Below are 55,517 nucleotides of genomic sequence, written 5' to 3' on the forward strand. Positions count from 1 at the left end.
CTATGAAGGCTCTGTCCTTCTACTTTTTTATTTGCTTTTACTTGCTCTTCTGTCCAACATGTATTGTAGCTCTACACGCGAATGCATTCCGTGTCGAAATCCGGCTTTATTCTGTGCGCCAGACATGCTATAATGGGTGTAAATGGCTTTCGCTGGCAACGCAGGTTCCCTACCAAAGGGAGGGCCCCCTTGGCAGCTGGACCTATGCGCGGCGGGCGTATGCCATCCAAGAACATGGAAAACTTGAGGGAAAAGAGGATATACAATATGTCGGCAATCACACAGGCAAAGCGGGTTGTGGTCAAGGTGGGCACCTCCACCTTGACCTATGAAAACGGCAAGATCAATTTGCGGCGGATGGAATCCCTGTGCAAGGTGCTCAGCGATCTGCAAAATTCCGGCCGGGAGATCATTCTGGTGACCTCCGGCGCGATCGGCGTGGGCGTGGGCAAATTGGGGCTGACAGAACGGCCGCAGGAGACGGAGAAAAAGCAGGCGCTTGCAGCCGTTGGGCAGTGTGAGCTGATGTTCATGTACGACAAATTCTTTGGCGAGTACAATTGCACGGTGGCGCAGGTGTTGTTGACCGGGGACGTCGTGTCCAGCCCGCACAGCAAGCAGAACGTCATCAACACGTTCCAGGAGCTGATCGCGATGAACATCATCCCGGTGGTCAATGAGAACGATACCGTCGCCGTGGACGAGCTGGTCGGGATGCAGATCGGCGACAACGATACGCTCTCCGCGATTGTGGCCAAATTGACCGACGCGGACCTGCTGGTCATCCTGACCGACATCGACGGCCTGTACGATGCAAACCCCCGCGCGGATTCCAACGCAAAGCGCATCCCGTTTGTGCGCGAGGTCACGCCGGAGGTCATCGCGCTGGCGGGCGGCACCGGCTCCAACCGCGGCACGGGCGGCATGCGGACCAAGGTCAGCGCGGCGGCGATTGCCAACGAAGCGGGCATCTGCTGCTGCGTGATGAGCGGTGCGAATCCCAAAAACCTGTACCATCTTTTCGATGGCGAGCAGATTGGGACAGTTTTCGGCACTGGAAAGCAGTAAAATAAAATCGGGCACCGTCCCGGGAATAAAGAGGTGGATTTCATGACGATTTTGGAGCAAATGGGACAGAAGGCAAAGGAGGCGGCGCGTGCGCTGGCGGTGGCCGGGGCCAAAAAGGACGCGGCCCTTCTGAAGATGGCGGACGCCATTGAAGCGCACGAGGCGGAGATCCTGGCCGCAAACGAAATGGACCTGCAAGCGGCGCGGGAGAGCGGGATGCGCAAAAGCATGTTGGACCGGTTGGCGCTGACCTCCGCCCGCATTGCCGGGATGGCGCAGGGGGTGCGCGAGGTGGCGGCGCAGGAGGACCCGATCGGGCAGGTGGTGAGCGGGTTTGTCCGTCCGAATGGCCTGCAGATCCAGCGCGTGCGCGTGCCGCTCGGCGTGATCGGCATCATCTACGAGGCGCGCCCCAACGTGACGGCGGACGCGGCGGCGCTCTGCTTGAAGGCGGGCAACGCCGTCATTTTGCGCGGCGGGAAGGAGGCCATCCATTCGAACACGGCAGTGGCCGAGGCGATGCGCCAGGCGGTGGAAGAAGCCGGGCTGCCCGCGGACTGCATCCAGCTGGTGCAGGACACCACGCGCGCATCCTCCATCGAAATGATGGGCCTGACCGATTACCTGGACGTGCTCATCCCGCGCGGCGGCGCAGGGCTGATCCGCTCCGTGGTGGAGAATTCCCATGTCCCCGTGATCCAGACCGGCGTGGGGAATTGCCACGTCTATGTGGACGCCTCCGCGGACATCGATATGGCGGCCAACATCGTCTTTAACGCCAAGACCTCCCGCCCGTCGGTCTGCAACGCGATGGAGACGCTTTTGGTTCATCAGGACATTGCCGGGCAGGCGCTGCCCGCGATCAAAGCGCGCCTGGACGAGAAGCAGGTGGAGCTGCGCGGCTGTGAACGGACGCGCGCGATCCTGGGGGACTGCGTGGTGCCAGCCGAAGAAGAGGACTGGGGCCGCGAATACCTCGACTACATCCTGGCGGTCAAAGTGGTGGATTCCTTTGAGGACGCACTCGCGCACATTGCGGCGTATTCGTCCGGGCACAGCGAGGCCATCATCACGAACGACTATGCGAATGCGCGCGCGTTTACGGAGCGGGTGGATGCAGCGGCGGTCTATGTCAACGCCTCCACGCGCTTTACCGACGGCGGCGAATTCGGCTGCGGCGCGGAGATCGGCATCTCCACCCAGAAGCTGCACGCCCGCGGGCCCATGGGCGTGCGCGAGCTGACCTCCACGAAGTTCATCATCATGGGGGACGGGCAAATCCGATAAGTATAGAATATAGATAATCATACGGAGAGGATACATGAATAACCAACTCGAAAATCGAAAGAACCGGGCGCGCAAGCACCCAAAGGCGGAAACTGCCCAGGAGAAGAACACGGAGCAGGAAAAAGCGCCCGCCGCGGGAAAGCGGCGCAAGGAGAAGATCGCGGACTTTACCGCGGACTACCGCGATGCGTTTGCCGAGCGGCCGACCGTTTCCTCGACCGAGGACGATGCGACGGAGATCGACGATTTTTATCCGGATGCAGACGAGGACGACGCGCTGTTGACCAAGTGGGCGCTGGAGGAAGAAGAGGCGGAGATCCCCTCCCTGCCGGAGCGCCCTGCCCGCAAAAAGGGGCGCAGGCGCTATGGCGTGGTGGTGGGCTCCCTGGTGCTCCTGCTGGCGCTGGTGGGCGTCGTGTTTATCGCCGGCACCATCGGCAACCGGATCTACACCACGGTGACGGACGATTCCCAGCTGCGCGCGTACGATACCTTCCTCACGCCGGTGGTCATGCAGGACCCGGCCCCATTTGAATCCATCGAAGAGGCAAACGAGGACTTTATCCTGAACGCTTCCCTTTGGAAGACGATCACGGCCAACAACGGGACAAACTACACGGAATACGACGAGGCCGGGCGCGCGCTGGTGCCTCTGGGGGACGTGGTGGACGCCTGCCGCGCGCTCTTTGGGCCGGACTGCCAATTGCAGCCCAAGACCCCGGCGGAGGAGACGTTCTTTGAATACGACTCCGTGCAGAATGAATTCCATGTGGCGCTGTACAGCTCGGACAGCAGCTATACCCCCTATACGGAGAGCGAGCGGAGGAGCGGCGGCAAGGTGTACCTGCGCGTGGGATACGTGTCCCCGAGCGACGAATGGCGCAACCAGACCAGCAGCACGTTGGAGGGGCCCACGCCGACCAAATACATGGAGTATGAGCTGACGCAGGACCCATCCACCCAGGAGTATTATATTTCTGCCATCCGGTCTTTGGAGGAAGAGCAATAAGAAAAGAACCACGGGCAACCATTACCCGTGGTTCTTGATGGTTTTCGCGATACATGTTACAGCGCGATATACAGCAGGGCGAACAGCAGGCCGGGATCGGACTTTTCCTCGCTGAGGATCAGGATCAGCGCGAGGAGCAATGTCCGGTCGCTGTCCCGGAAGAGCATCTGGAAGATGTCCGTCACGGGATTGGCGGGCCGCACAGCTGCTGGCGGGGCGGAAACTGCCGGCTGTGCCTTGGGCGGCTGCGCCTGCCGCTGGTTGGAGGCCGCGGCTTCCCGGCCGGAGGGGGATGCCCCCGGGGAAGCGTGTGCGGACTGCTGCGGGTGCTGGGAACAGTCCGCGTGCGCGGCTGTGTTTTGCGGCGCATGCTGCCCTTGTGCGCCGGGCATTTCCCGCCGTTCGGCGGGGGCATTGCGCGCGGATGGGGCAGTTTGCCGCTGCTGCGCGTGTGTATCGCTGCGGCGGGATTCCGGCTGCCCGCCGGACTGGTATTGCATGGCGCGCGCCTGCATCTCGCGAACGCGGCGGATGGCATCCTGCTGCATCCGGTTCATTTCGCTGTCGCTGACCGCCATCTCACCACCTCCAATGGACGCGGCGCCGTTTCACAGGCAGCGCAAGAAGCGCCCTGTGGGGACGGCCCGCAAGAATCGAGCGCATAAAAAGGGGATTGGCCGCCCGATGGCTCCCTCGCCGGTTGCCCCTTCGGGATGCACGCTTGGCAAACGCTGGACAGACCGACGGGAAACGGGCGCCGCGTGGGGCGTCCCATTTCCGTCCGGCGGCTAAGCGGCCGGGGAAGGCGGGGGCCCGCCGGGGCTAAAGGATGCCTTGGCTGCGCAGGAGGGGGAGCATCCGCATGAGCTGCAAGATTTTTGACGCCTGGTCCAGCTTGGTCTGGCGCTCGTTGCTGAGCATGGGCCGCAGCGCATGCAGGAAGCGGGTGCTGTCGTCCTCCTGGTTTAGGCTGGAGAGCAGCGGGGCGAGTTTCATGACGGTTTGGAGCATATCGCCGTCCAGCCCCAGGCCGGAGAGGGGGTTCCCCTGTGCGGATGCCTGTGGGACGCTGGGCGGCGGGGCAGGCGGAGCGCTTTCTGGCTGCGCTTCCGGCGTCTCTCCCTGCGGCGCACCGAACTGGCTGAGAAGGCTCGCTATGGCTGGATTTTGCAGCAGTTCGCTGATTTTTCCGGTTAAGTCGTCCATCGCGTTCCCTCCTTTCTGGATGTGCCGTGCGGCTTGCGCGGGGACCGGGGGTTCAACCCTTGCCGGTCAGTTTTTTCAAAAGCTCCTGTGCCTGCGGCGTGCTCAGCACGCGGCTGGTGGCTTCCTGATCGTTTAGGATCTGGTTCAGCTTTGCTGTGTCAGCAGGGCTGAGGCTTTTCAATAGGTTGTTGAGCATCTTTGCCTGCTCTGCATTCGGCGGATTGACTGCCATCGTTCGACCACTCCTTTTTTGATGACAAGCGGATATTGCTTGATGGGTCATCAATAATATATGTCGGTATAAGATAGTATATGATACAAATCGGAATGCGGTTCGGCCTGTCCGGGCCCGCCATAAGGGAAGGGAAAGAATTTACATGCGAATTTTAGTAGTATCGGACACCCACAGGGACCAGTATGCGCTGGAACAAGCGGTGCTCCGCCAGCCGAAGGCCGAGGTGGTCATCCATCTGGGCGACGGCGCGGATGAAGCAGAAATGGTCAAAGCAAAATTTCCCGAGAAAACCTTTTTGCAGGTGCGCGGCAACTGCGATTGGGGGTGCGACCTGCCGGTCGATGCGGAGATCACCCTGGAAGGGAAGAAAATTTTTTATACACACGGATATACACATAATGTAAAATACGGATTGTATAATGTGTGCTGCGCGGCCAGGGAGAAAAAGGCCGACATTGTCCTGTTTGGCCATACGCACCAGGCGCTGGCGGAATACGACGATGGATTGTATCTCCTCAATCCGGGGAGCTTACACGGCAGCATGGGGACGTATGGGATCATCGACATCACCAAGGCGGGGATTGTGACGAATATCATCCGCCTTTGAGCGGCGCGATGCTTGAAAAAAGAGGCCGCCGGAGGGGTGTTTTCCCATGCTTGCAGGCACGGGCGGGGCGCGGTTTTGGAGGCCGCCCGCGCAGAGAGAATTCCACGCTGCAAGCCGGTTGACAGCGGGAAAAACACATGGTACTCTATACATGGATACCAATAAATTCCCGCTGGAGCGGGAATCCTAGATAGAGCTTTACAAATTGAAAGGGGATTAAATGATGAGTGAATACGAGAGATGGCTGGCCCAGAAGTTGGATGACCCCGATTTGACGGCGGAGCTTGAGGCAATCCGCGACCAGCCGGAAGAGATCAACGACCGGTTCTATTGCAACCTGGATTTCGGTACAGCGGGCCTGCGCGGCGTGATCGGCGCGGGCACCAACCGCATGAACGTCTATATTGTGCGCAAGGCCACCCAGGGCCTTGCGGATTATTTGAACGCCCATGTGCGCAACGCGAATGTGGCGATCGCCTACGACAGCCGCATCAAGTCCGATGTATTTGCGAAAGAGACGGCGGCAGTTTTGGCGGCAAACGGCATCCACGCGCACATCTATCCGTGGCTTTCCCCGGTGCCGACCCTCTCCTTTGCAACGCGCTATTTGAAGTGCGATGCGGGCGTCTGCGTGACGGCGAGCCACAACCCCGCGAAATACAACGGCTATAAGGTCTACGGCAGCGACGGCTGCCAGATCACCAGCGAGATGGCGAAGGAGGTCTCCGACGCAATCGCCAAGACGGACGTCTTCGAAGGCGTGAAGCGCATGAGCTTTGAAGACGGCGTAAAGGAAGGCCGCATCAGCTATATTAAGGATGAAGTCATCAACGCCTTCTTGCAGGAGGTGCTGAACCAGAGCGTGATCCCGGAGCCCTGCAAGGGCCTGAAGGTGGTCTATACGCCGCTGAACGGTTCTGGCCGCGTCTGTGTGACGCGCATCCTCGACATGATCGGCGTGGACGATGTGACCGTCGTCCCGGAGCAGGAGATGCCGGACGGCCACTTCACAACCTGCCCGTTCCCGAACCCGGAGGTCAAAGAGGCGTTGCAGAAGGGCCTGGAGCTCTCCCAGAAGGTGCAGGCTGACCTGCTGGTCGCGACCGACCCGGACTGCGACCGCTGCGGCATCGCCGTCAATCAGAACGGCGAATATGTATTGATGAGCGGCAATGAAGTCGGCGTTCTGCTGCTCGACTTCATCGCACAGGCGCGCATCAAAAACGGCAAGATGCCCAAGGACCCGGTGGCGGTCACCACCATCGTCAGCACCGACATGGCGGACGCCGTGGCCAAGGAATACGGCATCGAGATGCGCCGCGTGCTGACGGGCTTTAAATACATCGGCGACCAGATCGCTTCCCTGGAAGCGGCCGGCCACCCGGAGCGCTACATCTTTGGCTTTGAGGAGAGCTATGGCTACCTCTCCGGCGGCTATGTGCGCGACAAGGACGCGGTGGACGCGAGCATGCTGATTTGCCAGATGGCGTACTACTACAAGCAGCAGGGCAAGACCCTGGTCGATGCGATGAACGAACTCTATGCAAAGCATGGCTATTACAAGAACGGCCTGTTGAACTTTGCCTTTGAGGGCGAGGACGGCATGAAGACCATGAACCGCATCATGGACACCCTGCGCGCCAATGCGCCGGCGGAAATCGCGGGCTATCAGGTCTCCGGCTGGTCCGATTACGAGGCGAGCAAGCGCTATGACGGCGGCGCGGAGAGCGAAATCTCCCTGCCGAAGTCCAATGTGCTGGAATACCGGCTGGAGAACGGCAGCAAGGTGATTGTCCGTCCGTCCGGCACGGAGCCGAAGATCAAGATTTACCTCTCCGCCAAGGGTGACGGCCAGGCGGCCTCGGAGGAGATCGTCGGGAAGCTGGAAGCGGCGATCAAGCCGTTGCTCGGCATCTGATGCAAATAGCCGGTTAACAGCGGCCCCTTTGGGGAATGCTGAAAAGAGCGATAGACAAAAATGGGGGCGGATGGGAACCATCCGCCCTTCCTGTTTTCAAGGAGGAATATGCCATGTTAAAACGACTGTTGGACTGCAATACCACGGATCTGGAATCCATGAACAAAGACCAAATCCTGAAATCCATCGCCATGAGCGAGGGACGCATATTGGCATGTGAGACGATCGGCGCGGTGCAGCCCATGCTGGGCAACATCACAAATGCGGAGTTCGTCTGCGCCATGGGTGCGGACGTGGTCATCCTGAACATGTTCGATGTGATCGAGCCCCAAATTTGGGGCCTGCCGAAGGTGGAGCCGAAGGACACCATCCGGGAGATCAAGCGCCTGACCGGGCGCCTGATTGCGGTGAACCTCGAGCCCGCCGAGCAATCCTTCTCCGCGGGTTCGGATGAGGACATCTGGAGCCTGACAAACGGCCGCAGGGCGAGCCTGCAAAACGCCAAGACTGCCGTCTCCATGGGCGCAGACATGATTGTCTTGACGGGCAACCCGGGCATCGGCGTCCAGAACAAAGCGATCACGGATTCGCTCAAGGCGATTGCGCCGGAGCTGGGCGACAAGGTGATCTTGGTGGCGGGCAAGATGCACGCATCGGGCATCCTGTCCGAGGCGGGGCGCGGGATCATCACCCGCGAGGACATTTCCGAATTTGCCGACGCGGGCGCTGATGTGATCCTCCTGCCCGCGCCGGGGACGGTGCCGGGCGTGACGATGGAGTATATCCGCGAGCTGGTCAGCTATGCGCATTCCCTGGGCCTGTTGACCCTCACCGCGGTGGGGACGTCCCAGGAGGGCGCGGACCAGCAGACCATCCGGCAGATCGCCCTCATGTGTAAGATGACCGGCACCGATATGCACCATCTGGGCGACGCGGGCTATATCGGCATGGCGCTGCCGGAGAACATTATGGCCTATTCGTCCGCGATCAAGGGCATCCGCCACACCTACCGCCGCATGGCGCGCTCCATCAACCGGTAACGCCTATCCCCGGCGGCGGAGCCGGAAGAGTGTTTTAGAGCAAAAAAGAAGAAAACCGTTTCCCGCAGGGCCCGCTCCGGCAGATGGAATCCCGGGAGGCATCCCGCGGCGGGTCAAGAGGGCCGCCGCTATGCCGCGCGCGTGAATCCGACCACCCGGCCGTCCCGGTAGGAGAGGGTGCCGTGGTCGCCCACCTGTAAATCCGTATAGAGCGCTTGCCCGGCAAACAGGGAACGGGTCTCCCCGCCGATGGAAAACAGGATGATATAGTCCGTTTTCGCATCCGAGGCGCGCGCTGTGTTGGTGCGGCCGGAGGGGGAAACGTTTTTTCCGATCACCACGGCCTGTGCGCGTTTGAGGTTCCGGCGGTTGTTATGCACAACCGTCACAAACGAGAGGACGCTGAAAAGGGCGACGGTTCCCCATAAAATGCAAACAAAGATTCCGAATGGATTCATGGCTTCCCCTCCCGAGGACGTCTGGCGTTTTTGCCGCGCGTGGCGGCCGTCTGATAGCGATGGAGTTTGCAGGAAAAGGCGGGACAGGTTCCGCAGCGGAATGGCAGCGGGACAATCCCTGCCGGCCGACGGTTGTACGAAACGAAAATAGGCATCGCTGTTTTTTGCCCAAAATTTTCTTTTGCTCATTAACAACGAAGAATTTTGACAAAAAGGGACACATGTGATAAATTCTCACGTCGAAATGTCCATCGTCTCCTATTCCCATTTATATTGAAAAAAGGGCCGCTCCATGTCTAGGCACACAGTGCCTTTCGCGGACACACAGTGCCTTTCGCGGACACACAGTGTCTTTCGCGCCTACGGCGAGGACTACGCGGGCAGGCGGCTGGAAATTTTGCTTTCTTGCCCGGACACGCAGTGTCTTTCGCGCCTACGGCGGGGACTACACGGGCAGGCGGCTGGAAATTTTGCTTTCTTGCCCGGACACGCAGTGTCTTTCGCGCCTACGGCGAGGACTACATGGGCAGGCGGGCAATTTTGAAAGGAAGGAGCTGTCCGTCATATGGGCGGATAGGCCGCTTTTCAGTGATTGCATGGAAGCGCGATCGCCTTTCTCTGTTAGGCCGCGCAATGGTTCGAAAGGAACAGCGCTCCCGGGCGGAAAGACCGTCCGAGAGCGCTGTCCAGATGTGCTTATGTGCGATACAATTCTTGTAGCCTGCGTTTGGATTGCGGGGCGGGAGTTTCAAAGGGCCGTCGGAAAGGCGGACGGCCTTTGCGAGAAAGCCGCAGCTTTTCCTCATGAATCATTTAAAATGGGGATGGCCTATTTTTACTGATTCCAGGAATAATAATAGATGGCATTGTCCTGCAAATCGACCATGCCCACGACGATGTTTTGAAACAAGGGGATATCTTGGTCAAAATGCGCATGGTTCAGCCGGCTCCAGGCTGTTTATGCCACGAGGAAAGAATGCAGTAGAATCCCTGCCGGTTCCCACTCTCACGGAAGAGGTCCCTCGCCAGTTCTTTGCCGGGGAGCGAACCAATGGCCTGCACTCGTTGCCGCAAGGAGTGCGCAACGTCCTCTGGCAGCGGGAGGGGCGACCAGCGCGCCATAGCGCCCTGGGAGAGGAAAGCGTCCCGTTCGCTGGGCGGGAGCGAAAAAGCATAAAGCCGGTATCCGTCGCCCATAGCGCCATAGGTATCTTCTTCGAACAGGACCTCCGTGTGCTCCGGCAAGGCCAGGCCAAAGCTGTCCGAGAAGAAGGAGTAGGGGTTCTCTTCCGGCCGGGTTGTTAGGAAGATGGCTGTTGCTGCAACGATCAACAGAACGAACCCCAAAAGAATTTTAGGATGCGAAAAGCATCCGGTTTTGTTGGGCTCCATAGGTGTAACTCCATCATGATTTTTGCCTTTGCAGATCGAATCATAGCGCCCCTAAAAAAAGAAAGCTTCTTATGAGTTCCTTTCCCAGTTATTCGAAAGAATGACTTTTCCTTTAAGCATCATAACGCTCCAGTGCGGACTGATACCATGCGGCATACTGCTCTTCACCCTGGGCACTCAGATGTTCAGGGAGGACGAGTTCGCCGTCTTCAGGGACAGCAAAGCTGGCGCACCAGGGATGCGTTTCAGAAAATGCCCCGCTCCATGGCCGGCCAACGTCCGCTGCGTGATTTCCTGGACAAATGAAAAGAATGTATTCCCGCCCTTGTATAATGGGCTGGTGTCCAAAATAGGAGACAACGGACGGGTTTCCATGAAGATCCTCTTGGATAAAGTAGCCTTCTATAAAGGGGATGGTGTCCCCCGCTTTTAAGTCCCCTTTGAAGGACTCCGTGATGGTGAGGGTGGAGTGCGTAAATCCCGTTGTCGATCCGTACTCCGGATCATCCTCAATGGGCAGGTAATTTTTCGCATCCGATAGAACGCCTTTTACAATATAGGGAGACCGCTCTACAAGGCTCGCAAAGGTTTCTGGTTCGTTTACGATAAAACCTTCGATCGAATGAAACGGCAAGCTTTGGATATCCATCTCCTCAGCATGTACGCTGGGAATCATCACCATTGCTGTCAGTAGGACGGCCATACACAGGGAGATAAAGAGCTTTTTCATCATGTTGATTCCCCTCCTATTCATAGATCGCCTGAAGAGACTCGACGTCGTGGTCGAGGATAACGTAGGCGGCTAGATTTGTGTTATCCTGCATAACAGCGGGCTCCGAACAGGACGGATGCTTTAAACCCAACGCATGGCCGAATTCGTGGATGACCGTCTGTGCTTGGACGGCGGAGCTGAAGTCCAAAAGGCCCACAGAATTTAAGGTGACTTTTGCGCTGGCGATTTCGTCGCCCCAGTCCCCGATATAGCCGTCGGTTTGTCCACTGCCGTTGCTTTCCGAGAAGAAGGAGTAGGGGGTCTCTTCCGGCCGGGTTGTTAGGAAGATGGCTGTTGCCGCAACGATCAACAGAATGAACCCCAAAAGAATTTTAGGATGTGCAAAACATCCGGTTTTGTTGGAATTCATAGATGTAACTCCATCGTGATTTTTGCCTTTGCAGATCGAATCATAGCGCCCCTAAAAAAGAAAGCTTCTTATGTGTTATATTTCTTCAACACTGCTGGATAAAATTCCCTGTAAAGTTCGCTGTTAGGGACGAAGCGGCTGGGGATGGACGCGTCTGCGGAACCCTCTTCTCCGGAAGGGACGGCATATTGGGAAAGGCCGAAGTAGGAGGTGGAATATGTCCCACTCCAAGGTTTGTTTTCGTCATAGAAGACGTTTGACGGACCGATGAAGAGAATATATTCGTGCCCCGGCAGAATCGGCCGGTGGCCAAAATAACAGTGTAACCGGCGTTCTCCGCTAGAAAGGGTATCAATATAATACGTTTCTATAAATGGCACCGTGTCCCCGGCCTTTAAGTCTCCTTTAAAGGAATCTGTAATCGTGAGGGTGGATAAGGTAAAGCCGGTGGTGTCGTCCGTCGGAAGATAGTTTTCCGAATCCTCGGAGCGGACCGCCTTCACAATACAGGAGCTTCCGTCTTCCAATTCTTTAAAGGTCTCTGGTCCTGGGGTCATAAACCCATCAATTGTGCAAATAGGAAGATTCTCCAAATTCCTTTCCTCAGCATGTACGCTTGGAAGCACAATCGTTGCCGTCAGTAGGATGGCCAGACACAGGGAGATAAAGAGCTTTTTCATCATGTTGATTCCCCTCCTATTCATAGATCGCCTGAAGAGACTCGACGTCGTGGCCTCCCTGAAAAGAAAGCTTCTTATGTGTTATACTTCTTCAACACTGCCGGATAAAGTTTTCTGTAGATTTCATTATCAGGGATGAAGAGGTCATCGATTTCATCGTCTGAAGGGATTATATAATGTGAAATGCCAGGGAATGCGGTGCAATATGTTCCAGTCCAAGGCTTATTTTCCATTAAGGAAACCTCTGGAAGTCCAATGAAGAGAATGTATTCCCGTCCCGGAAGGAGAGGGGCGTGTCCAAAATAGCATACCAGCTGTGGCTCTCCCATTTTGTTTTTCCGAATACAATAGCATTCTGCAAACGGGATCGTGTCTCCCTCTTTTAAGTCGCCTTTAAAGGATTTGGTAATCGTGAGCGTGGAACGGGTAAATCCATTGGCTTCATCACTTGGCGGGAAGTTTTCCGAATCCTCGGAGCGGATTGCCTTCACAATACAGGAACTTCCGTCTTCCAATCCCTCTAATGTTTCTGGCATTGCGACCATAAACCCATCAATTTTACAAATAGGCAAATCTTCGAGGGGCCTTTCTTCAGCATGTACGCTGGGAATTACAACCATTGCCGCTAACAGGATGGCCATACACAAAGTGGTAAAGAACTTTTTCATCATGTTGCTTTCCCTCCTATTCATAGATCGCCTGAAGAGACTCGACGTCGTGGTCGAGGATAACGTAGGCGGCTAGATTTGTGTTATCCTGCATAACAGCGGGCTCCGAACAGGACGGATGCTTTAAACCCAACGCATGGCCGAATTCGTGGATGACCGTCTGTGCTTGGACGGCGGAGCTGAAGTCCAAAAGGCCCACAGAATTTAAGGTGACTTTTGCGCTGGCGATTTCGTCGCCCCAGTCCCCGATATAGCCGTCTGTTTGTCCACTGCCGTTGCTCTCAAGTAGTTTCCCGTCTTCATCATAGGCTTCTGCATATCCGAGTATGGTTTTACCACCTTGGCCGCCCACAATGACACTAGTTGTTAATACAATATCCATCCCCAGGTCCTCGTCTGTGTCCGATACCTCGATGTCCCCAAAGGATACGCCGTCCGCAACATCGTTCCATGATTCAATCCGGGCGACAATCCCGTCCATGCTGAGACGGAAATCTTCTTTGTCAACCAGGTTTTTTACTTTGTCGAGGATTTGCACAGAGATGCCGTCTGCGTTTTTCCACTTTCCGCCAAAGCTATTGGAAAAGGAGAGCACCTGGAATGTTCTTGACAGCTCGTTGTCGTCCGGATCAATGTCGGCGCTCGTATGCTGCGGGTCTACGGACATACCAAGAGAAGCTTGTCCGGAATTTTGAAATTTTGCTTTCACAGAGAAGTTTAAAACCTTTCTTGCGGGAATGCTGACCCGCGCGGTTGCGCCAAGGTCTTTTCCATTTAAAAGGAACCGGACGGGAATATCCACCGCATCCAAGTTTCCCAGGTTTGCGACGCTCACTTCATATTCGTGGTTGACTCTGGGTTCCACGCTGCTGGGCCCGTTAATGGCATAGGCCCTTACGGAAACGGCGTCCGCCCATTGAAAATCTTTGGAGACCGTGTTGTTTGCGGTGTTGGTCTCTGTCACACCGCTGGGCAGCCAGGCATCTACCAACAACGTGTGCGTACCGCCAATGCGGTTCTTAAAGTTTAATTTCAGAGTGGCAGTTGTATTTGGCGCCAATGTGACCTGGACGGTTTTGGTGGTCAGGTTTTGCGCATCTAAGTAAACCGCATAGGAAAAGCTGGAGATTGTCGTGGAGCCGAGATTTTGAATCGTGACCGAAATCGGTATATCCACCATGTTGGGAAATGGTTCTGTATGATTGGTGGCGCGAGGATTGGAAATGGCCAGGTCAGTTCCTGTTGCCCTTTGCGAAAGAAGGGTAGCTGTCTCCGGAACGGTTTCTTCCAACACTTCAATCCCGATTTCTTCGATTTCCGGAAGAGGTTCTTCGAGATCTTCAGGAAGCTCTTCTTCCGTCATGGTGGATGCAAGAATCTGGATCTCGTTGGCCTGGCCATCTGAAAAGGTGAGGCCCGTATCTGTTTCATCACGGGAGTCAATTGTTTTTTCAGAGGTGGTTTCCAAGGGTTCTTGGATAGATTCGTGTTCTGCGCCGGCCTGTCCTGTGAAACAGCCAATGCAGGCGATACACAAAATACAAGCCAAGATCCTTTTCTTTACCTGTGTTTTCATAAATATTTCCTTTCCTTAATTTTGAATTGGTTACATTATAAACTTGAATGATACATTGGAATCCACTCCTGCAATAAATTTATTACTGCTTTGAAAATATAAAATAGCTATAGAAACCCGTTGTAGTAGAATAAATATTAAAAATGCGTTCTAATACTTAATAACGATTCTATCATTCTAAAGTGGACAACTTTTTAAAATGATTAAGGAATAATGATAGAGAAAATATATTGTATAATTTGTCAAATATACATAAAATTCTTAACAATGCGCAGAGAAAGGACCCATCCCATGTCTGAAACACCTCTTTACACGGCCCTAATGGAGCACCGCGCCCTGCACCGCGCGGCCTTCCATACGCCCGGCCACAAAAACAACCCCGCAGCCCTTCCGGACGACCTCTTATCCCTCGATTTTACCGAGCTGCCGGACACCGACAGCCTCTTTGAAGCCGAAGGCCCCATCCTGCGCGCGGAGCAGGCCGCCGCGCAGCTCTTTGGCACAAAGCGGACGTTGTTCTCCGCGGGCGGGTGCTCGCTGTGTATCCAGGCGATGCTGCGCCTGGCCGCGCCGAACGGGGGGAAGATCCTGTGCGGCCGCGTGGTACACCGCTCCGCGGTGAATGCCATGGCGCTGTTGGGCTTGGAACCCGTCTGGGCGCTTCCGGAGGACCTCGTGGACGCGGTGGCACTGCACCCCGATGTGCGGGCGGCCTATGTGACCAGCCCGAATTATTACGGGGAGTTGGCGGACATCCCCGCGCTTGCCGCGGCGTGCCGGGAGCAGGGAATCCCCCTGCTCGTGGACAATGCCCACGGCGCGCACCTCTTCTTCACGGAGCCCGTCCTGCATCCGATTGCGCTGGGGGCCTCCATGACCGCCTGTTCTGCGCACAAGACGCTCAATGTCATGACCGGCGGCGCATGGTTGAACATCGCGGACGAGCGGTTTGTCCGGGACGCCAAGGGCGCGATGGCGCTGTTTGGTTCCACGAGCCCGTCCTACCCGGTCATGGCCTCGCTAGATTGGTGCCGGGCCTGGCTGGAGGACAACGGGCGGCTGGAATTTTCCCGCCTACAGGCGCGTGTGCGCGAGCTGAAGAAACTGGCGGAGCGCGTGGGGCTGCACGTCCCCGGCATGGGCTGGTGGGAGGACCCGCGCCGGTGGGACCCGACGCGCATCACCTTGGACGTCACCCCGGCGGAGCTGACCGGGCAGGCGGCGGCGGAGCTGCTGCGGTACGCCGGGTGTGAACCGGAATATGCGGACAGCCAATTTGTCGTGCTGATTGCGACGCCGTTTAACACGGAGCGCGACTTTGAGCGCTTGGAAAAGGGCATTCGCCTGTTGGCGGACCGCGAAGCGCGCGCGGCGGTCCCGCTGCCCCGGAGCCTTGGAAACCGCCACACGCCCCATACGGATGGCATGCCCCCCTTGCCGCCCGCACGGATCCCGCTGCGGGACGCCGTGCTCGCCCCCGCTGAGGCGGTCCCGTTGGAAAAATGCGTTGGGCGGATCGCGGCGGACCCCGCGTGCCCCTGCCCGCCCGGCGTACCGGTTGTGATGCCGGGGGAGGAAATTACAAAAGACGCAGTGGACTTTTTGCGCGCCTATGGCTTTTCCTCGCTAAAAGTGTTAAAATACAAATAATGTTTCTTCCACAGGTTCTGAAAGGGAATCCATTCCTAGCCGCTTTGCTGGCGCTGCTCCTGGGCAGATGCCCGCAGGGGGAAGGGGCCTTTCGCGGAGACGGGAAGAGACGGTCCTGTGGGTTTCGCAGGGGCGAGTGCCGCGCTGTTTGTCAAATGGATGCGGCTGGCGCGCCCGTGTATCGAACCAAGTGAATATGGTGCAAACATTGTCATACATAAATGGCCGCCTTTTGCGGCCGACCGAACGGAGGGAGTTTCGATGAAGCTGGTACTTGCAATCGTGAGCAAAGATGATAGCAGCATGGTTTCTTCTGCGCTGACGCAGGAGGGATTCCCCGTCACCAAATTGGCGACTACGGGCGGTTTCCTGATGGCCGGCAATACGACGTTTATCTCCGGCGTGGAGGACGGCCAGGTCGATCAGGTCATCGACATCATCCGCAAACAGAGCAGCCGCCGCACCCAGATTGTCCCCAGCGCATCCACCATGGACGGAGGTATGTATACATCCGTGCCGATCGAGGTCACCGTGGGCGGTGCGACGATCTTTGTGCTGGATGTGGACCGTTTCGAAAAAGTATGAATTTCGAAGGGATTCGCTGTAGCGAGACGGTCAAGCAGAGCCTTTCCCTCGCGTTTCAAGAAGCCCGCCTGCCGCATGCGATCCTCTTAGAAGGCCCGGCAGGTTCGGGGAAATCCGAACTGGCGCGGTGGATTGCAAAGGCGGCGGTCTGCACGGGCGCGGGGGAGCGGCCCTGCGGCCATTGCCCGGGCTGTATCAAGGCGGCGGCAGGCGCGCACCCGGACATCACCATCGTGGGCGGCGGCACGGCGGCGCGCTCCTTCCATGTGGATACCATCCGGCAGATCCGGGCGGATGCCTACATCAAGCCGAATGAAGCGCCGCTGCGCGTCTTTTTATTGGAGGGCGCGGAGACGATGTCCGAACAGGCGCAGAATGCGCTTTTGAAGGTGTTTGAAGAGCCGCCGGACCGGGTGCTGTTTCTCCTGACCGTGACTTCGGCGGTGAAACTGCTTCCGACGGTCCGCTCGCGGGCGCAGCTCTTCACCCTGGAAGGGGAAGAGCAGGCGGACCCCGCCGATCTGGAGCTTGCTGCGGCCATCTGCCAGGCAATTCCAGCCCCGGGGGAAGCCAAGCTTTTGGAGCTGACCGCACCACTTATCAAGGACAAGGAGCGGTTCCGCCGGATCTTAAAGCAGCTGGTCCTGCTGTTCCGGGACGCGTGCGTCCTGCGGGCGGGCGGGGCGTCCTGCCTGTCGCACCAGCCGGAGGCGGCCGGGGAACTGGCGCACACCTTGACGCGGGATCAATTGATGCGCCTTTTGGAATACGCGCAAAGCGCGCAGAAAGCACAGGACCAAAATGCCAACGCTGCGTTGTTGGTAACGACCTTTTGCGCCCGGATGCGGGCCGCGTCCCACGGGCGGCATGCATAAAAGTTGCACGATCGAATTCGGAAAAGAAAGCCATCGGTTTTGCGGTGGTTGGGAGGTAATCTATGGCCGAGGTAATTGGCGTTCGATTTAAAAATATGGGCAAGGTGTATTACTTTGACCCGGAAGAATATGAGCTGAAAATCGGGGACAACGTGATTGTGGAAACCGCGCGCGGCGTGGAATGCGGCGAGGTTGCCATGGAGCGCAAGGAAATCGCGGAGGAGGACATCGTCCAGCCGCTGAAAAAGCTCATCCGCATCGCAACCCCGGACGACTTGAAAAAGGTCGCGGAAAATGCGATCAAAGAGAAGACCGCGTTCGATATCTGCGTGAAAAAGATCGCGGCGCATAAATTGGAAATGAAGCTGGTGAACGTGGAATACACGTTTGACAACAGCAAGATCTTGTTTTACTTCACAGCGGACGGCCGTGTGGACTTCCGCGAGCTGGTCAAGGACCTGGCGTCCGTGTTCCGCACGCGCATTGAGCTGCGGCAGATCGGCGTGCGTGACGAGGCAAAGATGCTGGGCGGCCTGGGCATCTGCGGCAGGCCGTTCTGCTGCTCGTCGTTCCTGAGCGGGTTCCAGCCGGTCTCCATCAAGATGGCAAAGGAACAGGGGCTATCCCTGAACCCCGTCAAAATTTCCGGCACCTGCGGGCGGCTGATGTGCTGCCTGAAGTATGAGCAGGAGGCGTATGCCGACCTGCTGCGCCGCACCCCGGCGGTCAATTCCATTGTGATGACCCCGGCGGGCAAGGGCGTGGTGGTGGATCAGAACATCATCACCGGAAATTTGCAGGTGCGCCTGGATTCTGCGCCGGAGGCCGCGCCGCAGACCTTCCATGTGAAGCAGGTGAAGCTGCTGCGCGGGAAGGGCGCTGCGGAAAAGAAGGAGACGGACGCGGAGCAGGAGGAAACCGAGGAAGCGCTTGCGCTGGGAGCGGTCCTCGACCCGGTGGAAGAAAAGCCGGAGAAGCCGGAGCGCAAGGAGCGCCCGGTGGAGAAGCGGCCTCAGCGGGAGGCAAATTCGGGCGAGCGCCGTGAACAGCCGCCGAAGGAGCGCGAGAAGCGCCCGCCGCAGCAGGGCGGCAAGGGGTCGGAACGCCGGGAGCGTCCCCCGAAGCGGGAAGGACGCCCGCCGCGCGGCCAAGGCGAACACGCAAAGCAGGCCGGGGAGGGACGGCCCCCGCGCCAGGAGCGCAGCGGGAATGAACGGCCCGGCGGGGCGCCCAGAGGCGCAGGCCGGGCGGAACGCGCCCCCCGCAACAACCAGCAGCGGGAACACCGGGCGGCCGAGAGCCCGAAGGCCCCAGCAGCGGAGCATGCTCCAAGTGCGCAGGCCGGTGCGGTGCAACCGCCGGAAACATCCGAATAAAACGATGGGCGGCTTTGCTGTATGCATTTGCAAAGCCGTCCTGATTTTTATAGGTTTGGAGCGGATGGGGAACGTCTATTTTGTGGCGTTTCAGGCGCAAAACGTGCCCGCCGGACGGGGCGGAAACGCAATCCGCCGTTTTTCCCAAGGCCCGGTGCTTCCGGGACGGGATTCGCCGGAAAATAGCAGCACCCCTCTGCTGATCCAATGAAAATTTTCCCAGACATCCAAGAAACTGTTGCTTTTTTGGTATTCTGTGATAAAATAAGCTTGTAAAACTTAATGGAGGTGTTACCTTTGGCATACGCAATTAGTGATGAATGCATTTCCTGCGGCGCATGTGCAGCAGGCTGCCCTGTTAACGCAATCTCCGAGGGAGACGGCAAGTTCGTGATCGATCCCGACACCTGCACCGAGTGCGGCGCATGTGCAGAAGTTTGCCCGGTTGGCGCTCCTGCTCAGGCATAATTCATTCGTCGGAAAGCTGAAAGGCGAAGCGTCTGTGCGCTTCGCCTTTTTTGCGTCTGTCCAGAAGGGGGGCCTGCTGCTGTGTAAAGAGGCGCGCAGCGGGAACACATCCTCGGAAATCGCCGTATTTGGAAAGGAGGGCCTTCCCTTGGCCACCACATATCCCCGTTGGGAACCCCTCTCCCCGCAGGTCTCTGTATTGGTCTCCTCGACGCACCGCTTTAACACCGATACGGTCCTGCTCGCATGGTTTTCCGCGCCGCGGAAAGGGGAGATCTGTGCGGACTTTGGCACCGGCTGTGGAACGATCCCCCTGCTCTGGTGCGCAAAAGCCCAGGCCGGCGAGGGCGCGATGCCGGGAAAGGTCTACGCGGTGGAGCTACAGGCCGACGCCTGTGCCTTGGCGCTGCGCTCTGTGGAGAGAAACCAACTAGAAAATACAATTTGTATTATAAATAACGATATAAACAATTTGCAATATTTACATCCCCCGCGCGGGCTCGACCTGGTGGCCTGCAACCCTCCCTATAAGCCGGAGGGGACGGGCATCAAAAATCCGCAGGAGGGCCTTTCCATTGCGCGGCATGAGGGGGCCTGCACCTTTGCAGAGATCGCGGCGGCCGCGGCGCGTCAGCTCCGCTGGGGCGGGCGGTTCTGCTGCTGCCTGCGCCCGGAGCGGCTTGCCGGCGCAATGGAGGCGCTCCGGCGCGCCGGTTTGGAGCCGAAACGGTTGCGCTTTGTCCAGCAGCGGCCGGACAAGGCCCCCTTTTTGTTCCTTTTGCAGGCGGCGCGCGGGGGGAACCCCGGGCTGCGTGTGGAGCCGGTCCTCTTTGTGGAGGATGGGAAAGGCCACTTTTCCCAGGAGATGTTGCAGATTTATGGTTCGTATAAGGAGGGGCATGTATGACGGGAACACTCTATGTGGTCGGCACGCCGATCGGCAACCTTTCGGATTTTTCCCCCCGCGCGGTGGAGACGCTGGAAGCCGTGGACTTCATCGCGGCGGAGGACACGCGCGTCACCCTGAAGCTGCTGAACCACTTCGGCGTCAAAAAGCCGTTGGTCAGCTACTTTGAGCACAACAAGCGCGACCATGGGGAGAAGATCTTGGCGCGCCTGGAGGCGGGGGAAAACTGCGCGCTGGTGTCGGACGCAGGGATGCCCGCCATCTCCGACCCCGGCGAACTGCTGGTGGCGCAGTGTGCGGAGCGCGGGATCCCGGTGCTGGTGGTGCCCGGGCCCAGCGCGGTGGTTTCCGCGCTGGCAATCTCCGGCCTTCCGACCGGGCGCTTTACCTTTGAGGGCTTTTTGAGCGTCAATAAAAAGAGCCGCCGGGACCATCTGGACGAGGTCAAGGACGAACGCCGCACCATGGTCTTTTACGAGGCGCCGCACAAGCTCTACGCCACCCTGCGCGACATGTTGGACGCCTGGGGGGACCGCCGCATCGCAATCGTGCGGGAGTTGACGAAGATTCACGAGGAGGTTATCCGAACGACCCTGTCCGAGGCGGTGCAGCGCAGCAAGGACGACCCGTTTAAAGGGGAGATTGTGCTGGTGATCGAGGGGGCAACCGCACCGGCAGCCGAAGCCTATACCTTGGAGGAGGCGGTCGCCCTTGCAAAGGAAAAGCTGGAGCAGGGCCTGGCGCCGTCCGAGGCGGCAAAGCAGGCCGCGGCGGAGAGCGGCCTGGCCAAGCGCGACATTTACCGCGCAATTTTACACGACGGAGGCGGCGCGGATGACTGAGATTGTCAAAGTGGAGGAGTCCCATAAGGCGGACTATATGGCGCTGTTCCTGCTGGCCGACCCCAGCGAGAAGATGGTGGCCAAGTATCTCGGCCGCGGCGACGTGTATGTGCTCTTTGCGGACGGCGCCCCTGCCTGTGTTGCCGTAGTGACGGACTACGGCCCCGGCACGTGCGAGCTGAAAAATTTGGCGACGGATGAAGCGCTGCAAAACCGCGGCTATGCGGGGCAAATGTTGCGGTATCTGTTTGCCGTCTGCGCGGACCGCTATGAAGCGATGTATGTCGGCACGTCGGTGCAGATGATCCCCTTTTATGAGCGGTTCGGGTTTGTCCCTTCGCACCGGGTGGAGAACTTCTTCGTGGATTTTTATCCGGAACCGATCTTCGAGAACGGCGTGCAATGTGTGGATATGGAGTATTTAAAGCGGAGGCTCTAAGGGAAGGGCACAGAAGTTCAATGGTCCGTTTGAAATGCGCGGCCGCAGACCCCTTCCTATGGGAGCTATTTACCAGCTTCAATGGGCGCTTTCCCTATGGAATAACGGAGGAACAAGGGCCGTATATTGCAGGGGGATTGCTTTGGGGATGAAGGATGCCGTGCATTTGTAGCGGGGGTAAAGAGGTGCTTCGTTTTTCCCTTTATAATCGATTTTTGTCATATTGACAGGCGTTGCTTAAAAAAATTGGATAATTTTACAGAAAATAACTGATTTCTTCATTGATTCCATCGGAATATCCATGTATAATAGTTGGTAAGAGATGGCAAACTATCTATGTCCCGAAGGCAGTTGCAATCAGGCCCGCGCGCGAGACGGGGCTGAAATATATTGGGTACTTAGACAGGAGGAAAAAGCAATGGAATTAAAAGGAAGCAGAACCGAAGCAAATTTGATGGCGGCATTTGCGGGGGAATCCCAGGCCCGCAATAAGTACACCTTCTATGCGTCCAAGGCCAGGAAAGAGGGCTACGAGCAGATCGCAGCTATTTTTGAGGAGACGGCGCGCAACGAGAAGGAGCACGCGGAATTGTGGTTCAAAGCCCTGCACGACGGCGGGATCGGCACAACCCTGGAGAACCTGGAAGACGCCGCGGCCGGCGAGAACTACGAATGGACCGAGATGTATAAGAATTTCGCGGACATTGCGGAGGAAGAGGGCTTCACCGCCCTGGCTGCACAGATGCGTTTGGTTGCGGGCATCGAGAAGGCCCACGAGGAGCGCTACCGCAAGCTGGCACAGAACATCAAAGAGGATATTGTCTTTAAGGCCGGCGAGGAGACCATATGGGTCTGCCGCAATTGTGGCTATATCCACATTGGCAAGTCCGCCCCGGCGGTATGCCCGGCTTGTAAACATCCGCAGGCCTATTTCGAGCGCCGCGCGGTCAACTATTGATGGATTGAATAAAGAAGGAAGCCGCCCCATGTCGTCACATGGGGCGGCTTTTGTAATCGGAAAAATCGTGTTTCGTATGGCGCCAGACGCATGAGGGGATAACCTGCGGAGGAAACGCCGTGGAGCGCAATGGTAGGGAGAAATCCAGAAGGCGCGCGGGGGCTTCCCCCATGGGACAGGGCCAGCGCCTCTTGGACGCGGTCCAGACGGCCATGAACCGCCATTTCCCTCTATCATCATTAAAAAGGTATCAATTGGCATGAGTGTCAATTTATAGCAGCGGATCTTTGCGTATTTTGCAAATTATAATTGACATAGATATACTACAATTACATCGAGGGTGTGATGTGTAGTGTATGATTTTGGTCTAAGGCTGAAACAGCTACGGGAAAAGCACAATTTGTCGCAATCGCAGGTGGCCAAAAGACTGGGAATCACCAGAGCTGCAATTTCCAGTTACGAAAACAACATTTCTCTCCCTTCTGTCAATGTGCTCGCAGAGCTGGCCTTGCTGTACCGGGTCTCTACCGACTACCTGCTTGGGTTGGACAACCGTACGGCTATCGTTTTAGAGGATCTTACGCCGCGCCAAAGCGCTGTGATACAAGAAGTGATGGATACGCTTGTCACAGAATTCAAACTCTCCAATCGGGAACGATCGATTAAAAGACAAACGTAGATCGATATCCCTACGAGCCCATCGCAACCACGCGGACCACAGATCCATTGAATAAAACACAGAATCCGACTGGAACATTTGGAGGCACATCCCGTAAGACAGGTAGGCACCAAATGTTTTCCTCACCAGTCGGATTCATTCCTATGCTTTTACCGGCGAGAAAGCCCCGCGCGGAAGGGCCTCGGGCGGGCGCTTATCCCCTGGGTTCATTCCAAGGCTTTCAGCGTCTACGGATAAAAGCACAATTTAGTTTATCGCTGTCGATGTTTTGACGCAAGATGCGGCAAAATTTGCGGCAGAAAATTGGGAAGAAACTGTATATATAATCGATATGCGGCGGATTGTAGTCCTTTTTTTTAAGAAACGATAAGTGAATTATTTTCACCTAATTTCTGCACGCTTATACATAAAATTGTTCATAAAAATACAAGGAAAAGGCGCCGGGGAGGCCCTGCCGCATTATTCCATCCAAGGGAATAGGAAGAATTTGGTCAGGGCAAGAAGCTCCCTGCCATAGCTGGCGGAAAGTAGATACCACGGCGTTTTTGCAGGGAAGGCATATGCGGTGATCCCCTGCTGCTGTGCAAGTTGCAGCGCACGGAACATGTGGTACCGTTCTGTCACCAGGATACAGGTTGGGTCAAGGCCCTCCGCCTCGATGACCCTGCGGGAATTGGCAAGGTTTTCGTTTGTGTTGGTACTCTGGTCTTCCAAATAGATGCGGCCGGAAGAAATGCCATGCTGTTCCAGGCCGCTGCGGATGGCCTCGGCTTCGGATATCCATTCCCCGTCGCCCTGCCCCCCGCTGGCGATCGCCACGGCATCCGGGTGGGAATGCAGGTATTCCGCTGCGGCGTCAATGCGCGCCTGCAACGCCGCGCTGCCCACCTTGCAGCCTAAAATAACAACCGTCCCGCTGCCGGAGGGCGAAGGCGTGGGCCACAGCATGCAGCCGGTCAAAAAAGCTGCCCAAGCGAAGCACACCGCTAAGATGCCCCAGCAGGACCGCCGCAGGACGCGCAGGGGTTTTGCATGTTTTGCCTGCTCCATACGGCTGCGCAAGGGGACATACCAAATGCCTCCGGCTATCAGGAAGAGGCTGAACAGGATTCCCCCGCCGTTCCCCACATGGAATACGCCCCAAAAAAGCGGGATGCAAAACCATATGAACAATCCTGCCCCGGCACAGAGGGCGAGGACGCTGGTGATTTTTTCTTTGTGTGTCCGTTTCATATGGGAAACCTCCTTTGATCGAAAAAGCCGCTGGGATTATCCCGGCGGCTTTCATTATAGCATTTTTGATAGGACGCGGCCCTTTTTAAAGCAACGCTGTCCAGGTGGCCTGTGTTTTAAAGGGAATAGGCACCTATTGCACAGCGGTTTAGAGGCTCCGGTTGCATACAAAGGAAGAGCCTCGTTTGGATGCCGCCTTTGTGTATGCTGGCCCTATCCGATTGTGGCGCCGCACCGGTGTGGGGAACCTCTTCCGGCATGTGGCGATTGCCGTAAAAAAGATGCGGGTTTCTATATGGCGTCCCAAGCGGCAGAGGGTTTATAACCCCTCTGCGTATTCGCCGCTCAGCGGCATGCGGAAGGTCTGCCAATAGACGCCGCCGGTTTCTCCATCGCTCATAAAATAAAGGGATTCTTCGGTCAGGCAAAGGTTCTCGAAGGTGCCCGTCGCGGGCAGGACCTGGGTGATCGATTCTTGAACGGCGTCTTCCTCCAGCGCCCGCAAGTTTACACAGTAGAGCCGGCGGTTGGTAGAGAGGTACATAGTGCCGTCCGCTACAGCAAACGATTCCACATCGGGGAAAATGGCCGGGGCGTTGATGATGGAGCCGTCGGGCTGTGTACGGTACTGGGACAGCACCAGGTCGGAGACGGTGAACAGGACGGCGTCGGCCCCGTCCGGCGTGGCACGGTGGATATTTCCGTTTTCCGCGTAGTAGAGCGCGGAACCGTCCAATATATAGGGCTGGCTGGCGTCCGAATCGTTGGAAAAGAGGAAATCCGGCTCGCCGCCGTCGTGGTACATGGCGATTTTGGGGCTCCCATCCGGGGAACTCTCGTCCGCCTGTACAAAATAGTACAACTTGCCGCCGTCCCACTGGATGTCCAGCAGGTTGCCGCCTACACGTGGAAGCAACGTTTCCTCGCTAACATTGGAACCGTCCGTTACGGGGCGCGTTTCACGCTGGTAGATCTCCCCGCCGCGGATATAGTAGAGGAATTCGTCCGTGACGATTAAGTCGCTGTGGGGCTGCTTCTCAACGGAGATGGGGATGGTCAGGTTCCATTTGGCCGGGAGGCAGTAGATCCCGCCGTCCAGCTGGTTGATGAAATACAGGTCCCCGTTCAGGATGTTCAGGGAAAGGCACGGGCCGTCGGTCAGCGCGGTCTGCGTATTGTGTACCGAATCCCAACGGTAAATGCGGTTGTTGTCCACAGCGTTGATGTAGTAGACGCTCCCGTCGCCGCCGTCCACCGCAATGCCGCCGTTTGCAAGGTTGCTATTGGTATTCCCAACAGAGGAGGCCTCCTCCGGAATGACGTCCGCGCTGTTTTTTTCCTCCGGCTGGATGTCATAGAGGAATTGGGCGAGTCCCTGGGCGCATGTGGGGAGGTCGGCATACAGGATGCCGCCGTCCACAGCCTGTCCCGTGAAATCCATGGGGACTTGGCAGATTTCAGGCACGGTGGCAAGGGCGTCCGGAAGGTCCTTCAGTATGCTGGAGAGGTCGGTTTCAGAGATGTCGGTCTCAAGCAGCGGCGCGAGATCCGCCGCGAGTGCGTCCGGTTCGGACTCCTGTGTTTGCTGCATCAGCGTCAGCAGGACGACTTCGTGATTGCCCATATTGCTATCGGACCCCTCCCAAAGCTGTAAGGCGGCGAAGATTTCTTCCCCGCTTAGAACAGTGGGGCCGGCGGCAACTTCCCCATCGACGCCGGACGTTTCGGAGAGAGCGGCGCTGATTTCCACGGCGGCCGACATCGGAACCCCGCCGATCCGGTCGATGGCCTCCACCGCCTGGGGATAACCGGCGCGCACATAGCCGTCGATTGCCACGCCGAACGTCTCTTCCACAGCGGTACACAGCAGGGCGCCGCTCCCGGGTTCCGCGCCGACCTCCCCAATGGGCTGTTCCCCGGAGACCGGCACCTGGATGGCCAGCCCCGGGGCAAAATCGACCAGGCGGAGGGCCTGGCCGGTATTATCAAATGAAAGGAGCATCACGCTGCTCGCGGAGGAATCCTCCGCCCCGACCCAAAGCAGGATGTTGACGATCTGGGCGTCGCGGTATAGGCCGTCTTCACCGCGGATCACACCTGTCTGCTGTACATTGCTGCCATAGACAAAGGCGATCAATTCCTGGGCCATTGCGCTGAGATCGTCTGTGGCGCCGCCACCGGCGTCTGGGTCGTCGGCGGGGACCGTGTGGGTGGAGAGGAAATTTCCCGGGAAAGATTCCAGTTCGGAGGCAAATTCCATTGCGGTCGGCAAGCTCAGGTTGGTCCGCACTTTGGGCAGGAGTGCCCCCAAGAACTCAGAGGCGCTGGAGGGATCGTTCCAAATCTGCCGGAGCAGGGATTCCGCCAGTTTCTGCTGCCGGATCATGCGGTCGTAGTCCGTGCCCATGCGCACCCGCGTAAAAAAGAGCGCCTGCGAGCCGGTCAGTGTGTGTTCCCCAGCGGTAAAACCGCCCTCTAGGAAGCTGTCCTGCGAGCTGCTCAGTGCAAAATAGGCGGCTTCCTCTTCGGAGAGTTCCATGGTCAGCCCGCCAATGGCGTTGATGGCCGCTTCCATGTCGCTGGCATCGATCCAGAGATAGCCATCCACGGCTAGGCCGAAATTCTGCTGGATCAACGAGACCGCCTCGTCCCCGTTTTTTTCGGTTTGGAAGAGGGCGGAAAGCGCTTGTTCCCGGTCATCCGAGGTTTTGACCCGCAAGCTGGGAAGGAAGCTGCTGAGCTTGAAGCCGCCGCCCCGCTGGTCCACGGAGACGAGCATCAGGGCGTTGCCATCTCCGCCGTCGTCCGTACAAAGGCATAGGATGTTGGTGATTTCACTGTCGCGGTAGAGGCCGTCACTGCCTAAGATTACCCCTTCGTTGGCAGTGGGCGCGCTGGAAACCGTCTCAATGGGCTGTAAAACGCGCTTTATGGTGGGCACGCCCAGGCCAAAGAGGAGAATCAGGCAGGCGGCCAGTGCAACGGGGACCATCCAGCGCGGCCGCGTGCGCCTGGGTTCCTGATGCTCTTCCAGGGTGCGGATCAGGCGGTCGCGGAATGCTGGATCCGCGTTCAATTTTCGGTAGGCGGATTGGTATTCCTGTTTCATACGATTTCCTCCTTCAAGGCTTTTGCCAGCAACGCACGCGCACGGCTGAGACGGGATGAAACCGTATTCGGCCGGCTGTGCAGGATCTCTGCAATTTCTTTGGTGGAATAGCCCTCGAAATAGTATAAGTGGACCACCGCGCGGTATTTGGCAGGCAGGGCGGCAACCGCGGAGACCACTTCGAGTTCCTCGTTGTCCAGCGCTGGGATGCCTTCGTCCAAATCCGCCCGCTTTCGAAACCATGCGGAAGCCAGGTGGTTTTTACAGTGGTTGACCGTCACGCGGAGCAGCCAGGCCTTTTCGTGCTCCTCGCTTTGAAAGACCGGTGCTTTTTCCATATATTTTAAGAGGACCTCTTGTACGGCGTCCTCGGCTTCCGTCCGGTTGTTCAGTTGGGAATATGCTACGCGCAGCAGCATGGTGGCGTATTCGTTCACCACGCGCTCAATTTCTGCGTTTGTGCGCACGTCCTTCACCCCTCTCACTTATAATACCACGAAGGAAGGGGTTTCCTTGCAGGCGTGGGAAAATTTGCAGGCACGCCGTGTGTTTTTGTGAATCTCTGGTTAGGGTTCGCCAGAGGAAGCAATCACTTACAAGAGTATATGTTTTCCGCAGGAAGCCCTGCGGAAGGAAAAACAAACCGCTGCGGAAGAGGGTTCCGCAGCGGTTCGTTTTGTATGCATGAATTTGTTTGCGTAATCCCGTGATTATATGTGGAGCGTCCTTGGGATTATGTAAAATGTTTTCTGGCCGCTTCTGCAATTGTGCGTGAAAAATCATCACGATCTAAATTTGTTTCCTTAACATTGTCCCTAAAACAAAAAAGCCATCGTTATTATAGATAAAAGGGAAAAGGGGGAATTCCTGTGAGCAGGCGCGCATGGCTTTCATCCTTGGCAATGTTTGTTTTGGCAGCGGTCATTTTTTCCGCATGCAGCCAAAAAATGCAAACGAGGAGTATCTATGCAGACACACTCTTCGATGCGGGTTCCCTGGAAGAGCTGGAAGACCATGCCAAGTACATCGTGCAGGGTAAATTTCAAGATGATGCAACTGAAGATTTGCAAAGCGAAGCCGGGATTGTTCTCTACGGCGCAACGGTTTCCTCGTTTGAAATTACCAAAGTGTATAAGGGCGATTTCGAAGTGGGCGACGTCATCAAGATTGCCGAGCAGTATTATGTGGAAGAGCAGGATGGTCAACAGACGTTGGTCCATTATGGAAACTATATGCCGTCGGATGTAGGGCGCGAATACCTGATGTTCTTTGATAATCCTCCGGAAAACAGCGAGCGGTGGAAAGATACGTACACACCGCTGTGCCTGGATCGGGGGCGGTATCCAGTGATAAACGCCAAAACGTGGTCGGTGGCCGGCGTGGACAATATGACCAACGAAGGACTGAACCTCGATACAGGGGATTCGTCCCTCTACCGGCAGTTTTACAAAGACGTGATGGAGAAATACATGAACGGATGATGGACTCCGCCGGTATCTCAGGAGGAACGCCGGCGCGAGCCCGCTTTAAAGGGGCTTTCCAGCACCCGCCCCGTCTGGACGTCCCGGTAGAGTGTGACCCGTTCGCCGGGCCGATAGGGCCGGCGGCCCATGCCGATTTCCATGCGGTAGGTCCGCCCGCCCCAGAAACAGAGATAGACGGGGACGTTGACGCGGTTGTTCTCAGCGTCCTCCCGGCGGACATATCCCTGGAACACCGCCGGAACGGGTTGGATGCTCCCGTTGGCTAGCCGCTTCCGGAAATCCCTTCGGTGCCGGATGGTGGAGAAAACGGCGGCAAACAGGAAGCCGCCCAGGGTGACTAGGATAACAGCCGCCGCCATTGCCGGGCTGTCGCTCAAATACGCAGAGGCGCTTCCGGCGATGGACAAAAGTGACAGCGCCACGCCGTAAAGAAGCGTCAGGCATGACGTGGGGCGGCCGGTTGGGACTTCCCGCAGCCGGTCGCTTTTTGCATCGTACCGCATATTCTGCCGCTGCCCGATGGGCGGCGGCAGAATGTTTTTCCGGGGGCCTACAGGACGTTCCAGAATTCGCCCCTGCCAGGGGAACACATAGAGGATGGTCACATCCGGATGGATGTCGGGGATGGAGCCGTCCATTTCGACCCGCCGCACAGTGGCCTGGACCGTTTCACCGCGGGTTGCCCGCCGGAAAAAGGACCGTGCAATTAGCAGCACGGCCAGGAAGATCACCAGGCATACCGCCGCTGGCAGTAGTTTGAGTAGGGAACGTTCCGGCATCGCGCCGCCTCCTATCGAAAAATTCCATCTTACTATATACCGCTTACACCGCGGCTGCCACCGCACCCATGTAAAATTCCGGTAAAATTTTGGATGGGTTCCGTTTGCAGTATGGGAGGGAGCCATATAAAAGCTGCATAGAAAGAGCCGAGGCGTTTCAAATTTTCTAAATCAGGTGTAGAAGATACGGAATGTGCAGGAAGGGGCGGTTTCCTGAAAAAGCAGGGGGATCCAAGGCAATCCAGCGCAGGAGAGGGCAAAAGGCGCGCGTTTTCCTGGCCAAGAAGAGTGTGCGGGGACTGCGCTGGCGGGCCCCGCTTCCTGCGCATATGAGCGCGGGGCACTTCCTGAAAGATTTCCCATGCCCAGTTGCATTTTCCAGTAAGAATCCTTCGCCCTTTCTCTTGACGGAAAAACGGAACGATACTATAATAAGTTAAATAATAAAAGCGACAAGAAACGCGGTCTCCGCCGCCGGAAACCGACCGGCGTTGGATGCGGTTTAATGGAGAAGGAGTGGCCCTATGATTAGCGGAGCGGAAATCATGGTGAAATGCCTGCAAAACGAAGGCGTTTCCCATTTGTTCGGTTATCCGGGCGCAGCGATCTGCCCATTTTATGATTATATTACAAAAACGGACATCAAACATATCTTGGTGCGGCAGGAACAGAATGCCGCGCATATGGCCAGCGGCTATGCCCGCGCGAGCGGCAAGCCCGGCGTCTGCGTCGCGACCTCCGGCCCCGGCGCAACCAACCTGATCACCGGCATTGCGACGGCATATATGGATTCCATCCCCCTGATCGCGATCACCGGCCAGGTGAACTCCTGGCTGCTGGGCCGCGATGTGTTCCAGGAGGCGGACATCACCGGCGCGTGCCAGCCCTTTACGAAGCATTCGTATCTGGTCAAGGATGCGGCGAACCTGCCCCGCATCTTTAAGGAGGCGTTCCACATCGCAACCACGGGCCGCCCGGGTCCGGTGCTGATCGACGTCCCCACGGACATCCAATTGCAGGAGGTGGAGTCGTTCCACTATCCCGCCAAGGCGGACATCATCGGCTATAAGCCCCGCACGCAGGGGCATCCCATGCAGATCAAGAAGGCGTTGCAGGCCATCAAAGAGGCGGAGCGCCCGATCATCTGCTGCGGCGGCGGCGTGGTCTTGGCCGGCGCGCGCGAAGAGATGATCGCGTTTGCCCGCAACAGCGGCATCCCTGTGGCCGCCACAATGATGGGCATCGGCGTTATGCCGATGGATAGCCCCTATTATCTGGGGATGATCGGGTCCCATGGGCGCACCAGTGCCAACAAGGCCATGAGCGAAGCCGACCTTGTGATCCTGTGCGGCGCGCGGGTGGGCGACCGCGCGGTCGCTGCGCCGGAAAGCCTGGCGGAGAAGGCAAAGATCATCCATATCGACATCGACCCGGCGGAGATCGGCAAAAATATGACCGCCCATATCCCGATTGTGGGCGATATCCGTTTGGTGCTCTCCGAATTGGCGGCCAAAGTGGAAAACAACGTGTCGCAGGACTGGATTGACCGGGTGTTCGGCCTAAAGGCGAAGTACCCGCCGCGCGGCGAGGCGCGCGAGGACTGCGTGGAACCGCGCGTGTTTATCCGCGACCTGTCCGCCATGATGAAGGAGGACGCCATCCTGACCGCGGACGTCGGCCAGAACCAGATCTGGGCGGCGCGCAATTTCAACGTGAAGGAAGGGCGGTTCCTGACCTCCGGCGGCCTTGGCACCATGGGTTATTCGGTGCCCGCGGCCATCGGCGCGAAGATTGCCAAACCCCACCGTCAGGTTGTAGCGGTCTGCGGCGACGGGTCATTCCAGATGTGCATGTGCGAGCTGGGCACCCTGATCCAAAACGGCGTGGACATTAAGATTATTATTATGGAAAACCAGCGCCTCGGCATGGTGCGAGAGTTCCAGGACCGGCTCTACGGCTGCCGCCATATTGGGACCGTCTTGGAACACGGCAACCCGGACTTCGTCAAGCTTGCGGAGTCCTACGGCATCGAGGCGGCCCGTGCGGAGAACAACGCACAGGCCAAGGAGTTGGCGCAGCATATGTTGCAGAGCAACAAGGCGTTTATCCTGGTGTGCAGCGTCGATCCGGAAATACCGTCCATATAGGGAGGGAGCGCCATGCAATATACCATTTCGATTCTGGTAGAGAACCAGCCCGGCGTGCTGTATAAGGTTTCCGGCCTGTTTGCACGCCGCGGATTCAACATAGACAGCCTCGCGGTTGGCGAGACAGAGGACCATACCATCTCCCGCATCACCATCGTCGTCAACGGCGACGAGCACATTGTGGAGCAGGTGGAAAAGCAGCTGAACAAGGTGATCCAGGTCATCAAGGTGCGCGTGCTCCAGCCGGGTTCGTTCTATAGCTGCTATCTCTCGCTCATCAAGGTGAGCAGCAATGCGCAGCAGCGCGCGGACATTATGAAGATCGCGGAGCTCATGAACGCGCAGATCGTGGACGTTGCCACGGACTGCCTGACCCTGCAATTCACGGACAGCGTGGAGCGCACGGAAACGCTGATCAGCCTGCTCAAGCCCTACGGCATCAAGGAGATTGTGCGCGCGGGCGCGCTCGCAATCGAGAAGGGGTCCGCCGTGGCCCGCCGCAAAGGGAATTAATCGTTTGATAGTCTGCCAGGCCAAATCCGGCCTGTTCCAAACTTCTGCCGGGAAACCATCCCCTGGCAGCCAAATAAATTTATTGCCGGCGAACGGCAAGGAGGAAATGTATTATGCCAAAGATCTATTATGAAGCCGATTGTGACATCAACGTTCTGAAGGGCAAAAAAGTTGCGATTATCGGTTATGGCAGCCAGGGCCATGCACATGCGCTGAACCTGAAGGACAGCGGCGTCGACGTCGTCGTTGGCCTGTATGAGGGCAGCAAGAGCCGCGCGAGAGCGGAAAAAGCTGGCTTGACCGTTATGACCGTTCCGGAGGCGACCAAGGCGTCCGACATCATCATGATCCTGATCCCGGACGAGCGCCAGGCGGATATGTATAAGAAGGACATCGAGCCGTACCTGACCGAGGGCAAGGCCATTGCATTTGCACACGGCTTCAACATCCATTTCGGCCAGATCGTGCCGCCGAAGGATGTCGATGTGTTCATGATCGCTCCGAAGGCGCCGGGCCACACGGTCCGCAGCGAGTTCCAGGAGGGCAAGGGCACGCCGTGCCTCGTGGCGGTGTATCAGGATGCTTCCGGCCACTGCCTCGACATCGCGCTGGCATACGGCGCAGGCCTGGGCGGCGCGCGTGCGGCCATCATGGAGACCACCTTCAAGATTGAGACCGAGACCGACCTGTTCGGCGAGCAGTGCGTGCTCTGCGGCGGCGTGACCGCCCTGATGAAGGCTGGCTTCGAGACGCTGGTCGAGGCGGGCTATGCGCCGGAGAACGCATACTTCGAGTGCATCCATGAGATGAAGCTGATCGTCGATCTGATCTACAGCGGCGGTTTCTCCATGATGCGTTATTCCATCTCCGACACCGCTGAGTATGGCGACTACGAGATTGGCAAGCGCATCATCACCGAGGACACCAAGAAAGAGATGAAGAAGGTCCTCTCCGAGATTCAGGACGGCACCTTCGCAAGCCGCTGGATCGCCGAGAACAAGAACGGCCGTGCGCACTTCAATGCATGCCGCCGCATCGAGGCTTCCCATCAGCTCGAAGAGGTCGGCAAGGAGCTCCGCAAGATGTACTCCTGGAACAACGAGAACAAGTACGCCGACTAATAACAGCGGCCGGCCCCAAATTTTCTGCGGAAAACAGGCGGGGCGTTGGCCGGACAGGAAGGACCGGCTCCCGGTTTCCGCCGCGCTTGCGGCTTGAAGCGAGGGTGGGTCTGCTGTCCGCTATTGTATAGGACGATCGTTGTTGTATCCATATAAGAAAGCGCCAGCTGGTTCCATGCAGAGTGTGGAACCAGCTGGCGCTTTGCTTTTAGGGAGGGGTGCCCTATGCGATGAAAAGGTCTTCCGGAAAAAGTCCACATGTTTGTGAAAAGAGCGCAGATGGGGAAGAAAGCCGCATGAAACAGGGAGGGAATGGATTGGAAAATGGGGAGAATGTCCCGATCCTTTCCGGGGCCATTCTAAGAAGCAGGGAAATTCTATGTAAAAATAAAGCGCCCCCGCAGGCCAAAGCCTGCGGGGGCGCTTTGTTGAAATGATTCGATTCTGTTGCCTTTTACAAAGATACGAAACGGAAATCCTTAAACATCCCACTCGCAAACATAAGCAAATGGAGTATTAGCGTCGGCATCGTTCCAACCATAACCATAGTTTTTCGTCCGCATAGCTACGCAAGATCCATCACCGCTCGGTTCAGTGTTGGCCCAATGCGTATATTCATATGGCTCGCCCGTTATCCATGTCCATGGGCCGGTTCCTTCCGGTCTGCTCAGCCCAATCCAGACGCTCCATTCCCCGATGCAGGTGGTACTGTCCAGGGATTCGATAAAGTCCTGTTCCTCTGAGGAGGTAATGGTTACCAGATGTCCGCCGAGCTGCTCACAGGCAAGCTTGGCTTCTTCCCATGTCAACTGCGGGTATTCCGAATTTGGGCCGGAAAAGACCTTGTAATAGTGGCCGTTGCCTTCCCACAGGACGGCGTCCTCCGGCAGATCTACCGGCGGCTGGTCCTCCTGGAGCGCATCTACCTGGAGTGCCTCTACCTGCAATGCGCCGTGGTAATGCGCCGCCTGGTAAGCGTTTCCGGTGGTCGCCCCGGGCAGATAGCCCGCGATGACATAGGTCACGGTGTCTGCGCCCGCGCCCAGAGGATCGGTGGAATCAAACGGTAAGTAATACGATTTTTCAGAGCCTTCGCAGCTCTCGGCGTTCAGGTTTACGTCCGGTACGCGCTGCCAGGCGCCGTCCACATTTTCGTAGACATAGACCTTCAGCACGTCCTTGAGGTTGTACTTGTCCTCGCAATCGACCTGGGCCGGGTCGCCCGGTTTCACGCCGCCAAAGCCGTTGTCCACCAGATTGGCGATGGTTCCGTTGCAGGGGCCCGCGTCCTCCATCGTAAAGCGCACCTGTGCGGGCAGCGACCCCACGTTTGTCACCGTGACCGGGTGGAAATACACCGGGAGAGGATCAAAGCCATCCGTATTGGGGTTGACGATCTCATCCGCCGCCTTACCCTCAAAATCCGTCCCATTGAGTTCCGCTTCAAAGGATTCCAACTCCATGGGGCGCAGGTTGGTGAAGGTCATGTCCTGGGTAATAGGGCCGTCGGTGGAGGTGCTCACCTCGATGTCCAGGACGCCTGCTTGGAAGTCCGCGCCGATGCGGTAAACCATGCCATGGTGCCGCCCGCCAACAGGGCCAGCGTTGTCAGCACGGCAACACCGGACAGGACGATCCGCTTTTTGCCTTTGCTCTGCTTTTTCACGATTCTGCCTCCTTTTTCGGTGGTCACAGACGGTTGCTCTGCCAGTGCGAAAAGATTCTGGCGTCCGCCTGCGTTTTACGCCGGAAAACAGCCCTGTACAGGACGGCGCCCATACAAAACCAGAGTGCGCGGCACAAAGTGGACCGATTCAAATGGCACACGGGGCTATGTAACGGGATATACTGTGCCCCAATGGTGCAGTGGATTGCGCGGATGGCCCTCAAGCGGCCGTATCTTTTTCAGATGCAAAGCTCTTTTCCGTTATTATACCATAATTTAGAAGGCAAATATATAAAAATTGGTATTTAAAATGAATGATTATGCATTTTCTTCAATCGCAGCCGGGCAATCGACGCCTTTCCGCTCTTGCCCAAGTAAGGGCTCTGCAACGTGGACGCGGAAGAACTGGATCAGCGGGCCTGTCAAAAAGGCGGTGATGATGGTGCCGACGCCAACAATAGCGGAGAGCTCGTTGTTTGCCAATAGGCAGAAGAGGGTGCCGATGCCCACGCAGACAAAGTCTGTGATGATGCGCGCCCAACGGAAGGCGATGCGGTTTTTGATTGCCTTCAAAAGGACATAGGCTGCTGCGTCATAGGGTGCGATGCCCAAATCCGCAGCCATATAAATCCCCGCCCCCGCACAGGTCATGACGATGCCAACCAGCAATAGGGCAATGCGCAGGGCAAGGGGGGATTCCATCCCCGCGTCTTGGGCCAGCCAACACACAAAGTCTGCAATATACCCCACAAATACCATATTGACGACGGTCCCCAACCCAATAAATGAACGGGCTGTAAAAAACACCACGATCAGCAACAGGATATTGGCGATCAACTGCCAGTTTCCAAAGCTCATGCCCAGGAAACCGCTGATGCCCATATTCATGCAGGAAAACGGGTCAACCCCGAATGCAGCCAAGCGGAGCAATCCCACGCTGATGCCGATCAATAAAATGCCAGCGACCATCATCGTCGCCCGCCGTCCCAATTGATGCCTGTATTTCTCCATAATCCTCATTTCCTTTCATAAAAAGCAAATATGGTTTCGTAAGAAAATATTCGTGCTCATTTTATATACGGGGATAATGGAAGTCAAGGGGATGTTTTGCCGAACTTGCAAGCAAGTTTTTGGATAAAAATCCGAACGTCCCTTCCTTCTCCGCTGCCCATCCTATGCATTTAAGGCCGGAATGTGGGCACTGTGTGCCCGCGAAAAACACACAGTGCCCATTGTAGCGCCTATGGTTGCCCAGCAAAGCGGCTGGGCTTGTTTGTACACATCAGAAATGTATGGCGGCTTTGAAAACCAAACGCATTTACAGGACGGTAAAAAGGCGCGTGGAAGGCAGGGCGCGTGATTCCATATCCCCGGCGGCGTAGGAGGCTCCGCGCGGTTCCTGCATGGGCTAACGCCCGCCTTTATTGGTATTATAGCGCAAATGTGCCGCCGCTTCTTTTCATAAAGCGCCATATACTATAACAAAGACGACAAAACCATAAAAACGGCTGCCCGGCGGGAGGAACGGAGGGGGAACCCGGCGGGATTGGAGCATTGGCAATGTGGAAAAAAGATGGTATAATAAAAAAGGAGAAACGTGGGGATGTGAAACATATGCGGTTTTTAGCATACCATGGTACCGACCGGGAACGGGCGGAGAAAATTTTGGCAGGCGCGTTCCGGGTTAAGGCAAACGATGAGCATTGGCTGGGGAATGGGGTATACTTTTATCTGGATGCCTCTTTGGCGCGCTGGTGGACGACAAGGCCGACCCGGAAATTTGGGGAGGATGTACACAACCGCGCTGTTTTGGAGTGCGTCCTTGAACCCACTGGCCCAGTTTTAGACCTGCGCAAGCTGGACGACTACCGGTGGTTCGTGGAGGAATACGCGCAGGTGATCGACTATTTGATAGAGAAAACGCATGTGGAGCGGAGCAGCTTCAAAAAACTGCGCTGTTCGTTTTGCGATTATCTTTATAAGCAATACCGGTTTGATTTGATTGTGGGGACGTTCCATTTGCCGGAGCAGCCCTATTTGGACTTCCCGCGCACGCCGGATTTCGACCAATTGCAGCTCTCCTATGTGGAGACGCAGGTGTGCGTGTTCAACCAGGCCGCCATTATCAGCAAGCGGCTGATGGAGAAAGAGTGAACAGCCATGATGAAGCATAAGAAGATCGATGGGCAGCTTTTGCAAGAAGCCCTGAAAGAAAACGGGATCCAAGTGAAGCCCGCATCCGGCCTTGCGAAGCCAGGCAAGCTCGTCTTGACAGGCGAGGATGGAAAGGCCTATGCGGTTGGGAAAAACCTGGAGGTGGCCCGCGTCCAAACAGAGAACCCGGAGAGGACCATTTTGAAAGCGTCCGTCAAGGATGCTGCCGGGGAGCAGGTGGCCCAGATTGAGAAGGCGGTGGTCGTCCGCACGGTGGGCTTCGAGACGGCCCGTGCGGACGTTGTGAGGCAGTCCGAGGCGCTGGACGAAATGCACCGCAGGGTCGTGCAGGAGGGCATCCGCGTTGCAGCTGCACGCACCGCCCGTGGGGTGGCCGGGCCCAGGGGGAAAACGCAAGAAAAAGGTTCCCGCGCAGCGCGCCTGGTGCGCAGGCGTCTGAAGGGAGCGCAAGGTTAAAAATGAGATAGCCGCATCGGATGGTCCATCCGATGCGGCGTTTTGCTGTCTATCGGGCTTTTGGGGAGCATATGGATAGGAAAGCCTCCCTCTTTTGGAAAGGAAAGGATTTGCAATAGTTCTTGCGAAGCGGGTCGAAAATGTTTATAATGAATCTATCCATTTTATCTTTTAGATGGGAATGCAATAGGCTGGTTGATACATAAAACGGCGTAGTTCAAACGCTTATATCTGATCGGGAAGAGAGGGTGTTTTCTATGTGGGATCGAAAAATTTTAAAATCCAATGCCAAAACGGCGCTGCGCGGCCGTTATTGGTTGGCGTTTGCCGTGGCGTTGGTGGCAAGCCTCTTGGCGGGGAAACTGTTCGCCGGAGGGCTTAATCCCTGGAGCTGGGGCCAGATTGGGGAGGCGGCTTCGAGCATTGAAGAGCAGATTACCCCCTATGACGAGCCATATTATTATGATTATTACGGGGATTTTGGCGGATATGGCGGCTACATGGACCCATGGGGCGACCCTTATGGGCGCGGATTTAACCATGGATACAACGCCCCCTATGGCAATTCCTATGGGGATGGATTTGGCGCGTATGACGGCGTGGTCATCGGCTTGTTGGGGACCATCGGCGTGTTGGCCTTTGCCTTTGGCACGGCATTCCGCGTCTTTGTCAGCAACCCGGTAAACATGGGAAAATGCCGCTATTTTGTACATAACCGCTTTGGGGACAGCCGCTTTGAACATCTTTTCGGCGCGTTCCGCCGCGGGTATCCCACAGCGGTGGGCGCGATGTTTACCACCGACCTGTTGATCGATTTATGGCTCTATATTCTGATCGCGTTGATGGCCGTCTGTCTGGTGGCTGTGATCGGCGGCGCCTACATGATGTCGCTGCTGATGATCGTCTGTCTTTTGTTGTTCATCCCGTATTTTATCAAGCTGTACCAGTATACATTTGTCAAATACCTGCTGGCGGACAATCCGCAGCTCAAAGGGACGCGCGCCCGCCAGCTCAGCACCATGCTCACCAGCGGGGAAAAGGGTTCCCTCTTTGTGCTCGACCTGTCCTTCCTGGGATGGTATTTCCTGGGCGCGCTCTGCCTGGGGTTGGGGCATCTGTTCGTCAACCCGTATTACGAAGCGACCAAGGCGGAATTGTATATCTTCCTGCGTGAGCGCGCCATCCAGAATGGTCTGCTCGATCCCAGGGAGCTGAACCTGTACCCGGTCCCGCCGGTACCCCCGTACGGGGTGCCGCAGCAGGATACGGCGTATGCGGCCTATCAAAAACCGGCGCAGGGAGGCCAAGGCCCCTCCTATGGCGCGCCGTCTCCGATGTATCCGGGCGCGCCGGTGCCGCCGCACGCACCCACGCAGGGGTACCCGCCCTATGGGACGATGCCGGGCAGCTACCCCAACCCTGCGCAGGGGCAAACGCCGTACGGAGCCACGCCTCCGCAGAATCCATCGGCCCCGTATCCGCCGTATGGCGCGGCGCCTGCGCAAAATCCGGATGCATCGGGTCCGCATGCGCCATATGGCGTGAATGCCCCTGGATATCCTGGGGCAGCACCGCAGGCGCCGGCGCCATGGGAACATCCTTCGGAGCCCGCGGCTGCACATCCAGCAGATCCGGGCACGCGGGACATCTTCCAGGCCCCGCCGCATGATGTGGCTTCGGCAGGGGCGCCAGAGGCCGGGCCCAAGGCCCCCGATTTGACAAAACATCCCCAGCCAGCGCCCACGGGGAGTGCTTCTGCTGGCGCAGGGCAGGTGGAAGACGAAGCCAATCGGAAGAACGATCCGGCATCGGAGGATTCCGGTGCAAACCAAGCCCCCCTACGCCGACCGCGCTTTGACCGCCTTTTCCTGGGAAAAGGCGGCAGCAAGGACGGGCGCACGGATCGATTTTGGATGGGAAAAGACCGAAAGCGGGCTTCGGGTTGGAAGTGGAAGAATTTCATGGAGAGAAAGAAGGATGCGTTATGTGGAGCAGGGAGATCCTGAAATCCAACGCAAAGATTGCCCTGACAGGGCGTTATTGGCGCGCATTTGTGGTGGCCCTGCTGGTGTCTTTGCTGTCGGGGCTTGCCAACTTGGGAAATACACTCAGCCGCCTGGCGGACACATATGAGTCCTTTTGGGGGATATGGGGCGCACATGATTTGGAAAATTTTTCGACACATGTACACTTTATGAATTGGCTGGATGCCTGGGCGGTTGCCTTGGCGCTGTTTGGCTTCCTGCTTGCGGTCTTTGTGTACAATGTTTTCCAAGTCGGGCAGGCGCGCTATTTCGTACAGAACCATTTCGGAGGGACGTCGATCGAGACGCTGTTCAGCGGCTTCCGCAGCGGGTATGGAAATACAGTGGCGGCGATGGTTGTCACCGGCTTATATGTATTTTTCTGGTCGCTGCTGTTGCTCATCCCCGGGATTTATAAATCCTATCAGTATTTTATGGTGCCATACATCCTCTCCGACAACCCGCATATTCCCGGATACCGTGCGCGCACCATCAGCCGGATGATGACCGACGGGGAGAAGCTCAACATCTTCCTTCTCGACCTTTCCTTTTTGGGGTGGTATCTGTTGGGCACGCTCTGCCTGGGCGTGGGCGTATTCTTTGTGAACCCGTATTACGAAGCAACCAAAGCGGAGCTTTATATTTACCTGCGGGACCGCGCCATTCAGACGGGCCAGGTTAGCCCGGAAGAGCTGGGGCTGGTGTTCCATGCGCCGGGCGGGGAAAATCCTTTTGGCCCGCCGCCAACGTATATGAAGTAAACGTTAGAAAATGCCGCAGAACGGAACAAGCGGGCGATGCAGTGAAAATGATCCTGCATCGCCCGCCTTTTTATTTGCTGGTATGGTGTTACCACATGAATTTTTTCACTACCTGCCGGTAGACGTCTTTATAGGCGGATGCGTCGCCTTCCCCCAGGCTCAGCTCTTCGTTTGTCATGGAGGGGATGGAGAGCGCATCCCAGCTCAAGGGATAAATGACCGGATACCGGCCGAATTCATTCCAAAGAGGGAAGTATATTCCAGCTTCCTCTCCTTGGTCGAATGGATCGTCGAAAAAGAACAGATATTCCTTCCCAGGCTCAGAGGGCGCATAAAGTTCAGAGCATTCCGGGGACCGTTTGATGGTTTCCACGCCGTCTTGGTTGTCCACATAATAAGGCTCCGAAATTTTGATTTGGTCGCCCACTTGCAGGTCCCCCTGGATGATCTTGGTGATTTCAAATGTGGAGGTCGTCTGTGCGGAAAGGACGCTCCGCTCTCCGGGTGCAGCGCCGCGGCCAAGATCGAGCACCTCGTCCAAATACGTGATGTCTCCCTGTGCGTCGTCCAAGAAGGTCCCCCGGACAATCAGTGCGGCGGTTTCGGGCATTTCGGATACGGTCCTTGGGATGCCGGCTGGATAATGGTATTCTACCAGGGGGGATGCACGGCCGTCCGTCCCTAAGATCGCCCGATAGAGCGAATCGTCCGAGTAGGAGTTGCAGGAGCAAAACAGGGTAAGCAGCCCTAGGCAAACAAGCACTGGCAAAGCTGTTTTTTTCCAGGTCACAGATATCGTCCCCCTCGTCTGGAGTTGCAGGATCAGAGAATAGATGGCCATTTTGCGTCTGATTATATTATAGAAAGAGAATAAATAGAGTTCTATTTGCAAATTACACAAATTTTACAGGGAGATTTAGGCCGAAAATCCAGATGGAAAAAATCCTGTGTGGTTGTGTCTCCTTTCCATACAGCACCTAGCATGGGAGCGCTTTTGCATGCAGGATGGCTTTTAACGGCGGTTGTCCCTTTGGGGGCTCCTCCTGACTCCTGGAAGCAAAAACGCCTGCCCCATATGGAGCAGGCGTTTCCTATTGCGGTTGGATCAACGGTCCAGGATTTCAATCCAGTAGCCGTCGGGGTCGTGGATGAAATAGAGGTCCATCGCGCGGTTTTCAAAGCAGATGCAGCCCATTTCTTCGTGCAGGGCATGCGCGGCGGCCTTGTCCTCCACGCGCACGGCGAGGTGGATCTCGTTGTCGCCCAGGTTATAGGGCTCGGTGCGGTCGCGCAGCCAGGTCAGCTCCAGCTCAAACGGCGTGGCGCCGTCGGAGAGGTAGACCAGGATGAAGGAGCCGTCCGGCGCTTCCTTCCGGCGGTGTTCCTTGAGGCCGAGTGCTTTGTCATAAAACGCGAGGCTTTTTTGCAGGTCAAAGACGTTCAAATTGGCATGTAAAAAGGTGGATTTCATATCCGTTTCCTCCGTGGTGGGATTTTTTTAAAGCATGCCATGATTTGCTCTTTTTATGATTGCAAATTCGAAAATAATAAAACGCACGGCAAAAATCTGCCGGTGGGATGGCTCTGGATGGAGGCCCAAAATTGCGGCCTTATGCGTAGAGTAAGCAGGCATCCCCACTGGTGGTATCCAGCCGGATGGATGCGCCGCCGTCTTTATAGCGGAATTCGTTGCCGCCCTGGAACCCGGGGAAGGCGCAGATCAGATCGCCCGACGAGCTGTGGAGCTGCGCCGTAAAGCCGTCGTTTTCCGGGAGGAAGAGAAGCACGTCGCCGGAGGTGGATTGTATGGTGGCTTCGGTAATCATTTGGCTTGTTCGCAGGGAGACATCTCCGGATGTGCTGGTGGCCGTGATCTGGGAGAGCTTCCCGGAGATCTCCATGTCCCCGCTGGTGGTTTGGCAGGCCAACTGTTCCACAGTGACATCCCGGCAGAGAAAGTCGCCGTTGTGGGAGGCAAAAGCCAATTCCTGATAGACGCCGGAGAGCTCTGCGTCCCCGGACTGTGTGCGGACTTCCAGGCGTTCTGCTTGCAGGGCGTCAAAGAAAAGGTCGCCGTCAGTGGTTTCCAGGGACAGGGCGTCATAGGTTTCTTCCGGCAGGTAGACCTCCAAATCGGAACCGATCGAAAAGGGGAATGGGCCGATCGCAAGGCCAGCTGTCGTGCTGCCATCTGTAACCGTCAGAACACCGTCGCGGACGGATGCCTGGAAAAACTGCTCTTCCGGCGTGTTTTTGACCCCTTTTTGCACAATTTTGATTTCGGAGCTGCTGCTGGAGCGAATAGAAACGTCGCCGCCATTCCAACGGAGGTCCAGGGATTGGACAGGGTCTGTAAAGGTTTGCTCATGGACTGTCTGATACGAACTGTTGTGATACCAACCTCGCAAGGGCAGAAACAGCCCGCCCCAACCGCCATTGTACCACAGGTAACCAAAGAGTGTGGCAAACAGCACGAATACGAGGCTCCAAATACCAATGGAAACTTTTGCTGCGGTCTTGCCCATGTTTCTACCTCCTCAGGGCGACGACACCCTTGATAATATTTTCCACTGCCGCTGCCATGATAAACAAGATCCAGGAAAAGCTCCAGATGCCAAAGAGAAAGCTGACGAATAGATAGATCCCGACGACAATGCTCCAATAAGCGCCCTTAAAGGCGTTCAAAGCGTCGCGCTGCCGGTCGTTCTTCACATGCCATTCTTTAAATTCCTCGACAATCGTGTCGTCCGCGCGGGCATAATGCGGTTTCGTCATGCTGTTATAGATGAGCAGGCCCGTTGCAGCGGCAATAAAGAGGAACATTGCCCCGATTCCCCAAGGGCCGCGGAGCAAGATCACCATAAACGGGCTCATGATATACAGCGCCACCGCAATGGCGGTGCGCAGGGCGCGTATGCTCGATTCGCGCATAGGGGGCGGTTCAAGAGGGGAAGGGCCGCGTACGCTGTCGATCAGCTCGTCGATGTCGCCGATGCTGCGGATCACAGCATTATAAGCATCCTCTTCCGACATCCCCTGGCGCAGGCGGTCGTTGTATTTTTCCACCAGATTGGAGAAAAGTTCCTCGCGGAGATCCTCAACCCGGCGGGTTTTGGGAGCGTCCGCGAAGGCGTGCTCCAGATAGGCGCGAATTCGGTCAATCATAAATGATAGCCTTCCTTTCACAAAATCAGTTTGTCGATCAGGTCTTTGGTGCGTGCCCATTCCGCAACAGCGGCTTGGTACTGCGCCCGACCCTCCTCGGTGATGGTGTAGTAGCGCCGGCGGGCGCCCGTGGTTTCATCCCCCCAATAGGAGAGGATCAGCCCGGCCTGTTCCAGGCGGCGGAATGCCGTATAGAGGGTAGCCTCTTTGAGTTCGTATTGGTTGCCGGTTTTTTCTTGCACGGCTTTGTTGATTTCATATCCATAGCTGTCCTTTTCGATCAACTGCCGCAGAATGATGGTGTCCGTATGCCCACGGATCATATCGGCCGTGATGGACAATCCTGCTCACATCCTTTCTGAGCTATAATATAATACAATATACCTCATCTGTCAAGGTATATTGAAAATGAATATAATGAATTTTTTGGGGATGCAATAGGGGGCGCAAAAAGTTCGGCCGGTTACCGGACACTGGAACACATAGGGGACAAAAAACAGGCCGTCCCCGGGTCCCCGAGAGCGGCCTGTTTGGAAATTCGTATGTCACTTGGTCAAAAAGAGGACCCCCAGCGTGTTGGGCCCGCAGTGGCAGGAGATGGTGCAGCTTGCGCGGGTTACGCAGATTTCCCGGAAGTCCGCAATTTGCTGGATGGTGCTGCGGACGAGGTCGATGTAGTTTTGGGAAATCCCCGAGTGGGTGATAAAGACCCGGTCTAACACCAGGTCTGCGCGGTCCGCCAGCTTGTCCCGCGTGTATTGCGGCAGCACTTTTTCCAAGCTGCCGCGGTACTTTTTGCCGACACTCATCGCGCCGCCGCGAAGGTTATCCACCTCAATGCAGGGTTTCAGGCGCAGCAGGTTGGCGCCGAGCGCCGTCACAGCGGAGCAGCGGCCGCCCGCGTGCATGAACTCCAGGGTATCCAGGATAAAACTGGCGTGGGAATGCGCGGTGAGCGCAGAGACCTCCTGATAAATCTCTTTGGCGGACATCCCGCGGGCAATGCGCCGCCCTGCCTCAATCACCAGAAGTCCCATGCCCGTGGAAAGGTTGCATGAATCGATCACATAGACGTGCCCCAATTCCTCCGCGGCAAGGCGGCAGTTCTGGTGGGCGGCGGACAGCGCCGATCCCAGGTTGATGTGGATGACCTCATAGCCCTCGTCCACCCATTGTTTAAAATATTCATAGAATTCCATGGTGCTGATCGCTGCGGTTTTGGGAAGCAGCTTCTTTTCCCGGTAGGTGCGGTAAAGATCCTCCGGTTGGATATCCACGCCGTCCATATACTGCTGCCCATCCAAAAGGATGTGATAGGGGAAGTACTGCACTTGGTAACGTTCTTTTAGCTCCGGGCTCAGGTCACAGGTACTGTCTGCGCTGAGAATGATTTTATTGGCCATGCTTTCTCCTCCCGTACAGCCTTACGGCTGACCTTAACAAGACCCACACCGCCCAAACCGGTGTGTTCCAAATTTACTGCCGGGCATCCCGGCGATTTTCCTTTATGATACCGCGTTTGGCAGTATTTTTCAATATGGCAATCGGCAAGAGGAAATTGCTTTTTTCCGACGGAGGGGATACAATGGAGGAAAACGACGGGGGAGAGAACCTATGGACTTACAAATCGTACGTGGAGATATCACGACCTTTCCGGTGGACGCCATTGTCAACGCCGCCAATACTTCGCTGCTGGGCGGGGGCGGGGTAGACGGCGCGATCCACCGCGCGGCCGGACCGGAGCTGTTGGCTGAATGCCGCACGCTGCACGGATGCAAGACGGGAAAGGCAAAGATCACGAAGGGATACCGGCTTCCCGCCAAATATGTGATCCATACGCCGGGCCCGGTCTGGAACGGGGGCGGGAGCCATGAGGCGGAACTCCTGGAGAGTTGCTACCGGTCCTGCCTGGAACTGGCGGAGGCGAATGGGTGCCGCACGGTGGCGTTCCCCTCCATCAGCACCGGGGTATACCATTTCCCGTTGGAACAGGCAGCGGAGATCGCGGTGCGCACCATCCTGGAATATGGGAAGGGCGGAACGGCCATTGAAGTGGTGGAGATGGTCTGTTTTGACGGCCGGACCAAGGCTGCCTATGATGCAGCGCTTGCGAAAATGAAAGAGCGGTAAGCTTTTCGATGTGTGGCGCAGCGGCGTCCACCAGTTATAAATGGCTTATCGAACGGCTGGGCGTTTTCCTGCATTTGTAGGGCCCATTTTCTACCTATGGGAAAATGGCGGAATAATCGAATAAAAAGACTTACATAAAAGGGTTCGGGCAGCCTTGTTTGGCTGCCCGAACCCTTTTATTTGATCTTCTTTACCTACTCGGTGGGAGCAGACTCCTCCGAAAAGACCGATTCCAAATGGTCCAATAAAAATTGCTGCGCGCCGTAGTTGTAGAGGATGGCCAGATAGTGCGCGCCGGTCGAGTGTGCCTGCCGCCATTCGGAGGTGATGCCGATGGCGTTCCCATTGGCGGTCGGTTCCTTCTGGCGTTTGTCGTTCCGGATGACCTCCTGCAAAAAGCCCTTCCGCACCAGCCAGGCGGTCAGGTCTGTGGCCTTCAGCTTTTGCATATGGTCGAGGTCGGCTACGGCGTTGGCCGCCTGCACAAACTGGGAGATGGGGATCGGGTTGTGGACCAGTAGGACCTGTTGCTTTTGTTCCGGCGTCAGAGAGAACGGAGGCAGCTCTTTCTTGCGCACCTTGGCGGGGTGGCTTTCCTGTTCGATGGCGCGGTCGATCAGCGTTTCTACATAGAAGAAGCACCGGGAAATCCGCACTTGGTGCAGCACGGTGTCGTGGGGCAACGGCCGGTCCGTGAGCGGGTCGATGCCATTGGCGAGCTTGTGTATATACTGTTTGGCGCGCTGCATGGTCTCCAATTCGGTCATGTTGCTTCTCCCTCCTCTTTCTTGGCGCGGCGCGGATGGGTGCGCGTCCGCTCGTAGCTCTCCCGCAGGATGTCGTAAAGCTCATCCAATGGGACGTCCGAATCTGGGATGACGGTGATCCAATGCTGCTTATTCATGTGGTAGCCGGGGTCGATCCCCTCGTAAACCTTGCAGAGAAAATCTGCCCGCATCGGGTCGCATTTCAAATTGATGCAGAGATTGCCGCTGCGTTCATAGATCATCGCAAAGCACTTCCGGTTGGACCGGTGGCGGATGACTGTCCAGTTGGGGTCGTGGAAGGGTGCGTCTTCGTAAGAATCGGGAAAGGCCAGGCAGAGCTCTGCCAGCTCGCGCCGGGTCATGGCCTTCCTCCCGCGGCGATTGCCGGCGCATGGATCATTTGCTTTCCATCCATACGGATTCCTCCTATTGCAGCCCTTTGTGGGACTGATAAAATTCTTTTAGGTCCGCCTTGACCGGCCCGTCCAGCGCGTGCCAGCGCACGCCGTGCAGGGCGCCCTCCAAAGCGCATAGACGGTGGAAACAGGCAGAAGGGTCGGCGGCCCGGATGCGCAGCCACGCTGCGCGGCTCCCGGTTTCGCGCAGCGCCTCCGGCGTGGCGATCCCCACCGCTTCCAATTGTGCCTCTAAGACTTTCCCGATGTTTGGCAGTTTTGCGAGCTCTCCCAAAGTGGTTCCCCCTTTTATTGGATTGCCCTGCCGGACAGGTCGGTGAAACGGAACCCCGGCAAGGCGGTTTCGATGATGTCCCGGCATAGATTGACCCAACCGCCGCAGCGGTTGAGGATGATCGCATCCCCCGTGGCGACACAGTCCTTGTCCCAGAGCAGGGCGTCCGCGTTGGGGACGAGCGTGGCTTCCGCGGGGAACCCACAGCCCTGCGCGAAGGAGCGGATGCGTTGGGCAAGACGGCCGGAGTTGGAGACCGGAGCGTCGAGCACAAAGACGGCGCGTTCCGGTGCAAGGCGTGCAAGCGCATCAAAGAGCAATGCAAGCACGAGATCCGTCTTGTCGATCAGGCGGTAGCTCCCGTGCAGGCCGCAGAGGTCGCGCGCTGTGCCGTCCATGCAGAGCAGGACGGTTGAGCCGGACAAGGCCGCTTCCAGAGGAATGACCACGTTGAAACCGTCCAGCCACAGGGTTTTCCGGGAGAGGGAGCCGGTGATCTCCTTCTTCCGGCGCAGCGCAATATCGCAGCGGGAGGAGGTGGCGCGGATCAATGCCATGCGCTGCCGCGCCGAGAATTGGAACCGGTCGCCCACAAAGGAGACGGCCCGTTCGAGCTCGTATCCCCGGTTCAACAGGTAGGCGGCGTCGGCCTGCGCCTCTTGGAGCAGGCGCAGGGAATCCCCCTGAAAGTCGCGCGCGTCTGTGGGGACAAACCCGCGGCGGACACACTCCGGCATAGCGTTCCCTCCTCCCCCGGCCCGGCCGGTTGTTGATAAATTTAGCTTACTGGCATTTTGGCTGAATGTCAAGCCGTTGCCGGGCGCTGCGAGGGCCGGTGGACGGTGCCCCGTCAGAAAGGGCGCCGGCGGGGGAATGGGAACAGGGCGGCGCGGAATTACATCCGCGCCGCCCTGTTTGGGATTCGATCTTAGGTTGGGAATGGCTTAAATTTGTGTTTGTTTGCACGGTTCGCAGTCCAACACGGCGGAGGCCATGCGTTGTACACCGGCATCGGACAGGTCGCACAGGCATACGATTGCATCGTGGCGCGCGTCCGATTCAGACAGGCCCAGCTGTTTCCGGAAGAAGGAAAACAGCAGGAGATAGTCGGTATAGAGCTTGTTGGAGAGGCGCGCCCCCTCCGGCGTGAAGGTTGCGGCGCCGTAGTACTCCTTTTCGATCAGTCCGTCTTCCGCCAGGGCGTTGAGCATTTTCGAAACACTGGGCTGCTTGACGGAGAGCGAAGAGGCGATGTCCTTGGAGTGGACCGCGTTTCCATTCTGGCCCAACTCATGGATGATAAAGAGATAGCGTTTTTTTCCTGAAGAGAGCAATGGAAGAGGCCCCTTTCTTTCTATACGGGCGTATGCGCGATGGTCAGCTTGCTTTGTGCTTCTGGGATTGTTCCGCACCATGGCAGCAATGCGAGCAACCGGCGCAGCCGCCGTTGCAGCCGCCTTTGCTGCTGCAATCGCATGTGCCGTGCTTTATCAAATGGCGGATGGCCAGGCCAAACAGGACAGCGAGTGCCGCTGCAATGAGGAAGGTTACCATAAAACCGCTCCTTTCATAGGGGGGATTATGCGTTTGCCGCTGCCGAACGGCGGCGGAGTTCCGCGGTACGGTTCGGGTCCGGGCGGAACAACAGGAAGAGCAGCAACGCAAGGATGATGATGGCCGCTGCGGAGCCGATGGTAAAGCCGGCGCCGGAGAAGAGCAGGCTGAACTGGTAGAGCATCAACGCCACGCAATAGGCGAAGACACATTGATACCCAATGGCAAAGGCCGTCCATTTGGCGCTCGCCATTTCGCGCTTGATCGCGCCGATGGCCGCGAAGCAGGGCGCGCACAGCAGGTTAAATGCCAGGAAGGAGAGTTTTGCGCCCATCGTGGGAAGCATAGTGGAAACCGCCGTCCAGAGGCCGGGGTCGGTTTCGCCTGCATCTGCCAGGCCGAAGAGCACGCCGAAGGTGCTGACCACGTTTTCCTTTGCCACCAGGCCGGTGATCGTGGCGACAGCGCCCTGCCAGTTGCCAAAGCCGAGCGGCGCAAAGATCCAGGCGATTGCGTTGCCGAGGTAAGCCAGGATGCTGAAGTCCATCTGGTTGACCACAGGGTCCTCCATGTCCAGCATACCGAAGGTGGCGCCGCCGCTTGCCCAGCCGAAGTTGCTGAGGAACCAGACGGCACCGCAGGCGACGAAGATTACCGTACCAGCTTTGATGATAAAGGCTTTGCCGCGCTCCAGCATATGGATTAGCACGCTTCTCGGGGAGGGGATGTGGTACTGCGGAAGCTCCATTACGAACGGGGCAGGGTCGCCCGCAAACATCTTAGTCTTTTTGAGGATGATGCCAGAGACGATGACCGCTGCAACCCCGAGGAAGTAGAACAACGGCGCCACCCATCCGGCCTGTTCCGTGCCGAACATGGAGCCGAACATCAGCGCGATGATCGGCAGCTTGGCGCTGCACGGGATAAAGGTGGTGGTCATGATGGTCATACGGCGGTCTTTTTCCGTTTCAATGGTCTTGGTGGCCATGACGCCTGGCACGCCGCAGCCGGAGGAAATCAGCATCGGGATAAAGCTCTTTCCCGAAAGGCCAAACTTGCGGAAAATGCGGTCCATAATGAACGCCACGCGCGCCATATAGCCGCAGTCCTCCAAAATAGCGAGGAAGAAAAACAGGATAAGCATCTGCGGGACAAAGCCAAGCACAGCGCCGACGCCGCCGATGATGCCGTCTACAATCAGGCCGTTGAGCCAATCCGCAGCGCCAGCGGCTGTCAGCCAGCCGCCCACGGTGGGTTGAATCCACTCGCCGAACAAGGTGTCGTTCATAAAATCTGTGACAATCGTGCCGATGGTTGTCACCGTGATATAATAGACGGCAAACATGATAACCACAAAGATTGGCAGGGCCAACCAGCGGTTTGTGACAACCCGGTCGATCTTATCGCTCATCGATAGGCCAGAGCGCTTTTTATGTACACAGTTTTTCATGAGCTTGGCGATGTAGGCATAGCGTTCGTTGGTGATGATGCTTTCGCTGTCGTCGTCCAGCTCTTTTTCTACGGAAGCAATGGCTGTTTCCAACGCATCCTTCGTCTGGGCGCTGAAATTGCACTGCGCCATGACCCGCTCGTCGCGCTCAAACAGCTTCACCGCATACCAACGCTCATGCGCCACGGGGACTTGGCCATGTACGGCCTTGGCGATATGGTCAAGCGCTTCTTCAACGGTTTTGGTGAATTCATGCTGTGGGGCGGAAGCCTTTTTTGCCTTTGCAAGGGCGATGGCGCGCTCTGCCGCCTCCATGGAGCCGGTGCCTTTGAGGGCGCTGGTCTCGATGATTTCGCAGCCCAGCGCTGCGGAGAGCTTGCGGGTGTCGATGGTGTCGCCGTTCTTTTTTACCAGGTCGATCATGTTAAGGGCGATAACCACAGGGATGCCCAGCTCCAAAATCTGGGTGGTCAAATAGAGGTTGCGCTCCAGGTTGGTCCCGTCCACCAGGTTGATGATGGCGTCGGGTTGTTCGTTGAGCAGGTAGTCGCGGCTGACCACCTCTTCCAGCGTGTAGGGGGAGAGGGAATAGATGCCCGGCAGGTCCGTGATGATGACGTCCTTGTGCCCGCGGAGCTTGCCCTCTTTCTTTTCGACCGTGACGCCCGGCCAGTTGCCGACATACTGGCTGCTGCCAGTCAGGTCGTTGAACATGGTAGTCTTGCCGCAGTTCGGGTTGCCGGCAAGCGCGATTTTCATTTGCATTCCGATGTTCCTCCTCGATACAATTGTTAGTTATGGCTAACTTATGGGCCTTTTATCATCTGGATGGAAAACAAAGCGCTGCGCAGTCGGATACCGCGGCAGGGCCTTTGCAAGCGGCTTGCGCATTTGGCGTTCCCGCTCCATCCTTCATCTGAAAGTCCGCAGCCCGTCTGGGGTGGGGCCGCCCTAGGCAGGGCGGCATTCAAACGCCTTATGCTTCCAGAAGAATGTTTTCCGCCTCGCTCTTGCGGATGGAAAGCTCGTAGCCGCGTACGTTGATCTCGACCGGGTCGCCCAGAGGCGCAACCTTGCGCACATAAATCTGTGTGCCCTTTGTGATGCCCATATCCATGATGCGGCGCTTGAGCGCACCCTCGCCGGCCAGCTTCGCCACGGATACGGTCTCGCCGCACTTTGCTTCCTTCAATGTTCTCATGATGATCCCTCCTAAATGAAATCAGGCTGTCAGGATACGGCTGGCCATCGATTTGCTAATCGCCACCCGGGTCCCTTTTACATTGACGATCATGTTGCCGTTCAATTCAGAAACGACCGAAACCTGCGCGCCCTCTGCAAAGCCAAGGTTCTGCAAAAAGCGGCGGACTTCATCTTTTCCGCGGATCGCATGCACTTCCACCGTCTTGCCCGCTTCCGCCATGGCCAGCGGCATCAACATGACCTGTGCGGCCGGTGCGGGGGGTTCCTGCACAGGCGTATGCAGAGCAGCTTCTTTTGCCAACATCTCCGTCACTCCTTTTAAAGTTAGATTAGGCTAACTTTTAAACATTTTATTAGGGGTTAGCTCTCGCTAATCCCATTTCTGCGGATATTAGTTTACACCAGCTAACTTGCGTTTGTCAATAGGTTTCTAAAATTTTTTCCAGATTACAGGAAACACGCTGGCCAGCTGGAACCCGCGGGAAAGCTTGGGGAAAGCAAAAGGCCCGGCGGGTCTGCCGGGCCTCTGCGACTAAGGAAGAAAATATCTGTATGGAGTACCTTGTAAGCGGTGTTAGAGGTTAGAGGAGACGCCGAGCCGGATGCGGCAGGCACCCGGCAGCCGTCCCGTATGGAGTACCCTATAAGCAATTTGTGATGACACTTGATCGCAATATTAAAGCGGAAGCGGGGCCGGATGCGGTTGGCATCCGGCGGCTTTCCAAAAAATGGGATACAAAGAGAAACCCACTTAAAACGCAGAGAACCGCTTGCCAAACGCTTCACATTCGGCTTCGTCGGGCGCGCCGTTGGCCATTAGGCCCTCTTCAAAGAGCTGCGCCCCGTCGCCGGAGACACGGTCCTGCCAATCGCGCATCCACTGCCCGTCGCCCCAGCCGTAGGAGCCGAAGAGCGCGACCTTCTTGCCGGAAAGGCTACCTTCTACATCGGCAAAGAAGGGCTCGAATTCGCTTTCTTCCAGGACTTCGTCGCCCATGGCCGGGCATCCGAACGCAATCTTGTCGTATTGCGCCACGGCGGAAGCGTCAGCCTCCGAAACCGGCATCACGTCGGCATCCCCAATGCCGGATGCAATGGCGTTCGCCATGGCCTCGGTATTGCCGGTGCCTGTCCAATAGATCACTGCTGTTTTACTCATAGCAAAAACCTCCTGATCTGCGCGGCGCTGTTGGGAATGCTTCCCCACCCGCGCGGGTAAGTTTGTCGGATTTTCCTTATATACAGGTATGCTGTTTTATGCAGCGGGAAGTGCGGCGAGGATATGTAGGAAAGGCACGCCTTGCTCCAAATGGTTGCACAAGGCCCGCGAACACTGCTCATATTTTTCAAACAGGTGTTTCGCATATGCTTCATCGCCGTATACTTTCCACATGCCGCAGCATTTGCAGTTGCGGCCTTTTTCCCGGATGAAGCCGGTCACGTCCTCCATAGGATAGCCCAGGAAGCAGCCGATCTCGTGGGGGAACCCTTTTTCCAGGCGGGCCCGGCGTTGCAGCCAGGCGAGCATCGCGTCCATCCCCTCTGTGACGGGATAGCCAAACCGGATAAGGCAATCTTGGACGTCTGGGCGGCGGAGCTGCTGTTTTAGCAGGCGTTCGCGGTAGACCAGCGTCAAGGTGCGCGCGCCGCATGCACAGATGGAAAATGTCCGGATGCCCTTTTCTTCCAGGAGTGACCGGTAGGCGGAGAGCGATGCGCTGCAGGAAGCAGGGCAGGAAAAAAGGTTGGACGGCTTCATTCCCGCGAGAACCGGGGCGCAGTTGCGCGCCAAAATGGATTCTACCGTATCCGCCATGGGGTTCCCTCCTAAATATTGGTTAGTCATAGCTAACTGATTGGTAAAAAGAAAAAACAAGTGGAAAAGAAGCGCTCCAAAAGCCTGACAATTCTGTGGGGCCGATACCGGCCGGGGCAGTGGCGCTTCTTGCTGGCTTTGGTGCGTATGGCCCCGTGTGCCATCAACGCAACGTAGGCTTGCAACCAGCATCCGCTTCTTGATTAGCACCTGCTAACCACGGCTCTATGGTACCATGCGTTCCAGAGGATGTCAAGCGGTTTGCGACATGTTAGATAAGGATAAGATAAATCGCCAGGGAAAGGGCGGGCTGCGGGCAGGGCCTTCCCGCTTTCTGGGAAGGGAGGTTCCATGGCGCTCTTTACAAAAATGGCCTGTTGGGCAAGCGGGCGGGCAGATTCCCGCCCGCCAATATAGCAAGACGATGGCCCTAGGCGATTCTTTTTCAAAATACCTGGCAATCGTTTGAAATGCCTTTTATGGATAAATTTCTCAAACATATGGAGAAATGTTTCATTTAGGCAAAGAGAAAATAAATTTGATATCTTGCCAAAGAATTTTGTATGGATTCTTCTGCTTGGCATCTTTATTATAAAGGCGTACGCATATATGTGCAAAGTTTTTGAGCATAGTGATGGGTTTCCCTAAGTGTGAAGGCTTTTTTTCAAAGGTGCCTTTCATAAAGGGGAGCATATATATACGGAAAGCGGGGTAAGCGGCACGCGGGATATGTAAAATTGCTGTTTCGCTGTGCTTTGGGCCTAAGGTCTTATATCTGAAAGACTTGCAGGAAAGAAAGGAGGAGGTTGCAGAATAGAAGAAAAGGAGTCTACGGCATTATACAATGGAAGGAGAAGAAGTATGAAAACAGCATGGCAAAAGTGGACGGCCTGCCTCCTGGCAACGCTGATGGTCCTCGGCTCTGTGTTTGCCGGGCCGGGCGTTGCGGCATGGGCGGCCGGGCCGGACGATGGCAATGCCGCGGCATTGCCGAGCTCCGCAGCGGAACCCGGCAGGGAAACCATCAATTTCAACAACGATTGGCTGTACTATAAGGGTGACATCACCGGTGCGGAAGCGGTGGATTTTGAGGACAGCGAATGGCTCTATGTGAACCTGCCGCACAGCACGATCCACTATACCCCGGACAACTATTATCAGAAGGACCTCGGGGTCTTCTGGTACCGCAAGCACTTTACCGTACCGGAGGAAATGCAGGGCAAAAAGCTCTACATCACCTTTGAGGCGGCGATGCAGGCCGCGGAAGTGTGGCTCAATGGGGAGAAAGTTGGCTCCCATCAGGGCGGCTACACCGCGTTTGTAATCGACCTGACCGATTTCGTGTCCTATGGCGAGGAAAACGTGATCGCGGTGCGCATCGATACGCGCCCGAACACGGCCTTCAACCCCGGCAAGACCAACCCGGACTTCCAGTATTTCGGGGGCCTGTACCGGAATGTATACCTCACGGCGATGGACACGCTGCATGTGAGCGACGCGGTCTATGAGAACGAGGCCGCAGGCGGCGGGCTCTTCCTGACGGCCCCCTCCGTCACCAAGGAGAGCGCCACAGTCAAGGCGCAGACCGACGTGAAGAACGAAGGGGCGCAGGCGGAAGACACCACCGTCCGCACGGAGATTGTGGATGAGGACGGTTCGGTGGTCGCCACAAAGGAGGACACCGCCTCGATTGAAGCGGGCGAGCGCTATGCGTTTACCCAGGAGCTGGTGGTGGAAACCCCGCGCCTGTGGTCCGTCAATACGCCGGAGCTCTACACCGTGCGCACCACGGTCCTGACCGGCGATACGGTCCGCGATTCCCTGGAGACCACCTATGGTATCCGCAAGGTGGAATGGAAGCGCGATGGCTGCTACATCAACGACGAATTTGTGGAACTCAACGGTGTAAACCTCCACTCGGAGACGGGCATGCTCGGCAACGCGCAGTCCAACGACGCGATCTTTGAGGAGGTCCGCCGCTTGAAGGAGTGGGGCTTCGATTTCATCCGCATGTCCCACTACCCGCACGCGCCGGCATTCTACGCCGCGTGCGACAAATACGGCGTGGCGGTGATCGACTGCCTCTCCGGTTGGCAGCAGTTTGTCAACACCGATAGCTTTAAGAATGCGACCTATCAGGAAGTGCGCGACATGTTCCACATGAACCGCAACTACTGCTCCATTGTCGCATGGGAGCCGAGCCTCAACG

59 protein-coding genes and 1 pseudogene (1 of these 60 running past the window's edge) are annotated in these 55,517 nt (G+C 56.9%); 26 read left to right on the plus strand and 34 right to left on the minus strand.

What is annotated here, in order from left to right:
- Positions 1 to 267 precede the first annotated feature (267 nt).
- The 3 genes from proB to B5F54_RS11595 are packed head-to-tail and all read left to right on the plus strand — an operon-like array spanning position 268 to position 3,364.
- A complete protein-coding gene (gene proB / locus B5F54_RS11585) occupies positions 268 to 1,068 on the plus strand; it encodes a glutamate 5-kinase (RefSeq protein WP_087234357.1) in 801 nt (266 codons plus the stop codon).
- A gap of 42 nt (positions 1,069 to 1,110) precedes the next feature.
- The gene (locus B5F54_RS11590; RefSeq protein ID WP_087234359.1) at positions 1,111 to 2,355 is read left to right on the plus strand and encodes a glutamate-5-semialdehyde dehydrogenase; all 1,245 of its coding nucleotides are present in this window, start codon (positions 1,111 to 1,113) and stop codon (positions 2,353 to 2,355) included.
- 34 nt (positions 2,356 to 2,389) lie between these two features.
- Positions 2,390 to 3,364, plus strand: coding sequence for a hypothetical protein (locus tag B5F54_RS11595; RefSeq protein WP_087234361.1), 975 nt, complete (start codon positions 2,390 to 2,392; stop codon positions 3,362 to 3,364).
- A 56-nt stretch (positions 3,365 to 3,420) separates the two neighbouring features.
- On the opposite strand, the gene B5F54_RS11600 is transcribed toward B5F54_RS11595, so the two are convergent.
- The 3 genes from B5F54_RS11600 to B5F54_RS11610 form a co-directional block, all read right to left on the minus strand.
- Positions 3,421 to 3,942 carry a hypothetical protein gene (locus tag B5F54_RS11600; RefSeq protein WP_087234363.1) on the minus strand — a complete coding sequence of 174 codons (522 nt, stop codon included), beginning with the start codon at positions 3,940 to 3,942 and terminating at the stop codon, positions 3,421 to 3,423.
- Between the two features lie 244 nt (positions 3,943 to 4,186).
- Positions 4,187 to 4,570 (minus strand): hypothetical protein, encoded by a 384-nt coding sequence (locus B5F54_RS11605; protein WP_087234364.1) that lies wholly within the window; start codon positions 4,568 to 4,570, stop codon positions 4,187 to 4,189.
- 52 nt (positions 4,571 to 4,622) lie between these two features.
- Positions 4,623 to 4,802: a hypothetical protein gene (locus B5F54_RS11610; protein WP_087234366.1), complete on the minus strand. Its 180-nt coding sequence runs from the start codon at positions 4,800 to 4,802 to the stop codon at positions 4,623 to 4,625.
- Positions 4,803 to 4,947: 145 nt separating this feature from the next.
- Between B5F54_RS11610 and B5F54_RS11615 the strand changes: the two genes are divergently transcribed.
- From B5F54_RS11615 to B5F54_RS11625, 3 genes are all read left to right on the plus strand, one after another.
- Positions 4,948 to 5,412: a metallophosphoesterase family protein gene (locus B5F54_RS11615; protein WP_087234368.1), complete on the plus strand. Its 465-nt coding sequence runs from the start codon at positions 4,948 to 4,950 to the stop codon at positions 5,410 to 5,412.
- 223 nt (positions 5,413 to 5,635) lie between these two features.
- A complete protein-coding gene (locus B5F54_RS11620; protein ID WP_087234370.1) occupies positions 5,636 to 7,330 on the plus strand; it encodes a phospho-sugar mutase in 1,695 nt (564 codons plus the stop codon).
- Positions 7,331 to 7,443: 113 nt separating this feature from the next.
- Positions 7,444 to 8,370, plus strand: a complete 927-nt coding sequence (locus B5F54_RS11625) for a DUF7916 family protein (RefSeq protein ID WP_087234372.1) — start codon at positions 7,444 to 7,446, stop codon at positions 8,368 to 8,370.
- A gap of 128 nt (positions 8,371 to 8,498) precedes the next feature.
- Here the strand turns inward: B5F54_RS11625 and B5F54_RS17685 are convergent, their stop codons facing one another.
- From B5F54_RS17685 to B5F54_RS11665, 7 genes are all read right to left on the minus strand, one after another.
- On the minus strand, positions 8,499 to 8,828 hold the full coding sequence (locus B5F54_RS17685) for a DUF2500 family protein (RefSeq protein ID WP_172749722.1): 330 nt from the start codon (positions 8,826 to 8,828) through the stop codon (positions 8,499 to 8,501).
- 939 nt (positions 8,829 to 9,767) lie between these two features.
- Complete coding sequence (locus B5F54_RS11640) at positions 9,768 to 10,220, minus strand: hypothetical protein (RefSeq protein ID WP_087234378.1); 453 nt, start codon at positions 10,218 to 10,220, stop codon at positions 9,768 to 9,770.
- 112 nt (positions 10,221 to 10,332) lie between these two features.
- Positions 10,333 to 10,953: a hypothetical protein gene (locus B5F54_RS11645; RefSeq protein ID WP_087234379.1), complete on the minus strand. Its 621-nt coding sequence runs from the start codon at positions 10,951 to 10,953 to the stop codon at positions 10,333 to 10,335.
- A gap of 13 nt (positions 10,954 to 10,966) precedes the next feature.
- A complete protein-coding gene (locus B5F54_RS11650; RefSeq protein WP_087234381.1) occupies positions 10,967 to 11,362 on the minus strand; it encodes a matrixin family metalloprotease in 396 nt (131 codons plus the stop codon).
- 68 nt (positions 11,363 to 11,430) lie between these two features.
- Positions 11,431 to 12,045: a hypothetical protein gene (locus B5F54_RS11655; RefSeq protein WP_087234383.1), complete on the minus strand. Its 615-nt coding sequence runs from the start codon at positions 12,043 to 12,045 to the stop codon at positions 11,431 to 11,433.
- A gap of 71 nt (positions 12,046 to 12,116) precedes the next feature.
- Positions 12,117 to 12,713 carry a hypothetical protein gene (locus B5F54_RS11660; protein ID WP_087234385.1) on the minus strand — a complete coding sequence of 199 codons (597 nt, stop codon included), beginning with the start codon at positions 12,711 to 12,713 and terminating at the stop codon, positions 12,117 to 12,119.
- A gap of 13 nt (positions 12,714 to 12,726) precedes the next feature.
- On the minus strand, positions 12,727 to 14,286 hold the full coding sequence (locus B5F54_RS11665) for a CARDB domain-containing protein (protein ID WP_087234387.1): 1,560 nt from the start codon (positions 14,284 to 14,286) through the stop codon (positions 12,727 to 12,729).
- Between the two features lie 291 nt (positions 14,287 to 14,577).
- On the opposite strand from B5F54_RS11665, the gene B5F54_RS11670 reads away from it, so the two are divergent.
- From B5F54_RS11670 to B5F54_RS11720, 10 genes and pseudogenes are all read left to right on the plus strand, one after another.
- Positions 14,578 to 15,936 (plus strand): aminotransferase class I/II-fold pyridoxal phosphate-dependent enzyme, encoded by a 1,359-nt coding sequence (locus tag B5F54_RS11670; RefSeq protein WP_087234390.1) that lies wholly within the window; start codon positions 14,578 to 14,580, stop codon positions 15,934 to 15,936.
- 261 nt (positions 15,937 to 16,197) lie between these two features.
- On the plus strand, positions 16,198 to 16,521 hold the full coding sequence (locus B5F54_RS11675) for a cyclic-di-AMP receptor (RefSeq protein WP_087234392.1): 324 nt from the start codon (positions 16,198 to 16,200) through the stop codon (positions 16,519 to 16,521).
- Entirely contained in the window at positions 16,518 to 17,396 is an 879-nt protein-coding gene (locus B5F54_RS11680; RefSeq protein ID WP_087234393.1) for a DNA polymerase III subunit, read from the plus strand. The genes B5F54_RS11675 and B5F54_RS11680 overlap by 4 nt, the downstream gene beginning before the upstream one ends.
- Positions 17,397 to 17,458: 62 nt before the next feature.
- Positions 17,459 to 18,307 (plus strand): annotated as a pseudogene (locus tag B5F54_RS18295) (PSP1 domain-containing protein); the annotation flags it as partial.
- A 762-nt stretch (positions 18,308 to 19,069) separates the two neighbouring features.
- The gene (locus tag B5F54_RS11695; RefSeq protein ID WP_054324474.1) at positions 19,070 to 19,240 is read left to right on the plus strand and encodes a DUF362 domain-containing protein; all 171 of its coding nucleotides are present in this window, start codon (positions 19,070 to 19,072) and stop codon (positions 19,238 to 19,240) included.
- 148 nt (positions 19,241 to 19,388) lie between these two features.
- On the plus strand, positions 19,389 to 20,147 hold the full coding sequence (locus B5F54_RS11700) for a tRNA1(Val) (adenine(37)-N6)-methyltransferase (RefSeq protein WP_087234518.1): 759 nt from the start codon (positions 19,389 to 19,391) through the stop codon (positions 20,145 to 20,147).
- Entirely contained in the window at positions 20,144 to 20,989 is an 846-nt protein-coding gene (gene rsmI / locus B5F54_RS11705) for a 16S rRNA (cytidine(1402)-2'-O)-methyltransferase (RefSeq protein WP_087234397.1), read from the plus strand. The genes B5F54_RS11700 and rsmI overlap by 4 nt, the downstream gene beginning before the upstream one ends.
- Positions 20,982 to 21,428, plus strand: coding sequence for a GNAT family N-acetyltransferase (locus B5F54_RS11710; RefSeq protein WP_087234399.1), 447 nt, complete (start codon positions 20,982 to 20,984; stop codon positions 21,426 to 21,428). Before rsmI ends, B5F54_RS11710 begins: the two co-directional genes overlap by 8 nt.
- A gap of 418 nt (positions 21,429 to 21,846) precedes the next feature.
- The gene (gene rbr, locus B5F54_RS11715; protein WP_087234401.1) at positions 21,847 to 22,386 is read left to right on the plus strand and encodes a rubrerythrin; all 540 of its coding nucleotides are present in this window, start codon (positions 21,847 to 21,849) and stop codon (positions 22,384 to 22,386) included.
- Between the two features lie 352 nt (positions 22,387 to 22,738).
- Positions 22,739 to 23,065: a helix-turn-helix domain-containing protein gene (locus B5F54_RS11720; protein ID WP_087234403.1), complete on the plus strand. Its 327-nt coding sequence runs from the start codon at positions 22,739 to 22,741 to the stop codon at positions 23,063 to 23,065.
- 459 nt (positions 23,066 to 23,524) lie between these two features.
- On the opposite strand, the gene B5F54_RS11725 is transcribed toward B5F54_RS11720, so the two are convergent.
- From B5F54_RS11725 to B5F54_RS11735, 3 genes are all read right to left on the minus strand, one after another.
- A complete protein-coding gene (locus B5F54_RS11725) occupies positions 23,525 to 24,298 on the minus strand; it encodes a YdcF family protein (protein ID WP_087234405.1) in 774 nt (257 codons plus the stop codon).
- 319 nt (positions 24,299 to 24,617) lie between these two features.
- Entirely contained in the window at positions 24,618 to 27,407 is a 2,790-nt protein-coding gene (locus B5F54_RS11730; RefSeq protein WP_087234407.1) for an LCP family glycopolymer transferase, read from the minus strand.
- The gene (locus tag B5F54_RS11735; protein WP_242969691.1) at positions 27,404 to 27,874 is read right to left on the minus strand and encodes an RNA polymerase sigma factor; all 471 of its coding nucleotides are present in this window, start codon (positions 27,872 to 27,874) and stop codon (positions 27,404 to 27,406) included. The genes B5F54_RS11730 and B5F54_RS11735 overlap by 4 nt, the downstream gene beginning before the upstream one ends.
- A gap of 402 nt (positions 27,875 to 28,276) precedes the next feature.
- Here B5F54_RS11735 and B5F54_RS11740 point away from each other — a divergent pair, with 402 nt between their 5' ends.
- Positions 28,277 to 28,888, plus strand: coding sequence for a hypothetical protein (locus B5F54_RS11740; protein ID WP_087234409.1), 612 nt, complete (start codon positions 28,277 to 28,279; stop codon positions 28,886 to 28,888).
- 17 nt (positions 28,889 to 28,905) lie between these two features.
- Here B5F54_RS11740 and B5F54_RS11745 read toward each other — a convergent pair whose 3' ends face one another.
- Positions 28,906 to 29,670, minus strand: a complete 765-nt coding sequence (locus B5F54_RS11745) for a hypothetical protein (protein ID WP_087234411.1) — start codon at positions 29,668 to 29,670, stop codon at positions 28,906 to 28,908.
- A gap of 524 nt (positions 29,671 to 30,194) precedes the next feature.
- Here B5F54_RS11745 and ilvB point away from each other — a divergent pair.
- The 3 genes from ilvB to ilvC all read left to right on the plus strand — a co-directional run bounded on the left by ilvB (position 30,195) and on the right by ilvC (position 33,451).
- Positions 30,195 to 31,817, plus strand: a complete 1,623-nt coding sequence (ilvB, locus tag B5F54_RS11755; protein WP_087234415.1) for a biosynthetic-type acetolactate synthase large subunit — start codon at positions 30,195 to 30,197, stop codon at positions 31,815 to 31,817.
- Between the two features lie 12 nt (positions 31,818 to 31,829).
- Positions 31,830 to 32,330 (plus strand): acetolactate synthase small subunit, encoded by a 501-nt coding sequence (ilvN, locus tag B5F54_RS11760; protein WP_087234416.1) that lies wholly within the window; start codon positions 31,830 to 31,832, stop codon positions 32,328 to 32,330.
- A gap of 113 nt (positions 32,331 to 32,443) precedes the next feature.
- Positions 32,444 to 33,451 carry a ketol-acid reductoisomerase gene (ilvC, locus tag B5F54_RS11765; protein WP_087234418.1) on the plus strand — a complete coding sequence of 336 codons (1,008 nt, stop codon included), beginning with the start codon at positions 32,444 to 32,446 and terminating at the stop codon, positions 33,449 to 33,451.
- Between the two features lie 479 nt (positions 33,452 to 33,930).
- Here the strand turns inward: ilvC and B5F54_RS11775 are convergent, their stop codons facing one another.
- The 3 genes from B5F54_RS11775 to B5F54_RS11780 form a co-directional block, all read right to left on the minus strand.
- Positions 33,931 to 35,025 (minus strand): C-type lectin domain-containing protein, encoded by a 1,095-nt coding sequence (locus B5F54_RS11775; protein WP_087234422.1) that lies wholly within the window; start codon positions 35,023 to 35,025, stop codon positions 33,931 to 33,933.
- Positions 34,971 to 35,117: a SipW-dependent-type signal peptide-containing protein gene (locus B5F54_RS17345; RefSeq protein ID WP_172749723.1), complete on the minus strand. Its 147-nt coding sequence runs from the start codon at positions 35,115 to 35,117 to the stop codon at positions 34,971 to 34,973. Before B5F54_RS17345 ends, B5F54_RS11775 begins: the two co-directional genes overlap by 55 nt.
- A 318-nt stretch (positions 35,118 to 35,435) precedes the next feature.
- Positions 35,436 to 36,128 carry a YczE/YyaS/YitT family protein gene (locus tag B5F54_RS11780; protein WP_191405630.1) on the minus strand — a complete coding sequence of 231 codons (693 nt, stop codon included), beginning with the start codon at positions 36,126 to 36,128 and terminating at the stop codon, positions 35,436 to 35,438.
- Positions 36,129 to 36,731: 603 nt separating this feature from the next.
- Between B5F54_RS11780 and B5F54_RS11785 the strand changes: the two genes are divergently transcribed.
- The 4 genes from B5F54_RS11785 (at position 36,732) to B5F54_RS11800 (ending at position 40,533) form a co-directional block, all read left to right on the plus strand.
- Positions 36,732 to 37,271: a hypothetical protein gene (locus tag B5F54_RS11785; protein WP_140400374.1), complete on the plus strand. Its 540-nt coding sequence runs from the start codon at positions 36,732 to 36,734 to the stop codon at positions 37,269 to 37,271.
- Positions 37,272 to 37,277: 6 nt separating this feature from the next.
- Entirely contained in the window at positions 37,278 to 37,748 is a 471-nt protein-coding gene (locus B5F54_RS11790) for a hypothetical protein (protein WP_087234426.1), read from the plus strand.
- Positions 37,749 to 38,005: 257 nt separating this feature from the next.
- Positions 38,006 to 39,754 (plus strand): DUF975 family protein, encoded by a 1,749-nt coding sequence (locus B5F54_RS11795; protein ID WP_242969692.1) that lies wholly within the window; start codon positions 38,006 to 38,008, stop codon positions 39,752 to 39,754.
- Positions 39,733 to 40,533 carry a DUF975 family protein gene (locus tag B5F54_RS11800; RefSeq protein WP_087234428.1) on the plus strand — a complete coding sequence of 267 codons (801 nt, stop codon included), beginning with the start codon at positions 39,733 to 39,735 and terminating at the stop codon, positions 40,531 to 40,533. The genes B5F54_RS11795 and B5F54_RS11800 overlap by 22 nt, the downstream gene beginning before the upstream one ends.
- A gap of 88 nt (positions 40,534 to 40,621) precedes the next feature.
- Here B5F54_RS11800 and B5F54_RS11805 read toward each other — a convergent pair whose 3' ends face one another.
- From B5F54_RS11805 to B5F54_RS11830, 6 genes are all read right to left on the minus strand, one after another.
- On the minus strand, positions 40,622 to 41,323 hold the full coding sequence (locus tag B5F54_RS11805; protein ID WP_087234430.1) for a hypothetical protein: 702 nt from the start codon (positions 41,321 to 41,323) through the stop codon (positions 40,622 to 40,624).
- Between the two features lie 315 nt (positions 41,324 to 41,638).
- On the minus strand, positions 41,639 to 42,004 hold the full coding sequence (locus tag B5F54_RS11810) for a VOC family protein (RefSeq protein ID WP_087234433.1): 366 nt from the start codon (positions 42,002 to 42,004) through the stop codon (positions 41,639 to 41,641).
- Between the two features lie 139 nt (positions 42,005 to 42,143).
- Positions 42,144 to 43,058 (minus strand): DUF4097 family beta strand repeat-containing protein, encoded by a 915-nt coding sequence (locus tag B5F54_RS11815; protein WP_087234435.1) that lies wholly within the window; start codon positions 43,056 to 43,058, stop codon positions 42,144 to 42,146.
- Between the two features lie 4 nt (positions 43,059 to 43,062).
- Positions 43,063 to 43,698 (minus strand): permease prefix domain 1-containing protein, encoded by a 636-nt coding sequence (locus tag B5F54_RS11820; RefSeq protein WP_087234437.1) that lies wholly within the window; start codon positions 43,696 to 43,698, stop codon positions 43,063 to 43,065.
- Between the two features lie 17 nt (positions 43,699 to 43,715).
- Positions 43,716 to 44,039, minus strand: a complete 324-nt coding sequence (locus B5F54_RS11825; RefSeq protein ID WP_087234439.1) for a PadR family transcriptional regulator — start codon at positions 44,037 to 44,039, stop codon at positions 43,716 to 43,718.
- A gap of 204 nt (positions 44,040 to 44,243) precedes the next feature.
- Entirely contained in the window at positions 44,244 to 45,101 is an 858-nt protein-coding gene (locus B5F54_RS11830) for a DegV family protein (protein ID WP_087234441.1), read from the minus strand.
- A 211-nt stretch (positions 45,102 to 45,312) separates the two neighbouring features.
- On the opposite strand from B5F54_RS11830, the gene B5F54_RS11835 reads away from it, so the two are divergent.
- The gene (locus B5F54_RS11835) at positions 45,313 to 45,828 is read left to right on the plus strand and encodes an O-acetyl-ADP-ribose deacetylase (protein ID WP_087234443.1); all 516 of its coding nucleotides are present in this window, start codon (positions 45,313 to 45,315) and stop codon (positions 45,826 to 45,828) included.
- 194 nt (positions 45,829 to 46,022) lie between these two features.
- On the opposite strand, the gene B5F54_RS11840 is transcribed toward B5F54_RS11835, so the two are convergent.
- The 11 genes from B5F54_RS11840 to B5F54_RS11885 all read right to left on the minus strand — a co-directional run bounded on the left by B5F54_RS11840 (position 46,023) and on the right by B5F54_RS11885 (position 53,308).
- Complete coding sequence (locus B5F54_RS11840) at positions 46,023 to 46,595, minus strand: hypothetical protein (protein ID WP_087234445.1); 573 nt, start codon at positions 46,593 to 46,595, stop codon at positions 46,023 to 46,025.
- Positions 46,592 to 46,957, minus strand: a complete 366-nt coding sequence (locus B5F54_RS11845; protein ID WP_087234447.1) for an MmcQ/YjbR family DNA-binding protein — start codon at positions 46,955 to 46,957, stop codon at positions 46,592 to 46,594. Before B5F54_RS11845 ends, B5F54_RS11840 begins: the two co-directional genes overlap by 4 nt.
- Before the next feature lie 64 nt (positions 46,958 to 47,021).
- Positions 47,022 to 47,285 carry a TfoX/Sxy family protein gene (locus tag B5F54_RS11850; protein WP_087234449.1) on the minus strand — a complete coding sequence of 88 codons (264 nt, stop codon included), beginning with the start codon at positions 47,283 to 47,285 and terminating at the stop codon, positions 47,022 to 47,024.
- A 14-nt stretch (positions 47,286 to 47,299) separates the two neighbouring features.
- Positions 47,300 to 48,022, minus strand: a complete 723-nt coding sequence (locus B5F54_RS11855) for a DUF434 domain-containing protein (protein WP_087234451.1) — start codon at positions 48,020 to 48,022, stop codon at positions 47,300 to 47,302.
- 207 nt (positions 48,023 to 48,229) lie between these two features.
- Positions 48,230 to 48,619, minus strand: a complete 390-nt coding sequence (locus B5F54_RS11860; protein WP_087234453.1) for a metal-dependent transcriptional regulator — start codon at positions 48,617 to 48,619, stop codon at positions 48,230 to 48,232.
- A gap of 43 nt (positions 48,620 to 48,662) precedes the next feature.
- Positions 48,663 to 48,839: a FeoB-associated Cys-rich membrane protein gene (locus tag B5F54_RS17350; protein ID WP_140400375.1), complete on the minus strand. Its 177-nt coding sequence runs from the start codon at positions 48,837 to 48,839 to the stop codon at positions 48,663 to 48,665.
- Positions 48,840 to 48,864: 25 nt separating this feature from the next.
- Positions 48,865 to 51,054 carry a ferrous iron transport protein B gene (gene feoB, locus B5F54_RS11865; protein ID WP_087234455.1) on the minus strand — a complete coding sequence of 730 codons (2,190 nt, stop codon included), beginning with the start codon at positions 51,052 to 51,054 and terminating at the stop codon, positions 48,865 to 48,867.
- A gap of 211 nt (positions 51,055 to 51,265) precedes the next feature.
- Positions 51,266 to 51,490 (minus strand): FeoA family protein, encoded by a 225-nt coding sequence (locus tag B5F54_RS11870; protein WP_087234457.1) that lies wholly within the window; start codon positions 51,488 to 51,490, stop codon positions 51,266 to 51,268.
- Positions 51,491 to 51,511: 21 nt separating this feature from the next.
- Positions 51,512 to 51,796, minus strand: a complete 285-nt coding sequence (locus B5F54_RS11875; protein ID WP_242969693.1) for a FeoA family protein — start codon at positions 51,794 to 51,796, stop codon at positions 51,512 to 51,514.
- 447 nt (positions 51,797 to 52,243) lie between these two features.
- Entirely contained in the window at positions 52,244 to 52,651 is a 408-nt protein-coding gene (locus B5F54_RS11880) for a flavodoxin (protein WP_087234459.1), read from the minus strand.
- A 96-nt stretch (positions 52,652 to 52,747) separates the two neighbouring features.
- On the minus strand, positions 52,748 to 53,308 hold the full coding sequence (locus tag B5F54_RS11885) for a DUF3793 family protein (RefSeq protein ID WP_172749724.1): 561 nt from the start codon (positions 53,306 to 53,308) through the stop codon (positions 52,748 to 52,750).
- Positions 53,309 to 54,169: 861 nt separating this feature from the next.
- Between B5F54_RS11885 and B5F54_RS11895 the strand changes: the two genes are divergently transcribed.
- Positions 54,170 to 55,517 carry the 5' end (the start) of a discoidin domain-containing protein gene (locus tag B5F54_RS11895; protein ID WP_087234465.1) on the plus strand. It continues 4,664 nt past the right edge of the window, so the window shows 1,348 of its 6,012 coding nt (coding positions 1-1,348); it begins with the start codon at positions 54,170 to 54,172; the stop codon falls past the right edge of the window.

The organism is Anaeromassilibacillus sp. An250, from assembly GCF_002159845.1.
GTDB lineage: Bacteria > Bacillota > Clostridia > Oscillospirales > Acutalibacteraceae > Anaeromassilibacillus > Anaeromassilibacillus stercoravium.

What these genes read in the sequence shown, in the direction of transcription:
- proB (WP_087234357.1), top strand. Translation starts at nt 268, where the DNA reads ATGTCGGCAATCACACAGGCAAAGCGGGTTGTGGTCAAGGTGGGCACC.
- B5F54_RS11780 (WP_191405630.1), bottom strand. Translation starts at nt 36,128, where the DNA reads ATGGAGAAATACAGGCATCAATTGGGACGGCGGGCGACGATGATGGTC.
- B5F54_RS11590 (WP_087234359.1), top strand. Translation starts at nt 1,111, where the DNA reads ATGACGATTTTGGAGCAAATGGGACAGAAGGCAAAGGAGGCGGCGCGT.
- ilvN (WP_087234416.1), top strand. Translation starts at nt 31,830, where the DNA reads ATGCAATATACCATTTCGATTCTGGTAGAGAACCAGCCCGGCGTGCTG.
- B5F54_RS11660 (WP_087234385.1), bottom strand. Translation starts at nt 12,713, where the DNA reads ATGATGAAAAAGTTCTTTACCACTTTGTGTATGGCCATCCTGTTAGCG.
- B5F54_RS11655 (WP_087234383.1), bottom strand. Translation starts at nt 12,045, where the DNA reads ATGATGAAAAAGCTCTTTATCTCCCTGTGTCTGGCCATCCTACTGACG.
- B5F54_RS11675 (WP_087234392.1), top strand. Translation starts at nt 16,198, where the DNA reads ATGAAGCTGGTACTTGCAATCGTGAGCAAAGATGATAGCAGCATGGTT.
- B5F54_RS11840 (WP_087234445.1), bottom strand. Translation starts at nt 46,595, where the DNA reads ATGACCGAATTGGAGACCATGCAGCGCGCCAAACAGTATATACACAAG.
- B5F54_RS17350 (WP_140400375.1), bottom strand. Translation starts at nt 48,839, where the DNA reads ATGGTAACCTTCCTCATTGCAGCGGCACTCGCTGTCCTGTTTGGCCTG.
- B5F54_RS11880 (WP_087234459.1), bottom strand. Translation starts at nt 52,651, where the DNA reads ATGAGTAAAACAGCAGTGATCTATTGGACAGGCACCGGCAATACCGAG.
- B5F54_RS11680 (WP_087234393.1), top strand. Translation starts at nt 16,518, where the DNA reads ATGAATTTCGAAGGGATTCGCTGTAGCGAGACGGTCAAGCAGAGCCTT.
- B5F54_RS11725 (WP_087234405.1), bottom strand. Translation starts at nt 24,298, where the DNA reads ATGAAACGGACACACAAAGAAAAAATCACCAGCGTCCTCGCCCTCTGT.
- B5F54_RS11625 (WP_087234372.1), top strand. Translation starts at nt 7,444, where the DNA reads ATGTTAAAACGACTGTTGGACTGCAATACCACGGATCTGGAATCCATG.
- B5F54_RS11830 (WP_087234441.1), bottom strand. Translation starts at nt 45,101, where the DNA reads ATGGCCAATAAAATCATTCTCAGCGCAGACAGTACCTGTGACCTGAGC.
- B5F54_RS11885 (WP_172749724.1), bottom strand. Translation starts at nt 53,308, where the DNA reads ATGGCGGATACGGTAGAATCCATTTTGGCGCGCAACTGCGCCCCGGTT.
- B5F54_RS11640 (WP_087234378.1), bottom strand. Translation starts at nt 10,220, where the DNA reads ATGGAGCCCAACAAAACCGGATGCTTTTCGCATCCTAAAATTCTTTTG.
- B5F54_RS11620 (WP_087234370.1), top strand. Translation starts at nt 5,636, where the DNA reads ATGAGTGAATACGAGAGATGGCTGGCCCAGAAGTTGGATGACCCCGAT.
- B5F54_RS17685 (WP_172749722.1), bottom strand. Translation starts at nt 8,828, where the DNA reads ATGAATCCATTCGGAATCTTTGTTTGCATTTTATGGGGAACCGTCGCC.
- feoB (WP_087234455.1), bottom strand. Translation starts at nt 51,054, where the DNA reads ATGCAAATGAAAATCGCGCTTGCCGGCAACCCGAACTGCGGCAAGACT.
- B5F54_RS11665 (WP_087234387.1), bottom strand. Translation starts at nt 14,286, where the DNA reads ATGAAAACACAGGTAAAGAAAAGGATCTTGGCTTGTATTTTGTGTATC.
- B5F54_RS11820 (WP_087234437.1), bottom strand. Translation starts at nt 43,698, where the DNA reads ATGATTGACCGAATTCGCGCCTATCTGGAGCACGCCTTCGCGGACGCT.
- B5F54_RS11870 (WP_087234457.1), bottom strand. Translation starts at nt 51,490, where the DNA reads ATGAGAACATTGAAGGAAGCAAAGTGCGGCGAGACCGTATCCGTGGCG.
- B5F54_RS11610 (WP_087234366.1), bottom strand. Translation starts at nt 4,802, where the DNA reads ATGGCAGTCAATCCGCCGAATGCAGAGCAGGCAAAGATGCTCAACAAC.
- B5F54_RS11835 (WP_087234443.1), top strand. Translation starts at nt 45,313, where the DNA reads ATGGACTTACAAATCGTACGTGGAGATATCACGACCTTTCCGGTGGAC.
- B5F54_RS11670 (WP_087234390.1), top strand. Translation starts at nt 14,578, where the DNA reads ATGTCTGAAACACCTCTTTACACGGCCCTAATGGAGCACCGCGCCCTG.
- B5F54_RS11785 (WP_140400374.1), top strand. Translation starts at nt 36,732, where the DNA reads ATGCGGTTTTTAGCATACCATGGTACCGACCGGGAACGGGCGGAGAAA.
- B5F54_RS11745 (WP_087234411.1), bottom strand. Translation starts at nt 29,670, where the DNA reads ATGCCGGAACGTTCCCTACTCAAACTACTGCCAGCGGCGGTATGCCTG.
- ilvC (WP_087234418.1), top strand. Translation starts at nt 32,444, where the DNA reads ATGCCAAAGATCTATTATGAAGCCGATTGTGACATCAACGTTCTGAAG.
- B5F54_RS11600 (WP_087234363.1), bottom strand. Translation starts at nt 3,942, where the DNA reads ATGGCGGTCAGCGACAGCGAAATGAACCGGATGCAGCAGGATGCCATC.
- B5F54_RS11645 (WP_087234379.1), bottom strand. Translation starts at nt 10,953, where the DNA reads ATGATGAAAAAGCTCTTTATCTCCCTGTGTATGGCCGTCCTACTGACA.
- B5F54_RS11730 (WP_087234407.1), bottom strand. Translation starts at nt 27,407, where the DNA reads ATGAAACAGGAATACCAATCCGCCTACCGAAAATTGAACGCGGATCCA.
- B5F54_RS11710 (WP_087234399.1), top strand. Translation starts at nt 20,982, where the DNA reads ATGACTGAGATTGTCAAAGTGGAGGAGTCCCATAAGGCGGACTATATG.
- B5F54_RS11615 (WP_087234368.1), top strand. Translation starts at nt 4,948, where the DNA reads ATGCGAATTTTAGTAGTATCGGACACCCACAGGGACCAGTATGCGCTG.
- B5F54_RS11790 (WP_087234426.1), top strand. Translation starts at nt 37,278, where the DNA reads ATGATGAAGCATAAGAAGATCGATGGGCAGCTTTTGCAAGAAGCCCTG.
- B5F54_RS11595 (WP_087234361.1), top strand. Translation starts at nt 2,390, where the DNA reads ATGAATAACCAACTCGAAAATCGAAAGAACCGGGCGCGCAAGCACCCA.
- B5F54_RS11875 (WP_242969693.1), bottom strand. Translation starts at nt 51,796, where the DNA reads ATGTTGGCAAAAGAAGCTGCTCTGCATACGCCTGTGCAGGAACCCCCC.
- B5F54_RS11845 (WP_087234447.1), bottom strand. Translation starts at nt 46,957, where the DNA reads ATGACCCGGCGCGAGCTGGCAGAGCTCTGCCTGGCCTTTCCCGATTCT.
- B5F54_RS11775 (WP_087234422.1), bottom strand. Translation starts at nt 35,025, where the DNA reads ATGGTTTACCGCATCGGCGCGGACTTCCAAGCAGGCGTCCTGGACATC.
- rsmI (WP_087234397.1), top strand. Translation starts at nt 20,144, where the DNA reads ATGACGGGAACACTCTATGTGGTCGGCACGCCGATCGGCAACCTTTCG.
- B5F54_RS11810 (WP_087234433.1), bottom strand. Translation starts at nt 42,004, where the DNA reads ATGAAATCCACCTTTTTACATGCCAATTTGAACGTCTTTGACCTGCAA.
- ilvB (WP_087234415.1), top strand. Translation starts at nt 30,195, where the DNA reads ATGATTAGCGGAGCGGAAATCATGGTGAAATGCCTGCAAAACGAAGGC.
- B5F54_RS11650 (WP_087234381.1), bottom strand. Translation starts at nt 11,362, where the DNA reads ATGAATTCCAACAAAACCGGATGTTTTGCACATCCTAAAATTCTTTTG.
- B5F54_RS11605 (WP_087234364.1), bottom strand. Translation starts at nt 4,570, where the DNA reads ATGGACGACTTAACCGGAAAAATCAGCGAACTGCTGCAAAATCCAGCC.
- B5F54_RS11800 (WP_087234428.1), top strand. Translation starts at nt 39,733, where the DNA reads ATGTGGAGCAGGGAGATCCTGAAATCCAACGCAAAGATTGCCCTGACA.
- B5F54_RS11815 (WP_087234435.1), bottom strand. Translation starts at nt 43,058, where the DNA reads ATGGGCAAGACCGCAGCAAAAGTTTCCATTGGTATTTGGAGCCTCGTA.
- B5F54_RS11855 (WP_087234451.1), bottom strand. Translation starts at nt 48,022, where the DNA reads ATGCCGGAGTGTGTCCGCCGCGGGTTTGTCCCCACAGACGCGCGCGAC.
- rbr (WP_087234401.1), top strand. Translation starts at nt 21,847, where the DNA reads ATGGAATTAAAAGGAAGCAGAACCGAAGCAAATTTGATGGCGGCATTT.
- B5F54_RS11795 (WP_242969692.1), top strand. Translation starts at nt 38,006, where the DNA reads ATGTGGGATCGAAAAATTTTAAAATCCAATGCCAAAACGGCGCTGCGC.